This is a genomic window from Deinococcus depolymerans, from assembly GCF_039522025.1.
GTDB lineage: Bacteria > Deinococcota > Deinococci > Deinococcales > Deinococcaceae > Deinococcus > Deinococcus depolymerans.
On record NZ_BAAADB010000029.1, the window covers coordinates 55,415 to 113,085 of the forward strand.

Sequence of the window (57,671 nt, forward strand, 5' to 3'; positions counted from 1 at the left end):
GATCATCCGGGGTCGCTGAGCACGCAGGGCATCCTGCGTTACAGCAGCAACGTGGGCATGAGTCACGTTGTCGAGCGCTTTCCGATGGAGACCATGCGGTCGTACCTGGAGGCCTACGGGTTCGGGCGCGACGTGAGCCTGCCGGCGCTGCCGGCCGCGACCGGGTCGTTGCAACCGCTGGTCCGCTGGGACGAGCTGGTGCGGGCGACCAATTCGTTCGGGCAGGGTATGAGCAGCACGACCCTGCAGCTGGCGGCGGCCTTCAACACGCTGGCGAATGACGGGCAGTACGTGTCGCCGCGGCTGGTGGAGGGCGCGGGGGGCGTGGAGCGGCGGAACGTGATCCGGCCCGAGGTGGCGCGCACGACCCGCCGGATGCTGCAGAACGTGGTGACCGAGGGCATTTTCGCGAAGGCGGGGATCGAGGGGTACACGCTGGCGGGGAAGACCGGGACGGCGCAGACCGTGGACGCCAGTGGGCGGTACTCGAAGTCGATCTATGACAGTACCTTCGCGGGGTTCTTTCCGGCTGAGGCGCCGCGCGTGACGATCGCGGTGATGGTGCACGGCGCCAAGCGCGAGTACCACGGTTCACAGCTGGCCGCGCCGATCTTCAAGGAGATCTCGGCGGACATTCTGTCCAACTGGGCCGCCGCGCCGGAGCGGCCCAGGACCAGCAATGAGTAAATCGTGAGCGTGGCTGTCGAATTGACCGCGTGATCAGTTCTCTCTTCGTGCTTCTCTCACGGTTGGTCGCCGGATCAAGGTAATCCATGCCACAAAGTGGGCCCATCTGGGACCCGGGTCGGCGGTGGTCGATACCAAATTCTGCCTGCTGCAGAACAATTCTGTGAGAAACTAAATGAGAGGATTAGAACTTATCTCATTTTACCAAGTGCCCCCAGAAGGGCACTTTCTGGTTTTTATGGACTGACGTCAATAATATGGCGTCTTTAAAATGAGATCATAAATCAAAATTTCTCAGAAAAGTGCCATTTGGAACCCGTACGCTCATTCTCGAGGTCGGGAAAGCCTTCATGCTGGCACCCGCACTTGAATCCACCCACTGAAAAACGCCGGATGCTGCCGGGCCCACCGCCCCGCCTCCGCAGGAGACCCCATGCTTCAACCCCTGATCCGCTGGACCCGCGCCGTCCTGTTCAGCCTCGCCGGAGTCGCCTCCGCCACCCCCGCCCTGCCCGCCAGCACCGTCGCCACCGACGCCGTCCGCGACGCCCTGAGCGCCGCCCCCACCGCCGCCACGCCCACCGCCCAGACCCAGAGCGCCGCGCAGGTCCGCGCCGAGGCCGTCGCCCGCGCCGAGGCCAGCCGCGACACCGTCGCCCTGACCCCCATCCGCGGCAAGACCGCCATCGCCCGCTCGACCGCCTACAACAGCGTCCCCGGCCAGACCGACGCCACCCCCTACATCACCGCGACCGGCACCCGCACCCGCCCCGGCGTCGTCGCCCTGTCCCGCGACCTGCTGCGCACCTTCCCCTACGGCACCAAGGTCATGATCGAGGACCTGAGCGGCAAGTACAGCAACATGCTCCGCGGCCGCGTCTTCGTTGTCGAGGACACCATGGCCGCCCGCAAGACCAACTCCGTGGACGTCTGGATGGCCACCCGCAGCGAGGCCCTGAACTGGGGCGCGCGGCAGATCCGCATCACCGCCGTCCGCTGATCCACCCCCCGCACCCCTGACCGGGCCCCCCTCCACGCGAGCGGGGGCCCGCGTCCGCATGGCCCAGCCGGCCCCCGCCCGGAGCTCTCTGGTATCCTCCGCTTCGCATGACTTCAGCCCCGGCCACCCCACCCGAGCGCGGCCCCGCCGCCCCCGACCGCTCGCTGGCATGGTCCCTGGCCCGCGCCCACCTGCGCCGCCGCCGCACCCAGAACGTCCTGACCATCCTCGGCATCGCCGTGGGCGTCATGGCCCTGATCGCCGCGCTCAGCCTCACCAACGGCTTTACCCGCGCGCTCGTGAACGCCACCCTGCGCGCCAGCCCCCACCTGAGCGTCACGGCCTTCACCCCGAGCGGCCCCGACCGCGCCCTGGAACGCGCCATCACCGCCGACCCGCGCGTGCAGGCTTTCACCCCCTTCCTGGCCGACAAGGGCCTGCTGACCCGCCCGGCCAGCGAGGGCCGCGCCGCCGGCGTGGACTTCGCCACGCTGTTCGGCGTGACCGGGCAGGCCGCCCGCGTCCTGGACCTCCCGCCCGCCGAACGCGCCGCCCTGGCCTCCCTGAACAGCGGCGAGGTGATCCTCGGGTCCGCCCTGGCCCGCAGCGTGGGCGCCTTCACCGGCGACGAGGTCCGCCTGCTGAACTCCACGCAGCGCCGCACCAGTCTGACCGTCCGGGGCGTGTTCACGACCGGCAACTACCTCATCGACTCCGCGTACGCCTTCACCAGCCTGCAGACCCTCCAGACCCTGCAGGGCACCACCCACATCACCGGCTACCAGCTGCGCCTGCGCGACCCGGACCTCGCCACCGCCGTCGGCCAGGACCTGACCCGCGTCCGCCCCTACTCGTCGCTGCCCTGGCAGAGCCTGTACGGCACCCTGCTCGACCAGCTGGCCCTGCAGAAGAAGGTCATCGGCTTCGTGGTGCTGCTGATCGTGATCGTCGCGGCCTTCGGGATCGCGAACGTCCTGACGCTGGCCGTCTTCGAGAAAACCCAGGAGATCGCCATCCTGCGCGCCATCGGCGCGACCCGCCGGCTGATCACGCAGGTATTCCTGCTCGAAGGCCTGGCGCTCGGCCTGGGCGGCCTGCTGCTGGGCAACCTGCTGGGCCTGGGCATCAGCGCGTACTTCACCGTGCGGCCCTTCACGCTGCCCGGCGACCTTTACTTCATCACCACCCTGCCGGTCGAGGTACGCGCCACCGACCTGCTCGGCGTGAACGCCGTCGGTCTGCTTACCACCCTGCTCGCCGCGTTGATCCCGGCCCGCCGGGCCGCCGGCATCGAACCCGCCCGCATCATCCGCTGACAGCCCGGCGAAGGCCACCCCGGCGAACCGGGCGACGACACGCCGGGCCGCCGCCCAGCCGGACCGCCCCCTGTTCCGTCAGCAACGCGGAAAAACGCCGGATTGCCGGCTCCACGTCCGGAGGGGCGTTTCTCTCCTTCTCTGCGGAACAGCGCTGCGAGTCGCCTCCGCTCGGACCCAGCGGCTTTGCAGCCCATTCAATCGGAGTCCGTATCAGGACCCCGTCACCCAGCTGACTGCGAACTGAAGCCCCATTAACATTCGTCCCCTGCCGACTCACGGTGCGTCATGTGACGGCCGCTAGGCTGCTGTTCGGAGGTAACACCATGAAAAAATTCCTGATGATCCCGGCCGCCCTGCTGCTCAGCACCGCCGCCGCTGCACCGAAAATCAGCGCCCAGAGCATCATCGTGAACCCCGCCCAGCCGGACCTGAACGTCAGCGTCCGCGTGGACAAGGACGCCAGCGGCGCCCAGAACCCCGCCTACCGCGTCGGTGACCCCATCTCCATCAGCGCCACCGTGAACCGCGACGCCTACGTGTACCTGTTCAACGTGAACCCCGACGGCAGCGTCGACCAGATTCTCCCCAACCGCCTGAGCGAGAGCAACTTCGTGAAGGCCGGCACCACCAAGAGCTTCCCCGCGCCCGACGATAACTTCAAGTACACCGTCGCCGGCCCCATCGGCCAGAACAAGGTCCTGGCGCTGGCCAGCGCGACCGAACTGGACCTCGACCAGATCAGCTCCTTCAAGACCACCCAGGACCAGTTCGCCACCGTGAACGCCAAGAACCAGAACGGCCTGGCGCAGGCGCTGAGCATCGTCGTGACCCCCCTGCCGCAGAACAGCTGGGTCAGCGACACCGCCTTCTACACCGTCGCCGCCCGCAACCCGGTCAGCACCGGCAGCCTGTTCGTCGGCACGAACGTCGCCAACGCCAGCGTCATCCTGAACGGCCAGACGCTGGGCGCCGCGAACGTCACGTACAGCAACCTGCGTGCCGGCACGTACCCCGTGCGCGTCAAGGCCCCGGGCTACCGTGACTACACCACCACCATCACCGTCCGCGCCGGCAGCACCACCAACCTGAACGTGGAATTCGCGCAGGCCGTCACGCCCGCACCCGTCACCAACCGCTTTACCGTCACCATCCGCACCAGCGTGAACGGCGCCCGCGTGTTCGTGGACGGCCAGGAAGCCGGCACCGTCAGCGGCGGCCAGCTGAACCTGCAGCTCGCGCGCGGCACGCACGAGATCCTGATGGTCGCTCCCGGCTACCGCACCTTCAGCAACACCTACAACATCACCCAGAACGGCCAGATCACCATCACGCCCACCCGCTGATCCAGCGGGGCCAGGCGGCCCCCAGCCACCGCGACCCGGTGGCTGGGGGCCGCCTGCTGTGCCGACCACCGCGCCCGTCAGCCCGGACCGTCGGTGAGCAGGTCGTGCACCACCCGCGCCGTCATGCCCCAGATGTCATGCCCCTGCCACGGGTAGCGGTACAGCGGAACGCGCTGCCCGTCCGGCAGGGTGCGGACCTCCCGCACCACCGTCAGGTCCCGCAGGTCCCGCAGTGACGGCAGCAGCAGCTGCGCCACCTCGCCGCTGAGGGTCAGGGTCGGTTCGGCCGGCACGCGCGCCAGGACCGGCGTCACGTGAAACCCGACCGGGGTGAACACGTCGTCCAGCTCGCCCAGCACCGTCACGTCCCCGGCCGGCAGGCCGACCTCCTCCCAGGCCTCCCGCACCGCCGCCTGCGTGGGAGTCTCGCCGGGTTCCAGGCTGCCGCCGGGAAAACTGATCTGCCCCTGGTGGGTGGGCAGGTCTGCCGAGCGCACCGTGAGCAGCAGGCGCGGGTCAACCTCGCGCGTCAGGGCGACCAGTACGGCCGCGCGCCGGTAACTGGGCAGGTGCAGGCTACGCCGCTCCCGTTCTCCCACCCACAACGCCCACGGGTCGGCCAGGGCGGAGTCCAGCGGGTCCGGGCCGGTCACGGGGCCGGCTCCTGACCGTCCAGGGCCCGCAGGGTCGCCAGCGAACGGTCGCGCAGCGCGAGTTCCGGATCGATGCCGACGCTGCGGGCCCAGCTCACGGCGGCCGCGAGGACCTCCGCGACGCCCGTTGCCGTGTCCGGGGCGTCCAGCGCCGCGCGCCTCAGGGCGGCCCGCGCCTGTGCGGGCGTGTCCTTGCGGCCGGCCAGCCGCTGCGTTTTCGTCTCGCGGGCCAGGGCGCCCAGCGCGGACGGCACGCGCTCCTCGGCGCGGCGGGGCTGGCCGCCCCGTTCCTGCGCCTTGATCGCCTGCCAGTTTCTCACGACGTCCGCGCTGCCCTGAACGTTCACCTCACCGAACACATGCGGGTGGCGCCGCACCAGTTTCTCGACCACGCCACGCTCCACCGCCGCGTAGTCGAAGGTGCCGGTCTCCTCGGCGATGACGCTGTGAAACGCCACCTGCAGCAGCACGTCCCCCAGTTCGTCGGCCAGGGCGGCCGGGTCGCCGCTGCCGGCGGCGTCCGCCGCCTCGGCCGCTTCCTCCAGCAGGTAGGGACGCAGGGACTCGTGGGTCTGCTCCTGATCCCAGGGGCAGCCGTCCGGGGCGCGCAGGCGGCGCATGATCGTCAACAGGTCCTGCATGACGTCACTCTAGCGTCCGCGGCCCCGGCCCGGACGGCCCGCGGGCAAGCCGGACCACATGAGTGCCGGGGCCGGCGAGCCGGGCGGGCCTCACGCTCACTTCACGCGCCGTCAGGCAGACTGTGATGCACTGCACCCATGACACGACGTCTGATTCCCCTGTCCATCAGCGCGGCCCTGACCGTGGCCGCCGCCCAGCCAGCCCCGGCCAGCTGGAGCGGCCAGACCCTGGCCCGCGCCACCTTCGTGATCCAGGCCCCCCAGATTCAGGGCAACGCGAACGTCGTGAACGCCGATCAGCGGCGCGGCATTCTGGAAGCCATGAAACGCGACTCGGCCGGGGCGCTCAAACGCCGTTACCCCGGCGCGACGATCAGCAGTGATCCGGCCGCGGCCGGTGCCATCCGCGTGACGCCGGTCCTGGTGGCGCCCGCCGCGCTGCTGCCCTGGAACAAGCTGAGCGCGCAGTGGCAGTTCGTGATGCCGGAGGGCGGCAACGTGGTCCTGAAGCAGGACTTCGGGGTCCTGACCCTCTGGCAGAAGCAGGCGGAGGCCGCCAACTACATGTACGACGTGCTCGCGCAGCGCCTGCCCTGAGCGGCTCGGTGAAGGTCGGCCCGACTGGAACGGGCCGGCTTTTTCCTGTACGCTGTGCCCAGAGCCTCTCATATGACCTTCCGGTCAGTGTGTCCGGGCTGGCGGGCATCCCGCCCCTGCTCCTGGCCGCGCACCCACCACATCCGGTCGGTCACACCTGGGTTCCCAGCCGGTCCCGACAGCAACAGGCCATGACACGCCGCTGAACGAGCGGGCGCACCGTGGAGGTGAGGGTTGAAATGACACGAAGAGAGTACCTGATACGCTGCGTGCTGATCAGCGTCCGCCGACGCCTGGGCCGCGTGATCCTGAGCGGCGCACTGCTGGGTGCCACGGGCGCCGCACTTGGCCTGCCGCTCGCGCTGACCGCGGTCTGCCTGCTGCTGGGCCTGACCGGCGCGGCCGGCTGGATCGCCGTGCGTTCCTGGCAGCGCCACTCGGACGACGTCCTGCCCGGGCCGGTCGTGCTGGGCGACACGGTCCAGTCGTCCTGATACGGGCTGCGGTCCGTTCCGCCCTCCACCCCGGGTGGCCAGCCCCGCACCCGGCAGTCCTCCGGATGCCCACGCTGCGGAGCCGCTCTCCGGGTCCGTACGGGCCTGCCCGCACAGGGTCGCCCCTGAGACAACGTTCATTCGGAAGCCTGCTCACAGGCCCACCCCGGCGCCCGTGTTAACGTCCGGGCATGACGGATTCCAGTAATTCCAACGCCAGCACGACAAAAAGCGCCTTCATCACCGGCGCCAGCAAGGGCATCGGGCTCGCCGTGGCCCGCGCCCTGATCGCCGACGGGTACGCCGTGACCATCACCAGCCGCAACCAGGGCGAGATTCAGGGCGTCGCGGCCGAACTCGGCAACGGCACGCGCGGCGTGGCCTGTGACGTGAAGGACCCGGCCGCCGTGCAACGCGAGGTGGACGCCCACGTGCAGGCCTTCGGCGGCCTGGACGTCCTGTTCGTGAACGCGGGCGTGGGGCACTTCGGGAACATCGCGGACCTGAGCATCCAGCAGTGGCAGGACGTGATCGACACCAACCTCAGCGGCGCGTTCTACACCGTCAAGGCCGCCATTCCCGCGCTGTCCGAGCGCGGCGGGTACATCTTCACGCTCTCCAGCCTCGCCGGGAAGAATCCCCTGCCGGGCGGCGGCGCGTACAACGCCAGCAAGTTCGGCCTGAACGGCCTCTCGGAGGTCATGAACCTCGACCTGCGCGACCGGGGCATCAAGGTCACGCAGATCATGCCCGGCAGCGTCGCCACGTACTTCAACGGGCATACGCCCGATCAGGACAAGGACGCCTGGAAGATCCAGCCCGAGGACCTCGCGCAGCTGACCGTGGACCTGCTGCACATGCCGGAACGCACCCTGCCCAGCCGGGTGGAAGTGCGCCCAAGCCGCCCCCCGAAAAAGTAACCGGTCGACAGCTGATGGTCGATGGAAGGGGGAAGCCCGGTCCATCGACCATCACCCATTGACCATCAACAGCTTTTCCCCGTGCTGCTAGAATGCGCGGGTGTACACGAACCGCCGCGCTCATTACGAGTACGAACTACTGGAGCGCTTCGAGGCAGGCATCAGCCTGACCGGCAGTGAGGTGAAAAGCATCCGCGCGGGCGGCGTGGACTTCCGCGACGCCTTCGCCCGCCTGAGCAGCGGGAACGTCGATCTGGAAGGCCTGTACATCCCCACGTACAAGGAAGCCACCTACAACAACCACGAGCCGCGCCGCACCCGCCGCCTGCTGCTGAACCGCGACGAGATCAGCAAGATGAAACGCGGCCTGGAACAGAAGGGCCTGACGCTGGTCCCCACCCGCCTGTACCAGAAGGGCCGGTACTTCAAGGTGGAACTGGCCCTGGCACGCGGCAAGAAACTGCACGACAAACGCCGCGCCGAGGCCGACAAGACCGTCCGCCGGGAGCTGCGCGAACTGTGAGGCGGGCGCAGTGACCCGCGTGACCCTCGGACGGACCCGCGCCGCCTGGACCGTGCTGGCCGGCAGCCTGCTGCTGGTCGGCCTGGCCGGCGCGCAGATCGCGTTCAGCCGCCTGAACCTCGCGGGAAAACAGGTGGACAGCATTCAGCTGTACGGCGCGGAATACGCCAGTCAGGCAGCCCTGAGCGGCCTGCTGGGCGTCGCGCGCGACGGCGGCGTGGTCCGCGTGACCGGGCTGGGCCACACGCTGCTGCTGCCCATCGACGAGGACCAGCAGCGCGCCACCACCACCTTCAACACCGTGCAGCTCGACACCCGCCGCCTGAACGCCCGCGCCGCCACCCTGGTGAACGGCAACCTGTACCTGCCGCTGGACACCCTGGCCAACGGACTGGGCGCGCAGTACCGCAAGGGTGACTTCAAGGTGGCCGCCCCCACCCTGCTGTCGGTCAGCAGCCGCGCCGGACGTGACAGTGACCGCCTGGTACTGGACCTGAGCCGCGACGTGGACATCAGCGATGAGCAGCGCGGCGACCGCCTGGTCGTCACGCTGCGCGGCCTGAGCGGCGACGCCCGCCGCTACACCACCCGCGGCGCCTTCGTGCCCAGCGCCGAGGTGACCCGCAGCGGCAGCGACCTGACCCTGACGCTGCCCGTGAACGCCAGCAGCGGCTACCGCGTGTTCAAGGTCGTGCGGCCCGGCAGTGTGCGCGTCGTCGTGGACGCCGGTCCCGGCGTGCCGCGCCGCAGCCCGCAGCTGCTCGAGCGCGTGACCCGGCCGCTGATCGTGCTGGACCCCATGAAGGTCAGCGGGGTGGGCCGCGACGTGACGCTGGAAGTCGCCCGCCGCGCGGCGGAACTGCTGACCCGCGCCGGCTGGCAGGTGCAGGTCACGCGGGACAGCGCCGCCGCCCTGTCCCGCGAGGAGGCCCTGAAACTCACCCGGCAGAGCGACGTGTACCTGGGCCTGGACCTGGGCCGCTTTCCCGGCTCGTCACGGGGCGGTGTGACCGTCTACGAACAGACGGGCCGCTCGGCCTCCCAGTTCGTCAACGCCCTGCGCGCCGGCACCCCCGTCCCGTACGGAGGGCTGGTCGTGGCCGGCACCGGCAGCACCCGCCGGCTGGGTGAACTGCTGCGCGGGGAACTCAAGGGGGGCGGCGTGACCGCGCGGCAGGAACGGACCTCGCGCCTGCTGACGCTGGGCGAGGCCCCGCAGGCGGCGCTGCTGCTGGAACTCGGCTGGAGCAACAACGCCCAGGACCTCGCCAACCTGACGGTGGACAGCCGCCTGCAGGTCATGGCGGTCGCCGTGGCCCGCTCGGTCGCCACCTACCTGACGGCCCGCGCGAACAACAACGCGAACGTCTCGGGACAGGGGGCGGCGCAGTGAAGGTTCTGGGCAGACTGCTCTCGCTGTTCAACGTGATCGCCGCGGCGCTGCTGATCGCGGCGGCACTGGCCCTGCAGGCCGTGCAGAGACCCCCCCAGGTTCCCACCCCGCCGCAACTGCAGCTGGCCGAGCGCACCGCCCTGAAGGTCAAGGTGTACTTCACGGACGCGCAGGTGCAGGCCCTGAAACCCGAGACCCGCACCGCGCAGGTCACGCAGACGAACGCCCGCGCCGTGGCGCAGGCCGCGCTGGACATCTGGGCGCAGGGCCCCTTCGACCGCGCGCTGCTCGGCGTGGTCCCGGCCAAGACCGCCGCGCCGAAGGTGTACCTGCGCGGCCAGCATTTCTTCGTGGACCTGCCCGCCGCCTACGCCAACCTGCGGTACGGCAGCAGCGGCGAGCGCATGCTGGCCTGCACCATCACCCGCACGCTGCTGGAGGAACGCGGGCAGGACGTGACGTTCCTGCTGGCCGGGCAGAACGTGGACAGCCTGGGCCACATCGACCTGCGCGAGCCGTTCACCCGCCAGGACTGCGCCGACCAGTGACCCGCGCCCCCCACCCCGTCACCCACGGAGGCGCGGCCTGAGCCTCGGCCCCGCCTGAGCGCCTCCCCGCCGGTTCCCGATCATGCTTCAGAGCGTCACCCTTCAGGGTTTCAAATCCTTCGCCGAGCGCACCCGCCTGGACTTCGGTCCCGGCGTGAGCGCCGTCATCGGCCCGAACGGCAGCGGCAAGAGCAACGTGGTCGAGGCGATCCGCTGGGCCACCCACCAGGCCCGCGCGCGTGAACTGCGGGCCACGCGCGCCCAGGAACTGATCTTCCACGGCAGCGGCGGCAAGGCCCCGCTGGGACTGGCGGAAGTGCAGCTGGAACTCCTGACGCCCGCCGGGGAACGCGTGAACCTCGCGCGGCGCATCTACCGCGACGGCACGGCCGAACAGGACCTGAACGGCCGCGCCGCCCGCGTGCGCGACATTCACGGCGCGCTGCGCGGCACCGGCCTGGGCCCCGGCGGACTGGCCGTGATCGGGCAGGGCGAGGTGAGCGGCGTCGTGCAGGCCGAAGGGAAGACCCTGCTGGGGTACGTGCAGGAGGCCGCCGGGCTGTCCCGCGCCGTCACCGCCCGCCAGGAGACCGAGGCGCGCCTGCGCGAGGCCGACACGCACCTGAACGCCCTGCGGCTGCTGCTGCAGGAACGCCAGGCAGCCCTGACCCGCCTGGAACGGGCCGCGCAGGACGCCCGCACCTGGCACGCCCTGACCCTGCGCACCCTGACGCTCGAAGACGCCCTGAAACGCGAGCGGCAGGCCGCGCTGGCCCGCGAGATCGCCGCCGCCCGCGCCGAGGCTACCGACCTGGAAGCCCGCAGCGCCGCCCTGAGCGGCGAGGTGCAGGCCGCCGCCGCCGCCGTCGAGGCCGCCCGCGAGGACGCGCAGGCCGCCCGCGCCCGCCGCGACGCGCACGCCGGGGCCCTGGAAACCCTGCGGGCCGCCCGCGCCGCGCACGAACAGGCCGCCCGCTACCGCGACCACCTGGAGCGCGAACACAGTGGCCTGCAGGCTGAACTGGCGGCGCTTCCCACCCAGCCGCCCGCGCAGCCCGCACCTGACCTGAACGCCCTGAGCGCCGCCCTGAACGCTGCCCGCGAGGCCGCCGCCGCCGCCGAGAGCCGCGCCCGCCGCCTGGAAGACGAACTGACCCGCGCCCGCGCCCTCGTCGCCCGCGCCGCCGAGGCGCACGCCCGCCAGGACGCCAGCCGCGAGACGCTGCGCGCCGAACTGGAACGCGCGCAGGGCAACCTGGAAGTCACGGTGGAGAACCTCGCCGCGGCCCGCGACCGCCTGGACGCCGCCCGCACCGCGCACGCGCACGCCACCGACGGGTACGCCGCGCTGCACGCCGAGCGCGAGGCGGCCACCGCGCACGAGCGGCACCTGAGCGCCGAACTGGCCCGCGTGAACGCCAGCGTCGCCCCGCTGCGCCGCGAACGCGAACGCCTGGAAGCAGCCCTGAACTCCTACGCCCGCTACGGCGAGGGTGCCCGCAACGCCCTGCGCCTCGACCATCCGGGCATCGTCGGGTCGGTCGCGGACCTGCTGACCGTCCCGGCCGAGTACGAGGTCGCGGTGGGCGCCGCGCTGGGCCGCCGCCTGGAACAGGTGGTCGTGAACCGGGCGGACGACGCCCGCGAGATCATCGACGAACTGAAACGCACGGGCGGCCGCGCCACCTTCCTGCCGCTGGACCTGATCCGCGCCCGCCCCCGCCGCGACGCGGCCCTGCTGCGCGAGGACGGCGTGATCGGCAACCTCGCGGACCTGTGCCCCAGCGACCCGCCCCTGGTCGCCGAGAGCATCCTGGCCGACACGCTGATCGTGCGGGACCTGCGCGCCGCGAACCGCATCGCCCGCACGCACGCCAGCCGCCCGCGCCTCGTGACGCTGGACGGCGAACTCGTCGAACCCGGCGGGGCCATCACGGGCGGCCGCGCCCGTGACACGGGCAGCGGCGTCCTGGCCGACCAGCGCCGCTTCCAGGAACTCGACGCGGAACTGGAGGACTCAGGCCGCCAGAGCGCCCGCCTGAACGCCGAACTGAAGAAGGTGCAGGCCACGCTGGCGGGCAGTGACGAACGCCACGCCGCGCTGCGCCGCGCGCTGGACGACGCTGCCCGCGAACAGCAGGCCGCCGAGCGGCGCGTCACGGAACTCGCCGCGCAGGAACGCAGCCTGGAAGCCAACCGCGACCGGCTCGCCGCGCGCCTCGGCCCGGACCTGACGGACATCCCCCTGCCGCCCCCCGGCGCGCTCCCGGACCTGGACGCCCTGGAAGCCGACCTGCACGCCGAACGCACCGCCGCCGAAACGCACCGCGCCGCCGAACGCGCCGCCGCCGAGACGCTCGCCGTGGCCCGCGAGACGGACGCCGCGTGGCGCGCCTACCGCGCCGGACGCGCCCGCGCCGGGGAACTCCGCGAGCGCCTGCACGCCACCGCGCAGGCCGCCGCCGCGCAGGACACCCACCTGCAGGCCGCGGCCGCCGAGGTCACGCGCCGCGAGGCCGCGCTCGGCACGCTCGACGAGAACGAGTACGCCCGCGCCGAGTACGCCCGCGAGCAGGCCGCGCAGACGTACACCAGCCTGATCGGAGCGCAGAACAGGGCCCGCGCCCGCCTGGAGGACCTGCGGGTCCTGATCGCGCGGCGCGAGGGCAGCCTGGAACCCATCCCCGACGGGTGCCTGCCGCCCGGCACGCCCCGCGAATGGACCGCCGAACTGGCCCGCGCCCGCGCCGCCCTGGAGGCCCTGGGCCCCGTGAACGCCCGCGCCGAGGCCGACCTGCATGCCGAACAGGCCGCGCTGGACGCCCAGCAGGCCGAACTGACCGACGCCGACAGCGCCGCCGCCGAACTGCGCGCCCACCTGCACGACCTCGAAACTGCCGAGGGGCTCGCCACGGCCGCCGCCTTCGACCGCGTGAACACTGCCTTCCGCGAGTACAGCGCCGAACTGCTCGGCGGGACCGGCGAACTCGAACGCGAACTCGACGACCAGGGCCGCCTGCGCGGCCTGCGCCTCGCCGTGCAGCCCCGCGGGAAACGCACCCGCTCCATGACGCTCCTCTCGGCCGGGGAACGCACCATGGCGGGCCTGGGCTTCCTGTTCGCCCTGAACCACGCGGGCGGGGAGGGCAGTGCCGGCGGCCTCCCCCTGGCCGTGCTGGACGAGGTGGACGCCCCGCTGGACGAGGCGAACATCCGCCGCTTCACCGCCTTCCTGAAGCTGTTCAGCGAGCGCGGCGCGCAGTTCCTGCTCGTCACGCACCAGAAGGCCACCATGGAGATCGCGCACGCCCTGTGGGGCGTCACCACCGACCAGACCGGCGCCAGCCGAGTCCTGAGCATCAAACAGCCCGGCGAGGTCCGGGCCGGTTAAGCGGAGCCGTCAGCACGGGCCATTCTGCTGGCAAACTCCCGCTGCGCCCGCTACAGTCACGGCATGAACCCGGTCCCCGCGCCCCAGTCCGTCCCGGCCCGCCTCGCCCAGATCGCGCTGTACGGCGTGGCGGCCGCCGCCGGGGTCGGGCTGCTGACCCTGATCGTCAGCGCCGTCCTGAACGGCGGCCTCACCCGCGCCGCGGCCGCCGACGCGCTCGGCTGGGGCGCGCTGATCCTGGGCTTCCTGTCCGGCGCGGTCGTGTACTCGCAGTCCGGTCAGAGTCGCATCGAGAGCACGATGCGCGCCCGCCTGGGCGAAGGCTACCGCGCGCCGGGCCTGCCCTGGCCGCAGATCCTGGCGCCGCTGGTCGGGGCGGGCGTCCTGTCGGCCATCGTGTTTGCCCTGAACTGACCTGGACGCCCGTCCTCCTGTGGCGGCATCCGCCAGATGAGGGAGGGGCTGCCCCCGCCGGGCTGCGCCATTCGGGCAGTGGTGCCGGGGGGGCGGGGCGTGCCATGCTGCGTGGCATGAACGACATGCCGACCAGCGTGGTGAACCCGTCGCCCCAGCAGGCGCTCCAGGCGTTCCTGACGCACTGGCAGGGTCAGGAGTACCGCGCCATGGCGCTCGCCATGCCCGCGCGGGTGTTTCCCAGCGGGCGGCGCAGCGTGCGGCAGGTGCGCCGCGTGTACCCCGGCAGCCTGCGCGAGTTCAGCATCCTCGCGGCGCGCGACACGGACCCGGCCGCCACGAACATCGACGTGCAGCTGCTCTGGCGCGAGCGGGGCGGCCTGGAGATGGGCCGCGTGCGCTACCGCATGGTGTACGTGAACGAGCACGACCAGCCCATCGCCCGTCACCACGAGGGCGGCGTGTGGAAGCCGTTCGCGACCTACACCCTGCCCGTGCCCCGCCCCCTGCGGGCGTAACAGGAACGGGAGAGAGGGCGGGGGCCTGCGCGGCCTCCGCCCTCTCTCTCACCCCCTCCCGACCTCCCCCCTCATACGGATTCCGTTTGTTTCGTTAACAGATCGGAACACCACCGATCTGTCAACTCCACGTCCGGAACCCGTTTCTCTCCTGCTCTGCGGGGCAGCTCTACGAGTCGCTCCGCTTGGATTGAACGGGCTTTGCAGCCCATTCAATCGGAGTCCGTATCAGGGGGGAGGGGAAATCGCCCTGGTCGCTGTTATTGCCCCTGCGTCCCGCGCCCTGTTTCCTACTCGACCCGGAAGGCGGCGGCGTCCCGCGCGGGAAGGCTCAGGTGCAGGTAGCCGCCGCTGACGCTGACGCGGGCGTCCTGCCCGGCGAACAGGGAAGGGGTGGCGGCCAGCGTCTGCCACTTCACGCCCAGCGAGGCGAGTTTCAGGGAGTACGTGCGGCGTTCGCGGCCCCCGTGCCACGCGGCCAGGACGGTCTGGCCGTTCAGCTGGCGGGTGAACAGCAGCAGGTCGCCGCTGAGGCGGTCGGGGGTGGGCAGCAGCGTCTGCGCCCCGGCACTCAGGGCGGGGCTGGCCCGGCGGGCGGCGATGGCGGCGCGGGTCGCGTCGAACACGGCGCGTTCCTCGGGCGTCCAGCTGTCCTCGAATCGCATGTCGCGGCGGTTGTCGGGGTCGGCGCCGCCGCGCATGGCGATCTCGGTGCCCTGCCAGACGACGGGCACACCGCGCAGCGTCATCAGGGCGCGCAGGCCATACGTGGTGCGGGCGCGGCCCTCGTCCTCGAACAGGCTGCCCTGCGCGAAGCGCGGCACGTCGTGGTTATCGAGGAACAGCGCGACCTCGCCGGGGCGCGGCAGTTCGTTCTGGCGTTCCAGCACGGCCCGCACCGCGCCGAGGCTCTGGCCGCCCATCACGCTGCGTTTCATGGCGTCCTGCAGGCTGAACAGGAACAGGCTGTCGAAGCCCGCCTTCTGCCAGTCGGCGACAGTGCCGGTGTCCGCGTCGAACCATTCGCCGAGCGTCCAGGTGCCCGCCTGCCGGTCGCTGCTCAGCAGGTCCCGCAGGAAGGGCCGCTCGACGTGCTTGATGGCGTCGTACCGGAAGGCGTTCACGCCCTGCCCGCGCCAGAAGTCCGCGTTGCCCAGCAGCAGCTCGCGCACCTGCGGGTTGCTCTGGCGCAGGTCCGGCAGGCCCGCCAGCGGGCAGTCCACGTCCTTGCTGGTGGCCGCGTCGCACTGCGGCTGGGCGTTGAACCACGCGGGGCGGAGCTTCACGGCCGCCGCCCCGTACCCGTAGTGGTTGATGACCTGATCGAGGACCACGCGCATCCCGGCGCCCTGCGCGCCGTCCACGAACGCCCGGAAGTCCGCCAGCGTCCCGAAGTGCGGGTCCACCGCCCGGAAGTCGGCGGGCCAGTACCCGTGGTACGGCGCGGTCCCGAACGAGTTCGCCGCCTGCTGCGCGTACACGGGCGTGAGCCACACGGCGGTCGCGCCGAGCCGCTGGATGTACGGCAGTTTCTGCGTGAGGCCCGCGAGGTCCCCGCCGTGCCACGCGCGCGGATCGGCGCGGTTGACCCCGGCGTTGTTCGCGGCGTTCCCGTCGAAGAAGCGGTCCGGCATGACCTGATAGATCACCTGCCCCTCGAACGAGGACAGGGGAAGGGCCGTCTGCGCGCCCGACCCGCCCGCCAGGGAGGTCAGCAGCGCGCCCAGCAGGGCGAGGTGTCGCATGCGGACATGGTAACGCTTCCAGCGGTGGGGGAGATGGGTGATGAAGGTGGGTGGAAGGTGCGCCCCGCGCCAGCATGCCTCATACGGACTGCCCTCTGTTTCGTTCACCGGCACACCACCGGATTGCCAGCTCCACGCCCGGAACCCGCCTCGCTCCTCGTCTGCGGGGCAGCGCTGCGGGTCGCTTCGCTCGGATCGGTGGTGGTCACCCCACGCCCACGCACGGGAAAGGGGAGAGGTTGCCCCCTCCCCACTTCCCACTTCCCACTTCCTACTCCCCAGCCGTCAGCCGGTGTTCCGAACTCCGGCCGCGATGCCCTGAATGCTCAGCAGGAGCGGGCGTTCGAACTCGTCGAGGCCGCCCTCGGTGGCGCGGCTGCGGCGCAGCAGTTCCACCTGGATGCGGTGAATGGGGTCGATGTACGGGTTGCGCAGGCTGATGCTCTCTTTCAGGCGCGGTTCGTTCGCCAGCAGTTCCGCGCCGACGATGGCCTGCACCAGCGCCACGGTCTCCCGGTACGCCTGTTTCAGCAGGGTCGCCAGGCGGTGGTCACCGTGACCGTTCAGGCGCAGGTACTCGTCGAAGATCAGCGGGTCGCTCTTGGCGAGGCTCATCTGCGCGTTGTCCAGCACCGTCCGGAAGAACGGCCACGCAGCGTACATCTCGCGGGCGCGGTCCAGGCCGATCTCGTCCAGGCCGTCTTTCAGGCCGAACCAGCCGGGGAGGTTCGCGCGGTTCTGCGTCCAGCTCATCACCCACGGAATGGCGCGCAGGTTCCCCAGGGTGGGCGCGCCGGGCCGCCGGACCGGACGCGAGGCGATGTTCAGCCGCGCGATCTCGTGGATGGGCGTGACCTGCTCGAAGAACGGCAGGAAGTCCTCGCTGTCCACCAGCTCCCGGTACGCGGCGGCGCTGCGGCGCGCGGCGCGGGCCATAGCGTCCGTCCATTCGTCGGGGAGCGGCGCGGCCGGACGCGCGGCGGACAGCAGCAGGCCATACAGCGCCTGCTCCAGGTTCCGGCGGGCCAGGACCGGGTGGCTGTACTTGTCGGCCAGCGCCTCGCCCTGCTCGGTGATGCGCAGGCCCGCGTCGATCGTCCCGGCCGGCTGGCCCAGGATGGCGCGGCTGGCCGGACCGCCCCCCCGGCCGATGCTGGTGCCCCGCCCGTGGAAGAAGCGCCAGCGCACACCCGCGCGGCGGCACACGTCGCTGATGTTCCGCTGCGCCTCGTGCAGCGCCCAGTTCGCCGCGAGGAACCCGGCGTCCTTGTTGCTGTCGCTGTAGCCCAGCATGATCTCCTGCACGCTGTCCCCCAGCACCGCGCGGTACTCGGGCAGCGACAGCAGTTCCCACACGACCTGCGGCGCGCGGGTCAGGTCGTCCAGCGTCTCGAACAGCGGCACCGGCAGGATCGGCAGGCCCACCTCGCGCGCCAGCAGCAGCGGCTCGAGCACGTCACTGACACTCTCGGCCATGCTGATCACGTACCGCCCGAACGCACGCGGCCCGGCCAGCGCCACGGCCCGCTGCACCTCCCGGACCGGGCCGATCGCCGTTTCCAGCGTGTCGGTCAGGGCCTGCCCGGCCGGCCACAGCGGGCGGCGCGACCGCAGCTCGCGGGTCAGGAGTTCCAGGCGGGCGTGCTCCGGCAGGCCCAGGTAATCGGCCTCCACGTCCGCCGCGCTCAGCAGTTCCGCGACGGCCGCGCCGGTCTGCCCGCTGTGCTCCCGCACGTCCAGGCTCACGAGATGCTGCCCGAACACCCGCGCGACCGTCAGCAGCGGCGAGAGCAATTGATCGGCCGTGCGGCGCTGTCCGTCCGCGACCAGCCGGGCCTCCAGCGCCTCCAGGCGCGGCACGAGGTCCACGTTCTGCCCGTCGCGCACGGCGCTGTGCAGCGCCTGCAGTTCCGCGCGGTACGGTTCCTGCCCCTCGTCCTCCTGGCTGAGGTCCGCGAAGGCCTCGCGGATGCTGCCCAGCAGCACCTCCCGCGCCCGCTCGCGGTGCAGTTCCAGCGCCTCGCGGGTCGCGTCCGGCGTCACGAACGGGTTCCCGTCGCGGTCCCCGCCCATCCAGGACGAGAAACTCAGCGGCAGCGTGGCGTCCGTGTCCCGCCCGAACGCCTCCCGGAACGCGCCGCGCAGGTCCCGCTGCAACGCCGGCAGCGCCTGCGCGATGTTCGTGATGTAGTTCAGGCCGCCCTTGACCTCGTCCAGCACGGTCGGTTTCAGCCGGCGCAGTTCCGGCGTGTTCCACATGGCCTCCACGTGCGCCGTGATCCGCTGCGCGTCCGGCCCGTCGATCCCGCCGGCACTCAGGCCCGGAATGGCCTGCGCCACCTGCACCAGGTGGTTGCGGATGGTCCGCCGCCGCATCTCGGTCGGGTGCGCCGTGAAGGTCAGTCCCAGGTCCAGCCGCGCCAGCAGGGCCTCGACCTCCCCGGCACTCAGGCCCTGTTCCTTGAGGTCCAGGACCGCCTGCTCCAGGCTCTGCGGACGCACGCCACTCGCGCCCTGCAGGACCCGCACCCGCTCGTACTCCTCGGCGAGGTTCACCAGCTGGAAGTACCACGTGAACGCCCGCGCCAGGTTCCCGGCGTCCTCACCGGACAGGCCCGCCAGCATCCCGCGCAGCTCGGCGTCGTCCCCGCCCGCCCGGACCTCCCGCACCAGCGCCCGCGTCCGCTCGACCAGGTCAAAGAACGCCTCGCCTTCCTGCTCCTTCAGAACCTGACCGAGCGTGCGGCCCAGCAGGTTCACGTCACTTCGAATGCTCATGGGTTACCTCGGGAGTGTGGGTGGACGTGAACCCACCCCGGCGGGGCCGGTCACGCCTCTTCCACGTAACGGTACCGCTCGATGCCCACCGCGCGCCCCGCCTCTATCTGGACAAAGACGCCGTTCAGTTCCGCCGGGCCGTCCGCCGCGCCGTACCGGTGCGGGCGTTCGGTCACGAACCGCTCGATCGGGCCGTGCGGATCGCTCCCGATGATCGACTCGTGCGGCCCGGTGAAACCCGCGTCCGCCTGGAACGCCGTGCCGCCCGGCAGGATCCGCGTGTCCGCCGTGGGCACGTGCGTGTGCGTGCCGATCACGGCCGCCACCCGCCCGTCCAGGTAGCGTGCCAGGCCCTGCTTCTCACTGGTGGCCTCCGCGTGGAAATCCACGAACACGCTGCCCAGGTCGTCGCGTTCCAGCAGGGTGTCCATCGCCCGGAACGGGTTGTCCACCGCCTCCATGAACACCCGCCCGAGCAGGTTCACGACCGTCAGCCGCTCGGTGCCGTGCGCGGTCTTCACGTCGAAGGACCGCCAGCCGACGCCCGGCGTGCCCGGATCGCTGTAGTTCAGGGGCCGCACGATCGGGTACGTGCCCTCGTCCTGCATCAGCACGTAGATGTCCTTGTGGTGCCACGCGTGGTTCCCCAGCGTCAGGCAGTGCGCCCCGGCCCGCAGCGCCCCGTCCGCCGCCTCGCGGTGCATCCCGAACCCACCCGCCGCGTTCTCCATGTTCACCACGATGAAATCCGCCTGCGACCGCAGCGACGGCAGGTGCGATCCCAGCACCCGCCGCCCCGGTGAAGCGAACACGTCCCCCACAAACAGCAACCTGATCATGACGCGCAGGCTACCGCGCTTTGCCGGCGGCGGGCGCCCGTAACGCCCCGGTAATGCGGGGGGCGCACCCTGCAGGCAGGAGGCACCAACCATGACGCGACTACTCGTCACGACGGACGGCAGCGAACTCGGGCACCTCGCACTGGAACACGCACAGGCGCTGGCGGGCGCGCTGCACGCCACGCTGACGGTCCTGACCGTGCAGGCGGACCCGGTGGCGCTGGTGGGTGAATTCGCGTACGTTCCCCCGGTCAGCGCCGAGGAGTTCGCGGCCGAGACCGCCAGCCTCCGCGCGGCCCTGCAGGCGCGGATGCCGGGCGCGCGGGTGCGGGTGGAACCCGCCAACGGCCGGAGCCTGCCGCGCGCCATCCTGGACGCCGCGCTCGACGAGCACGCCGCGCTGATCGTCATGAGCACCCACGGGCGGGGCGGACTGGGCCGCGCCCTGCTGGGCAGCGTGGCCGAGGCGGTCGCGCACCACGCGCCGGTGCCCGTGATGCTGGTCCGCCAGGGGCAGCCGCCCGCCACCTGGGGCGTCGCCGGTCCGGACGCCACCCTGCCCGTGAACGCACCGCACGCCTGAAGCGGCCCGCCGGTGGGTCTCAGCTCACCGTTGCGTGGCGCGGCGTCCGCTAGACTGGCGCGTTATGCCGCGTGTTCCCGTGAAACCCGAAGTGATGAGCCCCGTGGGCGGTGAGGCGCAGCTGCGCGCCGCCGTGGAGGCCGGCGCGGACGCCGTGTTCTTCGGCGTGAACCCCGCCCGTGATCAGGCGGGCCGCGCCGGCCGGGCCGACGGGGCGGGCTTTCACGCACGCGCCAAGGTGGGCTTCGAACTGGAGGCCCTGCCGGAGATCATGGGCGGCCTGCACGCGCGGGGCGTGCAGGGCTTCGTGACGTTCAACGTGCTGGTGTTCGACCGGGAGTTGCGGCAGGCCGAGCGGCAACTGATCGCGCTGGCCGAGGCGGGCGTGGACGCGCTGATCGTGCAGGATCACGGCGTGGCGCGCCTGGCGCACGAGATCTGCCCGGACCTGCCCATTCACGGCAGCACGCAGATGAGCATCACGTCCGCCGAGGGGGCCGAGCTCGCGCGGCGCTTCGGGGCGAGCCGGGTGGTGCTGGGCCGCGAACTGAGCCTGCGGGACATCGAACGCATCGCGAACCAGACGGACATCGAACTGGAAACCTTCGTGCACGGGGCGCTGTGCGTCAGTTACTCCGGGCAGTGTTTCTCCAGTGAAGCCTGGGGTGGGCGCAGCGCGAACCGGGGGCAGTGCGCGCAGGCCTGCCGCCTGCCGTACGACCTGTTCGTGGACGGCCTGCAACGCGACCTGGGCGACGCCCGTTACCTGCTGTCGCCCGGCGACCTGTACGCGCTGCATCAGGTGCCCGAGCTGGTGCGGATCGGCGTGGACTGCCTGAAGATCGAGGGCCGCTATAAGGACGCCGAGTTCGTCGCCCTGACCACCGCCGCGTACCGCAAGGCCGTGGACGAGGCCTGGGCGGGCCTGCCGCTGAGCGTCACCCGGCAGGAGGAGCAGGACCTGGAACAGGTGTACTCGCGCGGGCTGGCGCCGCACTTCATGGCGGGCACGAACCACCAGACGGTCGTGCGTGGCCGCGCGCCGAGGCACCGGGGCGTGCGGGTGGGCACCGTGCGCGGCGTCACCGAACGCGGCGTGCTGGTCGAACTGAGCGAACCCCTGAAACCCGGCGACGGACTGGTGTTCGACCCGGCCAACTGGCGCGCCCCGGAGGGCCGCGAGGAGGGCGGGTTCCTGTACGGCCTGTGGCAGGACGGCCGGCAGCTGGACGACGCGGCGCTGGCCCACGTCCGTGCGGGCGGCGTGTACGAACTGCGTTTCGGGCGCGGCGCCGTCGATGGCCGCCGCGTGCGCGAGGGCGACCCGGTCTGGCGCACCCAGGACCCCACCCTGGCCGCGCGTGTAAAACCGCTGGTCGAGGCGGCCGACCCGGTGTACACCCGCCCGGTCACGGCGCACTTCACGGGGCACGTGGGCTTCCCGCCCACCCTGACCCTGACCGACGGGCACGGCCGCAGCGTCACCGCCACCCTGCCGGACGCGCTGGGCGAGGCCCGCAACCGCGCGCTGGACGCGGCGGGCCTGCGTGAGCAGCTGGGCAAGCTGGGCGGCACGCCGTTCCACCTGCAGGACCTGACCACCGACCTGCGCGGCGCGGGCTTCCTGCCGGTCAGCGCCCTGAACGCCCTGCGCCGCGACGCGACCGCGCAACTGACCGCCCTGCGCGCCCAGACGCCCGAGCGCCGCGCGGCGCCCCGCCTGGACAGCACCCTGGCCACCCTGCCCCGCGCGGACCGCGCGCCCGCCGACCACACCCCGCGGCTGCACGTGCTGGTCCGCACGCCCGAACAGCTGGACGCCGCGCTGGAAAGCCGCCCGGACTCGGTCACGCTGGATTACCTGGAACTGTACGGCCTGAAACCCAGCGTGGAACGCGTGCGGGCCGCCGGACTGCCCGTGCGGGTCGCCAGCCCCCGCATCCTGAAACCCACCGAGCAGAACCTCCAGAAGTTCCTGCAGTCCCTGAACGCCGGCATCCTGGTCCGCAGCGGCGGCCTGCTCGAGGGCCTGCAGGCGCAGCGTGGACAGGAATCGGGTGGGGCCGAACTGACCGGTGATTTCAGCCTGAACGCCGCGAACGTCCTGACCACCCGCGCGCTGCTGGACCTGGGCCTGAGCCGCCTGACCCCCACCCACGACCTGAACGCGCAGCAGATCACGGAACTCGCCGGCCTGGTCGGCGGGCCGAACCTGGAAGTCATCGCGTACGGGCACCTGCCGGTCTTCCACACCGAGCACTGCGTGTTCTGCCGCTTCCTGAGCAGCGGCACCGACTACACCAACTGCGGGCACCCCTGCGAGACGCACCGGGTCGCCCTGCGCGACGAGCGCGGCCACACGCACCCGGTCATGGCGGACGTGGGGTGCCGCAACACGGTGTTCGAGGGCCGCCCGCAGGTCGCCGCGCCGCACCTGGGTGAGTGGCTGCGCGCCGGGATCCGCGACCTGCGCCTGGAATTCGTGCACGAAACGCCGCAGCAGGTCACGGGCGTCATCGGGGCGCACCGCGCGTTCCTGGCGGGCGAACTGTCGGCCGCCGCGCTGCACGAAGCCCTGGACGCCCTGTCTGCCGGGTCCGGCGTGACCGAGGGCAGCCTGTTCGTCCCGCACGACTTCGGCACGCTGGACGCCCTGCCGGTGCTGTGAAACGGACCTCATGCGGACTCCGATTGAATGGCTTATAAAGCCGTTCAATCCGGGCGGACGCGACTCGCCGCGCTGCGCCGCACAGGAGCAGCGGCACGGACTCCGGTCGACTGGTGGGCAGACGCCGTTCAGCCGGAGTCCGTCTGACGTGAGTCTGACTGCCCACAACGCTTCAGAAACGGTGAACGCCGGCCAGGAATGGCGCGGACAGCGGCGCAGGGCGAGCGCAGTGCCCCCGCAGGACCCGACAGCGGGGCTGGGCTTCTCACCTCGGGTCTCATCTGCGTTCCGGACAGTTCTGTACGCTGGGTCATGACCCGACAGGCGCATCCGGTGAAGGTGGAAAGACACGACGTGGCCGCACGTTGCCATTACACCAATACCGGCGCACGCCCCGTGCACACCTACCGCGAGACGCCCTTCGGTCTGTTCGTCGCCCGCGAATTTCACGCGCACCCGCGCATCCGGCACTGGCAGGCGCACCTGATCCCGACCCTGAACCTCGTGGTGTGCCGCTACGACTTTCACGGGCGGCGCGAACACGACTACTACCTGGACGTGGCCGACATCAGCCGCCACGGCGACGTGTGGCAGGTGCGGGACCTGTACCTGGACCTGATCGTGCACGACGGCCTGATGGCCGAGATTGCCGACACCGACGAACTGCTCGCCGCGCGCGAGGCCGGATACCTGACCGAAACCGAGATGCACCGCGCGGTCGCCATCGCGCACGCGGCGCTGTCCGGCCTGGGCCGCGCCCGCTACGTGCTGCCCGACTGGCTGGCCCGCCGGAACATGCACCTGCACTGGTGCGACGCGGCCGTGTCCGCCTGAACGGCGGACCGCGCGGATCTGCGGCCCGGCCGGCGTGGCGGCCCGGGTATCTTCCGGAAGATGCCCACCAACCCACCCCCCCTGTCAGAAGCCCAGGCCCGGCTGGCCGCCACGGTTCCGGCCGCGCTGGAGCGTGTTCGCCGCGTGCCGGGCGTCCTGGGTGTGCTGTGGTGCGGAAGTGCCGCGCGCGGCGAGGGAACCGCGCACAGCGACCTGGATTTCCACGTGCTGGTGGACGGCGACCGGCGCTGGCGTGCCAACTACGTCGTGGACGGCGTGCCGGTCGAGGTGTTTCACAACCCGGTCCGCAAGGTCCGGGCGATGTTCGCCGCCGCGCAGGGGGACACCATCACCATGTTCGCCGAGGGCCGCGTGGTGATGCCGCACCCGGAACTGGACGCCCTGGTGGCCGAGGCCCGCGCCCTGCATGCCGCCGGTCCCGCTCCGCGCCCCCTGACGCAGCAGGCGCGGTTCCGGCTGATCGAGGAGGTCATGGATGCCCGCGCCCTGGCCGACGCGGGCGACCCGCTGCACGTGCTGGTGGCCTGCCGCGCGGCAGAACTGGCCCTGGAAGGTCTGTTCGGCGTGCGCGGCTGGTGGGAGGTCAAGCCCCAGCGCTGGCTGCCCACGTTGCAGGTGCGGGACCCGGACGCCGCCCACGACTTCCACGCCGTCCTGACCACCCCGGACGCCGGGGCGCGGCAGGCGGCGCTGGAGGCCCTGACCGTCCGCGTGACCGGCGACCTGACGTACCAGGAAGGCGGCAGCGAACCGGTCAGCGTGCCCTGATCCGCAGACCCTGAACGCCCTTCAGGGTCGCCTCAGCCGGGGCGGGCGGCGGGCGCGCGTCACCGCCCCCGTGCGGGACGCCACGCAGGTCGGACCGGGTCGCCACTGGCGCGGGGACCGGTGCCCGCGCGACCCGGACGCGGCCGGCAGCTGATACGGACTCCGGTTGAATGTGATACGGACTCCGGTTGAATGGCTTACAAAGCCGTTCAATCCGAGCGGATGCGACTCGGAGAGCTGCTCCGCAGAGCAGGAGCAAAACGGGTTCCGGACGTGGAGTCGACAATCCGGTGAAGTTCCGGATTGTTGGCGAAACAAACGGCAGTTCGTATGAGGGACCCCTCCCGCTGGCCCGCGTGTCCGGACGGAACGTGACCGTTCCGTCAGACGCGCGGGCGTACGCTGCCTCTCATGATCGAGGTCAGTGGGTATACCAAGCGCTACGGGCGGCACGAGGCCGTCAGCAACCTGTCGTTCACGGTGCAGCCCGGCGCGGTGTTCGGCCTGCTGGGCAGCAACGGGGCGGGGAAGACCACCACCATCCGTGCGCTCGTCGGTCTGACCCGCCCGAGTAGCGGCACGGTGCGCGTGGCGGGCTTCGACGTGTGGCGCGACCCGGTGAAGGCCAAGGCGGCGTTCGGGTACATCCCGGACCGCCCGTACCTGTACGGCAAACTGACCGCCCGCGAGCTGCTGCGCTTCGTGGGGCAGCTGTACCAGGTGCCGGACGCGGACAGCGAGATCGACCGCTGGCTGGAATTCTTCCGCCTGACCGACTTCGGCAACGAGCTGATCGAGACGTACTCGCATGGCATGCGGCAGAAGGTGGCGATCGTCGCCGCGCTGCTGCCCGACCCCCCGGTCCTGATCGTGGACGAGCCGATGGTGGGGCTCGACCCGCACGCGGCGCGGCAGGTGCGGGACCTGTTCCGCTCGCACGCCGACCGGGGCCGCACCGTGCTGCTGACCACCCACTCGCTGCCCGTCGCGGAGGCCGTCTGCGACCGCCTGGTTGTCCTGGACCGGGGCAGGGTGCTCGGCGAGGGCAGCATGGACGATCTGCGCGCCCGCACCGGCACCGAGGCGGGGGGCGTGCACGGCGACAGCCTGGAACGCATCTTCTTCCGCCTGCTGGAGGACGAACTGGAGGAGGGGCGACGCGCCCGCGAGGCCGAACAGGCCGGGGTGGGCGCTTGACCGTCAGGCCCGCCCCCCGCCCCGCCCGCACCGCGCCGCCCAGCCTGAGCGCCCTGAAACTCCGCGCGCTGGCCCACACCATCCGCCGGGCGCCGAAGTGGGGCTACGCGCTGGTCGGCACCCTGGCCCTGCTGCTGGTGGTGGGCGAGGTGGTCGGCACCTGGAAGGCCCTGACGTTCCTGGGGCGCTTCGGGGACATCGGCCTGAACGTCTTCTCGCGCGTGCTGGAGATCGGCCTGATCACGCTGAGCAGCGGCGTGACGTTCAGCGCCACCACCGCCGCCATCAGCACGCTGTACCTCAGCGACGACCTGAACTTCCTGCTGACCCAGCCCATCAGGACCACCCGCGTGTTCGCGCTGAAGGTCACCGAGACGTTCCTGAACGCCGCGCTGGTCCCGGTGTTCCTGACCGTGCCGCTGCTGCTGACCGTCGCCGCTTACTTCCACGCGCCCGTCTGGGCGTACCCGGTCATGATCCTGGCCGCGCTGCTGGTCTTCGCCGCGCCGGTGGGCCTGGGCGCGCTGCTGGCCGTGCTGCTCATGCGGGTCGCCCCGGTCGGCCGCGTGCGCGAGGTCAGCACCGGCCTGGGCGTGGTCATCAGCGCCGCCCTGGTGTACGCCATCCGCGCCCTGCGGCCCGAGGTGCTCGTGCAGAAACTCCAGGACCCCACCAGGGTCGAGGCGCTGCTGCGCGACTTCGCCGGGCCCAGCAGCCCCCTCCTCCCGCCCTCGTGGGCCGCGCAGGGCATCTGGCAGGCCGCGCACGGGCAGCTCGCCGCGCCGCTGCTGCCCCTGCTGCTGCTGACCGTCACGCTGCTCCTCGGCGCGACCCTGCTGGCCGCGAAGGCCTACCAGGACGGCTGGGCCCGCGCCCTGGACTCCAGCACCCCCAGACTCGACCCGCGCCCCCGCCGCGCCGGGCCCAGCGAACGCCTGCTGACCCGCCTCGGCCCCGGCGGCGCGCTGGCCGCCAAGGACCTGCGCGTCACGCTGCGCGACCCCACCCAGTGGAGCCAGCTGCTCGTGGTCGTCGCCCTGGCGGGCGTGTACCTCGTGAGCGTCAGGGCCGTGCCCATCCCGGTGCCGCAGTTCCGGGGCATCCTCGGGTACATCCAGCTGGCCTTCCAGGGGTTCATCATCGCCGGGATCGCCGTGCGCCTCGCCTTTCCCGCCGTGTCCACCGAAGCGCGGGCGTACTGGCTGCTGCGCACCGCGCCCATCGACCCGCGCCAGATCGTCCTCAGCAAGTTCCTGGGCGTGCTGCCCGTCACCCTGACTGTGGGCCTCGTCATGGGCGTCGCCAGCGCCCTGAGCATGAACCTCGGCCCCACCCTGCTGCTCCTCAGCGTGCTTGTCAGCGTCAGCAACGCCCTCGTCATCACCGCGCTCGGCGTCGGCCTGGGCGCGGCCGCCCCCAAGTTCGACGCCGACAACCCCGCCGAGATCGGCGTCAGCCCCGGCGGCCTCGCCTTCATGGGCCTCAGCCTCGCGTACTCGGTGCTGTGCCTCCTGCTGCTCGCCCGGCCCGCCGCCGGCAGCGTCCTGCGGCCCGACCTGTACCCCGGCTACAGCGCCCTGGGCACCCCGGAAGGCATCCTGGGACTGATCGGCCTGCTGCTCGCCACCGTCCTCGGCACGTCCCTCAGCCTCCGCAGCGGCTGGCAACGCCTCGACCGGCTGGAATAGCCGTCAGGGCCGGTGGGCCGCGCCCGCCCCGACCACCGTGTGCCAGCGCCGCACCTCCCAGGTGCCCACCAGTCCGCCCCGCACGTACGGGTCCGTCCGGGCAAACTGCTCGGCAGCGTCCGGCGCGTCGCCCTGGAACAGCAGCGCGGCGCCGTCCACCGGGTCGGCCAGTGCGCCCCCCAGCAGCAGCTCGCCCCGTTCGGCCGCCGCCTGCGCGTGCGCGAGGTGCGCGGCCCGCAACGGCTCGCGCCGCGTGACGTAATCGGGAACGAGGTCGCGGTACAGCAGCAGGAAGTGCATGCGGGCAGTGTACCGGAGCTGGAAAAGAACCTGCGCCGCCCCATTCGACGGGACGGCGCAGGTTCCTGACGGTGCGGTTCAGTCCTTGACGAGTTCGATGTCGGCGAGTTCGCTGATGGGCAGGCCCCACTTGTTCATCGCGTCGAAGAAGGGATCGGGGTCGAGCTGCTCGACGTTCCACACGCCGGGCTGCATCCAGTCCCCATTCAACATCAGCATCGCGCCGATCATGGCGGGCACGCCGGTGGTGTAGCTGACGCCCTGCGCCTGCACCTCGCGGTAGCAGTCGGCGTGGTCCTTCACGTTGTACACGAAGTGCACCTTGGGCTGGCCGTCCTTGCCGATACCCTTGGCCTGCACGCCGATGCAGGTCTGACCGCTGTACCCGGCCGCCAGGGACTCGGGGGCGGGCAGCACGGCCTTCAGGAACTCGATCGGGGCGACCTTCATGCCGCGGAAGTTGATGGGTTCGATCGAGGTCATGCCGATGCCCTCGAGGACGTTCAGGTGCTTGATGTACGCCTCACCGAAGGTCATCCAGAAGCGGGCGCGCTTGATGGTCGGGAAGTGCTTGACGAGGGACTCGAGTTCCTCGTGGTACAGCACGAAGCTCTTGCGGGTCGCGACCTTGGGGTAGTAGATGTCCTGGCTGATTTCCAGCGGCTGGGTTTCGACCCACTGGCCGTTTTCCCAGTAGCGGCCGTTGGCGGTGATCTCGCGGATGTTGATTTCCGGGTTGAAGTTCGTGGCGAACGCCTTGCCGTGGTTGCCGTTGTTGCAGTCCACGATGTCCAGGTAGTGGATCTCCTGGAAGTGATGCTTGGCGTGGTGCGCGGTGAAGGCCTGGGTGGCGCCGGGGTCGAAGCCGCAGCCGAGCAGCGCCATCAGGCCCTTCTCCCTGAAGCGGTCCTGGTACGCCCACTGCCAGGAGTACTCGAACTTGGCGACGTCCTTGGGTTCGTAGTTGGCGGTGTCGAGGTAGTGCACGCCGGTTTCCAGGCAGGCGTCCATGATGGTCAGGTCCTGGTACGGCAGGGCGACGTTGATGACCATCTTGGGTCCGAAGTCCTGAATCAGCTTGACGAGTTCGGGGACGTTGTCCGCGTCGACGGTGGCGGTGGTGAACACGGCCCGGCTGTCGGGCATGTGCTCCTTGATCTCGGCGACGATCTTGTCGGCCTTGGCGACGGTGCGCGTGGCGATCAGGACTTCCGTGAAGACGCTGTCGTTCTGGGCGCATTTCTTGGCGACGACGTTGGCGACGCCGCCCGCTCCGATGATGATGACCTTGCTCATGGGGGGCATCTTACCGTGCCGGGTGCGGCCCGCTGGTCAGGGTAGGGTGTGGGGCGTGAGCAAGCGTCCCGGCCAGAGCAGTCAGAAAGCCCGATCCAGTCAGAAGGTCCAGTCCGGTCAGAAGGTCCCTTCCGGGCCGGGTGGTGTGCGGGAGGTGACGCCGGAGCTGCGGGCACGCACGGCCCGCACGTTCGGGCTGGTGATTCTGGGCTTCGTGGCGGGGATCGCGCTGATGGTGGCGGTCCTGTCGGCGCAGGGGCGTGCGCTGCGGGAGTACGCGGTGCGGGTGCAGGCGGCGGTGCTGGCGACCGGACCGTCCGTGAACGTGTCGTACGGGCAGAAGTGCGTGGACGCCCTGCCGGGAGCGTTGCCGTCGGGGGTGCTGGACTGCGACGTGCAGGTGGCGGGCGGCCGGGTGTCGGTGCTGATGCAGCTGGAGCGAGAGCGGCAGTTCCGGCTGCCGGCACGCGGCGCGGCGGAGTAGAGCAGTTCTCCGCTCTGGCAGCCCGCTGTTCCAGTCCGTCCGGCCCGTCCACATTCCCTCGCTCTCCTGCGGATCTTTACAGGTCCGTCCGTGACGACTGCCCCCTTATGGCCACTGCTCCGGGTGGCGGGAGCGTTACCGGGGAGGTAGCGGCGGCCGGATGAGGCGCCCCTTGACCTGGGGCTTACTCTTCCCTCACGCTATTGAGAAGCCTTCCTATTAAGGTAGGGGGGTTCCGTTCCCGTCACCCCGTCCCCGCCCGGCAGTCCCGTCCAGGAGAACCACATGCCAGACAAGAAAGACACCGCCTACGCGCCCACCGAATCCACCGACATGCAGACCACCGCGCCCCAGGCCCCCCAGGGACGCCTCACCAACCACTCCGGGAACCTCGCGCCCAGCAACACCAACAGCCTCACCGCCGGCGAGCGCGGCCCCGTGCTGCTGCAGGACTGGCACCTGCTCGAACGCATGGCGCACTTCAACCGCGAGCGCGTCCCCGAACGCGTCGTGCACGCCAAGGGCAGCGGCGCCTTCGGCACCTTCCGCGTCACGCGCGCCATCCCGGAACTGACGGTCGCCAGCATCTTCCAGAAGGAAGGCAACGAGTGCCGCATGCTCGCCCGCTTCAGCACCGTCGCCGGCGAGAAGGGCTTCGCCGACACCGTCCGCGACCCGCGCGGCTTCGCCCTGAAGTTCTACACCGAGGACGGCAACTGGGACCTGGTCGGCAACAACACCCCGATCTTCTTCGTGCGCGACCCCATCAAGTTCCAGGACTTCATCCACAGCCAGAAACGCCACCCGGTCACGGGCCGCCGCAGCGCCGCCATGCAGTTCGACTTCTGGGGCCTGCGCCCCGAGAGCCTGCACCAGGTCATGTACCTGTTCGGGGACCGTGGCCTGCCGCGCTCCTACCGCTTCATGAACGGCTATTCCAGCCACACCTACAGCCTCTGGAACGGGCAGGGCGAACGCTTCTACGTCAAGTGGCACTTCCACAGCCAGCAGGGCGTGCAGAACCTGACCGAGGAGGTCGCCGCGAAGATCGCCGCCGCGAACCCCGACTACCACTTCCAGGACCTGTTCGACGCCATCGAACGCGGCGAGCACCCCAAATGGACCGTCAGCATCCAGGTCATGCCCGAGAAGGACGCCGAGACGTACCACATCAACCCCTTCGACCTCACCAAGGTCTGGCCGCACGCCGACTACCCCCTGATGCAGGTCGGGGAATTCGAACTGAACGAGAACCCCCAGAACTACTTCGCCGAGATCGAGCAGGCCGCCTTCGAGCCCAGCAACCTGCCGCGCGGCTTCGGCGCCAGCCCCGACAAGATGCTCCAGGCCAGATTGATGAGCTACGCCGACGCGCACCGCTACCGCATCGGCATCAACTACGCCGCGCTCCCGGTGAACAGGGCCGCCTGCCCGGTCATGACCTACCACCGCGACGGCCAGACGCGCTTCGACGGCAACTTCGGCGGCACGCCCGTGTACGAACCCAACTCGTACGGCGGCCCCGCCGTGGCCGAGGGCACCCCGCAGGAACCCCCCATGCCACTGGGCAACCTCGCCGACCGCTACGGCTGGCCCGAGGACGACGCCGACCTGTACGGCCAGCCGCGCGAGCTTTACCGCGTGATGCAGCCCGACGAACGCAAACGGCTCGCCATGAACTTCGCCGGTGCGCTGGCCGACGTGCCCGCCTTCATCGCCGACCGCTTCATCGGGCACCTCGAGAAAGTCTCGGACGAACTGGCCGGAAACGTCCGCGCCGGCATCGCGCAGAAGAAGGCCGAGGGTCACCCGGAACTCACCGACCTGCTCACCGAGACGCACACCCACGCGGCCGGCGGCGACCAGAAACCCCGTCAGACCCTGGCAGTCGGCGCCGACGACTGATACGGACTCCGATTGAATGGGCTGCAAAGCCCATTCAATCCGAGCGAAGCGAGTGAGAGCTGGGCGGGTTCCGGACGTGGAGTCGACAATCCGGTGAAGTTCCGGATTGTAGGCGAAACAAACGGAATCCGTATCAGACAACATGCACGCGTGATTCACGTGGCCCGTCCATCCCCTGCGCGGGGGTGGGCGGGTTTTTCTTTCTCCTGGCGCCCCCGCGTTCCTGATCCTGTGGTCATTCTCGCTTTGCGCTGCTTAAGAAAGGCTTCATACTGTGGTGGACCAGGTTCAATTCATCCCACCCCCTCTCACCTGTGGTACGGACTCCGACTGAACGGTTCACCGACACCGTTCAATCCGGGCGGAGGCGAGGAGGAGAGGGACGGACTGACGGGCGTGGCGTTGACACCCCGGTGCGTTGGCGGGGTGTGAACGAAACAGACGGCATCCGTATAAGGCGCTCAGGACCACTCATCAGGGAAGTTTCACGTGCCGGGCCACGTCCGGCGAGGGGGAGAACGTGTTTCCAGCTGCATTCGATTACATCCGCGCCCACTCAGCAGAGGAGGCCCTGGCCGCGCTCGCGCAGCATGGCGCCGAGGCCCGCATCCTGGCCGGCGGGCAGAGCCTGATTCCTGCCATGCGCCTGCGACTGGCCCGCCCGGCCGTGCTGGTCGACCTGGGCGGCGTGAAGGACCTGGGTTACCTGCACGAGGAAGGCGGCGAACTGCGCGTCGGCGCCATGACCCGCGACGTGACCCTGGAACGCGACGCGAACGTCCGCGCCCGCTACAGCCTCCTGACCGACACGGGCGCCGTCGTGGCCGACCCGGTCGTGCGCTGCCTGGGCACGGTTGTCGGCAGCCTGTGCCACAGCGACCCCAGCGGCGACTGGGGCGCGGCGGCCCTGGCCGCGCGCGCCGTGATGGTCGCCCGCAGCGCCAGCGGCGAACGCCTGATCCCCATCGACGAGTTCCTGGTGGACTCCTTCCAGACCTCGCTGGAAGAGGGCGAACTGGCCGTCGAGGTGCGCTTCCCCACCCCGGACGGCCGCACGCACGGCTCGTACCAGAAGATCGAACGCAAGGTCGGGGATTACGCCACCGCCGCCGCCGCCGTGCAGATCACGCTGGGCGAGGACGGCCGTGTCACGCACGCCGGGGTCGCCCTGACCGCCGCCGGTCCCCGCCCGGTCCGGGTGGAGGCCGCCGAGAAACTGCTGCTGGGCCAGCTGCTGACCGAGGACGTCATCCGCGCCGCCAGCGAGGAAGCCCGCGCCGCCAGCGACCCGTTCGCGGACACGCGCGGCAGCGTGGAGTACAAGAAAGACATGGCCCGCGTGCTCGTCGCGCGCGGCCTTCGCGCCAGCGCCGCCCGCCTGGGCACGGGAGTGAACGCATGACCGCCACCGAAACCACCGACACCGCCCTGCGCACCGTCACCCTGAACGTGAACGGGCAGACCATCCGCCAGGAAGTCGAATCCCGCACCCTGCTCGCCTACGCCCTGCGTGACGCCGGACTGAAAGGCACGCACGTCGGCTGCGACACCTCCTCGTGCGGCTGCTGCGTCGTGCTGATCGACGGTGACACGCCCGCCAAGTCCTGCACCATGTTCGCCGTGCAGGCCGAGGGCCACCAGATCACCACCGTCGAGGGCCTCGGCAGCCCCGGCGACCTGCACCCCCTGCAACAGGCCTTCTGGGACCAGCACGGGTTGCAGTGCGGGTACTGCACGCCCGGCATGCTCATGACCGCCAAGGCCATGCTGGAACACAACCCGGACCCCACCGACCAGGAAGTCCGCGAGTTCCTGAGCGGCAACCTGTGCCGCTGCACCGGCTACAACAACATCGTCAAGGCCGTGCAGCAGGCCGCGCGCGTCATGCGCGACGAGGCGCAGGCGCAGGCCCTGGCCGGCATGGTCCCCGGCACCGGACCCAGCACTGGACCCAGCACTGGACCTAGCACTGGACCTAGCACTGGACCTAGCACTGGACCTAGCACTGGACCTAGCACTGGACCTAGCACTGGACCTAGCACTGGACCTAGCACTGGACCTAGCACTGGACCTAGCACTGGACCTAGCACTGGACCTAGCACTGGACCTAGCACTGGACCTAGCACTGGACCTAGCACTGGACCTAGCACTGGACCTAGCACTGGACCTAGCACCGGACCTAGCACCGGACCCAGCACTGGACCCAGCACCGGCACCGCCGGAGGAGGAGCGCAGTGAGCATCGAAACCGACGCCGCGAACAACGCCGGCCCGCAGACCCTGACCATGGGCAAGGGCATGAAACGAAAGGAAGACCCCCGCTTCCTGACCGGGAACGGCAACTACGTGGACGACATGCGCCTGCCCGGCATGCTGTACATGGCCATCGTGCACAGCCCCTACCCGCACGCGAACATCAAGGGCATCGACAAGACGGCCGCGCTGGCCGTGCCCGGCGTGAAGGCCGTCATCACCGGCGAGGACCTCGTGGCCGCGTCGCTGGCGTGGCTGCCCACCTTCCACGGCTTCGACAAGCAGATGGTCCTGGCCGTCGGGAAGGTCCTGTTCCAGCATCAGGAAGTCGCGGCCGTGTTCGCCGAGACCCGCGAGGCCGCCCGCGACGCCGCCGAACTGGTCGACGTGGACTACGAACCCCTCGACCCGGTCATCAGCCCCTTCGACGCCATGAAGGACGAGGTCATCCTGCGCGACGACCGCGAGGACAAGACCAACCACATCTACCACTGGGACAGCGGCGACCGGGACGGCACCCAGGCCGCGCTGGACGACTCCGAGGTCGTGGTCACCGAGCGCATCTACGCGCCCCGCTGCCACCCCGCCCCGCTGGAACCCTGCGGCTGCGTCGCGCAGTTCGACGCCATGGGCCGCCTGCACTTCTGGGTGACCAGTCAGGCGCCGCACGTGTACCGCACCGCCATCTCGCTCGTGACCGGCATTCCCGAGGACAAGATCCGCGTGATCTCCCCGGACATCGGCGGCGGCTTCGGCAACAAGGTGCCGGTGTACCCCGGCTACGTGTGCGCCATCGTCGGCGCCCTGATCCTCAAGACGCCCGTCAAGTGGATCGAGACCCGTACCGAGAACCTCACCACCACCGGCTTCGCCCGCGACTACCACATGGACGTCACCATCGGCGCGAAGAAGGACGGCACCGTCACCGCCCTGAAAGTCAAGACCGTCGCCGACCACGGCGCGTTCGACGCGGCCGCCGACCCCAGCAAGTACCCGGCCGGGATGTTCGGCGTCGTGACCGGCAGTTACCAGTTCCCGGTCGCGTTCGCGGAACTCGACGCGTACTTCACGAACAAGGCGCCGGGGGGTGTGGCGTACCGCTGCTCGTTCCGCGTGACCGAGGCCAGTTACGCCATCGAGCGCGGCATGGACATCCTGGCGCAGAAACTCACCATGGACCCCGCCGAACTGCGCCGCAAGAACTTCGTGCGCAAGGACCAGTTCCCGTACGACAGCGCCCTGGGCTTCACGTACGACAGCGGCGACTACGAAGGCACCATGGACAAGGCCCTGAACCAGATCGGGTACGCCGACCTCAGGCGCGAGCAGGCCGAGAAACGCGCCCGTGGCGAGTACATGGGCATCGGTATCAGCACCTTCACCGAGGTCGTCGGCGCCGGACCCAGCAAGCACTTCGACATCCTGGGCATCAAGATGTTCGACTCCGCCGAGATCCGCATTCACCCCACCGGGACCGGCATCATCCGCACCGGCACGAAAAGCCAGGGCCAGGGTCACGAGACCACCTGGGCGCAGATCGTCGCCGAGGAACTCGGCCTGGACCCCCAGAACCTGCTCGTCGAGGAAGGCGACACCGACACCGCCCCCTACGGCCTGGGCACCTACGCCAGCCGCAGCACCCCGGTCGCCGGAGCCGCGCTGGCCCTCGCCGCCCGCCGCGTGCGCGAGAAGGCCCGCAAGGTCGCCGCGCACCTGCTGGAGGCCGCCGCCGAGGACATCGAATGGGTCGAGCATCGATTCCAGGTGATGGGCGCCCCCAGCCGCAGCGTCACCATGAAAGAAGTCGCCTTCGCGGCGTACACCAACCCCGGCGAGGGCAACGAACCCGGCCTGGAAGCCAGCCTGTACTACGACCCGCCCAACATGACCTTCCCGCACGGCGCGTACATCGCCGTCGTGGACGTCGACGCCGAGACCGGCGAGGTCAAGGTCCGCCGCTTCCTCGCCATCGACGACTGCGGCACCGTCATCAACCCCATGATCGTCGAGGGACAGGTGCACGGCGGCCTCACCGAAGGCTTCGCCATCGCCTTCATGCAGGAAATCCCCTACGACGAACAGGGCAACAACATGGCCCCGAACTTCATGGAGTACCTGATCCCCACCAGCGTCGAGGCGCCCGTCTGGGAGACCGGCAGCACCGTCACGCCCAGCCCCCACCACCCCATCGGCGCCAAGGGCGTCGGCGAGAGCCCCAACGTCGGCAGCCCCGCCGCGTTCGTGAACGCCGTCATGGACGCCCTCGCACCCCTGGGCGTCACGCACATCGACATGCCCCTGACCCGCGAGAAAGTCTGGAAGGCCATCCGCAACGCAGAAGCGGCCGCCGCGAGCGACTGACCCCTCCGGCCCTGCGGGCCACCTCCCCTTAGAGGGGAGGCTGAACCTGAAGTGGCTCCCCTTTAAGGGGAGCTGTCACCGCAGGTGACTGAGGGGTTGCAGGTGACCCAGGGGTTGCCCCAGACCTCAGCCTTCTTCCCCCGCCCCTGACCGGGCGGGTGTATCCATTGGAGACCGTATGACCCCTGATCCCCAGCGTCCCACCGGGGACACCGAATTCATTCCGGACCTGCCCGAGCGGCTTGCGGGGCTGGCGCGCGAGGGCGCGGCGGTGGTCGTGGCAACGGTAGTGTCGCGCCGCGCGCCGGTGTCGGCGCAGGTGGGTGACAAGGCCCTGATTCACGCGGACGGCCGCATGGAGGGCTTCGTGGGCGGCGCGTGCTCCCGCGAGATCGTGCGGCGGCAGGCCCTGCTGGCGATGCAGGGCGGGCAGGCGCGGCTGGTGCGGATCGTGCCGGGCGCCGCGCCGGACGCCGAGCACGCCTTCGCCGAGCGGGTCACGGTGCCCATGAACTGCGCGTCGGAAGGGGAGAGCGAGGTGTTCCTGGAACCGCTGCTGCCGCCCAGGTTGCTGGTCGTGGTGGGCCGCACGCCGGTCGCGCGGGCCATCGCGGCGCACGCCGCCCTGATGGGCGACCGGGTGTGGCGCGTGCTGGACGACGACGAGGTGCCGGGCGAGCCGGACGCCGTGCCGCTGGGCACCCTGACGGCCCGCCTGTCGGCGCTGCCCGCCGCGCAGCGCGCCCGCGTGCGCAGCGTGGTGGCGTCGCAGGGGCACTACGACGAGACGGCGATCGAGGCGCTGCTGCGCGCCCAGCCGAACCCGGTGGGCCTGCTGGCCAGCCCGAAACGCGCCGCGAACGTCCGCGAGACGCTGGCCATGCTGAGCGGCTTCGGGGAGGCGGACCTGGGCCGCATCCGCGCGCCCGTGGGCCTGAACGTGGGAGCCCGCACCCCGCACGAGGTGGCGCTGAGCGTCCTGGCAGAACTGGTGCAGCTGGACCGGCAGGCCTCCGCGCCGCCCGCCGCTGTTCCGGCACCGGCCGCGCCCGTTCCGACCCCCAGCGAACCGTCACCCGTGCCGCCCGCGCTGCTGGCGCAGGTGATGGACCTGCCCGCCCTGACCGTCCTGAACGCCGAACCCGCCGCCCTGGCAGAGGCGGGCAGCGCCGTGGACCCGGTCTGCGGCATGACCGTCACCCTCCCGGCCCGGCACACCGCCGAGCTGGACGGGCAGACGTACGCCTTCTGCTGCCCGCACTGCAAGGCCCGTTTCCTGAAAGACCCAGCGCGGTACCTGACGACCTGAGCGGGGCGTTCAGCGGCGGTTCGTCTTGCCGAACAGGCCGTCCACGGGTGCCGGGGCCACCGCCTGCCCGATCACGTCCAGGATCTCCGCGAGGGTCAGCGTGAACACGCCCGCCTCGCCCCGGTCGGCCGCCTCGCGCCACTGGCGGTAACCGCCCCCGTCGGCGGGCAGGGGGGCGTTCACCTGGATCAGCTCCAGCACGCTGGCACGCAGGGCCTCGGCCGTGACCGGCGCGTGGCCCAGTTCCGGCTGCACGCCGCCCCGCAGGTGCGGGTTCCCCAGCCGCAGTCCGTCCAGCGCGACGTGCAGCACCGTGCCGGTCGGTTCGTCGTCGCGGCGCAGGATCAGCACGGTGCTGGTGTCCTCGCCGGGGCGGGTGCGGTAGGTCCAGCGCTGACCGGCCTGAAAGTCGATCTGAACATCAGGAGTCGTCATGGAACGCAGCGTACCGGGATGTTCCGGCAGGTCGCCTCGCCTGAATGGCGCAGAGGCGGGTACGTGCTCTGGCCTGAACGCCGTTCACATCTGGCGGCGCCGTGCGGGCGGGGCGTCCATAATCACGGGCGATGACCATTCTGGTGACGGGCGCGACCGGGTTCCTGGGCGGGGTGACAGCCCGTGAACTCGCGCGGGCCGGGCGGGCCGTGACGGGCCTGGGCCGGGACGCGCGCAGGGGCGCGGCGCTGGAGCGGGACGGCGTGCGGTTCGTGTCGGCCGACCTGCGCGGCGCGGACTGGGACGCCCTGCTGCGTGGGGTGGAGGGGGTGGTGCACGCGGCGGCCCGCTCGACCCTGTGGGGGCACGCGGCGGACTTCCACGCGGACAACGTGGCCCCCAGCGCGGCGCTGGCCAGGGCGTGTGCGCGGCGGGGCGTGCGGCTGGTGCATGTCAGCACGCCCAGCGTGTACAACGCGACCGGCCGCACGGAACAGGTGCGGGAGGACACCCCGGTCGGCCCGCGCTTCGACAGCCTGTACGCCCGCAGCAAATGGCAGGCGGAACAGGCGGTGCGCGCCGCGCTGCCTGACGCGACGATCCTGCGCCCACGCGGCATCTACGGCGTGGGGGATACCAGCATCGTGCCCCGGCTGGCCGCCGCGCTGCGCGCGGGCCGCCTGCCGCGCCTGACGGGCAGCGAGGTCTGGACTGAATTGACCGACGTGCGCAACGTCGCCCACGCGATCACCCTGGCCCTGGCCCTGGCCCGACCCGCGCCCGGCGTGTTCAACGTCACGGACGGGCAGGCCATTCCGCTGTGGGCGACGCTGGACCGGCTGGCCGACACGCTGGGCGTGCCCAGACCGACCCGGCGCGTGCCCGCGCGGCTGCTGGAGGGACTCGCGGCCGCGCTGGAACTCGGCGCGCGCCTGCACCCCGACCGGCCCGAGCCGCCCCTGACCGCCAGCGGCGTGCGCCTGCTGACGCGGCCCATGACGCTGGACCTCACGCGGGCCCGCGGGCAGCTGGGCTACGCGCCGGTCGTCACGCCCGAGCGGGGCTTCGCGGACGTGTTCGCCGGGCTGCGCGGAGGGGCGACGTGACCGTCCGGGTCGTGCCACTGCGGGCCGGGTCGTGCCTGAACCTCGCGGCGATCACCGAGAGGGGCGCGCCGTGGCGGGTGCAGGCGTACCCGGCGGGCTTCACGCTGATCCTGCACCCCACGCGCGGCCCGGTGCTGTTCGACACCGGCTACGGCGCGGACGTCGTGGCCGCGATGCGCCGCTGGCCGGGCCTGATCTACGGCCTGATCACGCCCGTGCAGTTCGGCCCGCACGACTCCGCCCGCGAGCAACTGCGCGTCCTGGGCTTCCCCCCGGAGGAGGTCCGGCACGTGATCGTCTCGCACCTGCACGCCGATCACGTGGGCGGCCTGCGGGACTTCCCGCAGGCGACCTTCCACCTCGACCGCCGCGCCTGGGAGCCACTGCGCAGGCTGCGGGGCGTGCGGGCGGTGCGCCGGGCGTACCTGCCGGAACTCCTCCCGGACGACTTCGAGGACCGCTGCGCGTGGCTGGACTTCAAGCCGGGCGGGGACGCCCTGCACCCCTTTCCGCAGGTCGCGGACGTGTTCGGGGACGGCCTGCTGCGCGCCGTGCCGCTTCCCGGACACGCGCCGGGCATGGTGGGCATCCTGGCGCAGGAGGACGCGGGCCTGACCGTCCTGGCCGCCGACGCCGCCTGGAGTGTCCGCGCGGGCCGCGAGGAGCGCCCCGTGCACCCGCTGGCCCGCGTGGCGTTCCACGACCCCGCCCTGGAGGCCACGAGCGGCGCGGCCCTGCGCGCCTTCCTGCAGGCCAATCCCGCCGCGAGGCTGCACGTCAGCCACGACGCGCCCGAGGGCTGGACGACGCCGTGAATACGCTGCTGACCCTGCTGGGCGCACTGGACGACGCCCGCCTGACCTTCCGCAGCCGCGCGGCGCTGGACCGCCACCAGGACCGCCTCGCGCACGATCACCTGCGCTGGGTGGCCGCGCACAGCCCCGCCGTCGCCGCCCGCTTCCGCGCCGCCGGACTCCCCCTGAGCCGCTGGCGCGAGCTGCCCCCCACCGACAAGGCCGCCATGCTCGCCACCTTCGACACACTGAACACCGTGGGCGTCACGCTGGACCGCGCGCTGGCGATCGGGCGGCAGGCGGAACGCACCCGCGACTTCACACCCACCCTCGCCACACCCGCCGGACCCGTCACGGTCGGCCTGTCCACCGGCACGAGCGGCACCCAGGGCGTCTTCCTCGTCAGCCGCGCCGAGCAGGCCCGCTGGGCCGGGACCGTCCTGCGCCACCTGCTGCCCGGCGGCCTGTGGGGGCTGCTGCGCCCGCAGCGGGTCGCGTTCTTCCTGCGGGCCGACAGTCCCCTGTACCGCAGCGTGCGCCGCCGCCAGCTGGAGTTCCGCTTCTTCGACCTGCTGCGTCCCCTCCCCGAACTGGCCGCCGAGGCCCAGGCGTACGCGCCCACCCTGATCGTCGGGCCGCCCGGCGTGCTGCGCGCCCTGCACCGCACCGGCGTCCGGCTGCGTGCCCGCGTGATCAGCGTCGCGGAAGTCCTCGACCCCGACGACGAGGCCGCCCTGCGCGACTGGGGCGACGTCGTGCAGGTCTATCAGGCGACCGAGGGCCTGCTGGCCCTGCCGTGCCCGCACGGATCGCTGCACCTGAACGAGGCGCACGTCCACTTCGACCTTGAACCGCTGGATGGTGGGGAACCGCTCGGGGACGGCCTGCACCGCCCGGTCATCACCGACCTGCGCCGCCGCGCGCAGCCGTTCATCCGCCACCGCCTCGACGACGCCCTGCGCCTCCACCCCGACCCGTGCCCCTGCGGGCAGGCCGCGCGCCGCATCCACAGCATCGCCGGGCGGCAGGACGACGCCCTGCACCTCCCCGGCGCGGCAGGGGAGAGCGTGACCGTCTGGCCGGACTTCCTGCGCGGCGCCCTCGCTGCCGTGCCCGGCCTGCGCGAGTACCGCGCCGACCAGACCGGCCCCGCCCGGCTGACCCTGCACCTCGACCCGCACACCCCGGACACCCAGGCGCACGCCCTGCGCGCCGTCCGGGACGCCCTGCACCGCAGCCACGCCGACCCCACCCGCATGATCCTCGACACCCGACCCCTCGACCCACCCCCGCCCGGCACGAAACGCCGCCGTGTCACCCGCAGCTGGAGGCCCGCATGAACCCATCCGACCCCGTCCTCGGCGTGCGCCTCCTCGCCACCGCCCAGGCCCTCCCCGAACGCCGCGTCCCCACCGCCGAGGTCGCCCGGCTGTGCCACGTTCCGGAAGCCATCGCCCTGAAACGCAGCGGTGTCCACGAACGCCGCTGGCTGTCCGGCCAGGAGACCGCCCTGACCCTCGGCACGCAGGCCGCCCGCGAAGCCCTGCACCGCGCCGGCCTGAACATCGGCGACGTGGACGTCCTGCTGAACGCCAGCGGCAGCCAACTGCAACCCATCCCCGACGGCGCCGCCCTGTACGCCCGCGAACTCGGCCTGCACGGCGCGGCCACGTACTCGCTGCACGGCACCTGCCTCAGCTTCCTCCTGGCCCTCCAGCACGCCGCGCTGCTCATCCACACTGCTCGGGCGCGGCACGTCCTGATCATCAGCAGCGAGGGTGGCAGTGTCGGCCTGAACCCCCACCAGCCCGAGAGCACCCTCCTGATCGGCGACGGGGCCGCCGCCGTCCTCCTCGGCCCCCCCACCCGCCCCGGCCAGGGCCTGCACGCTGGCCGCATCGAGACGCACCCCGCCGGAGCCGACCACACCCGCATCAGCGGCGGTGGCACCCTCCGCCACCCCAACCACCCAGCCGCCGCCCCCACCGACTTCACCTTCGACATGCAGGGCCTCCAGGTCCTCAAACTCGCCAGCCGCGTCGTCCCCCCCTTCCTCGAACGCCTCCGCCCCGGCCTCAGCAGCGGCCTGCCCGGCATCACCCGCGTCATCCCGCACCAGGCCAGCCAGGCGGGCCTCGACCTGCTGCGCCGCTACAACTGGCCCGAGGAACAGGTCGAAGTGACGCTGCGCACCCTGGGCAACGTCATCGCTGCCAGCCTCCCCCTCACGCTGCATCAGGCCGTGGAGGCCGGGCGGCTGGGCGAGGGGGACACCGCGCTGCTGGTCGGGACGGGGGCGGGGCTGATCGCGGGGGGGGTGATCTGGGAGTTGTAACGGGGTTGGTCTGTGCGTTGCCCCACCCCCCAGCCCCCTACCCCAGGGGGGCAGGGGGAGCCTACGTTGGCACTGGGCAGGTATTTCTCGGGCTTGGTTGGTGGGTATCGGGCGGGGACGGCCACGTCTCACACGCCATCCTCTGCTGCGCAGCTCTGCGAGTCCGCTCTCGCGCCGTTCGCCCCGCGCGCTTCGCGCACGACGGGCTGGGTTGCCGTGACAACAGAGTGGCCGGGTGTCCTGGTGCGTGCCGTGAGATTCTACTTTTTCGCTGCGGCAGAAGCATGTGTTCAAGGCTCCCCTTGAGGGGAGCTGTCAGCGCAGCTGACTGAGGGGTCCCGCTGCGCAGCAGCCTCCCTTCCCACTTCCCCTTCCTGTACAGCACCCCGGCTTGGTTGCTGCGTGCGGGCTACGCTGGCGGCATGAGTGCGGATGGCCTGCCGGAGAAGTTTGACGTGATCGTGCACCCTGCCGCCGAGTTGCGGGGGGAGTTGCGGGCGCAGCCGAGTAAGAATTACACGACGCGGTACCTGCTGGCGGCGGCGCTGGCGGACGGCGAGTCGCGGGTGGTGGGCGTGGCGACCAGCGAGGATGCCGGGGCGATGTTGCGTTGCCTGGGGGACTGGGGCGCGGGCGTGGAACTGGTGGGTGGGGACGCCGTGATCCGGGGCTTCGGGGCGGGTCCGCGTGCGGGCGTGACGCTCAATCCGGGGAATGCGGGGGCGGTGGCGCGGTTCCTGATGGGCGTGGCGGCCCTGACGACCGGGACGGCGTTCGTGACGGACTACCCGGATTCGCTCGGAAAGCGGCCTCAGGGGGATCTGCTGGAGGCCCTGTCGCGTCTGGGTGCGCGGGTGCAGAGCCGCGACGGGATGTTCCCGCTGTCCATCTCGGGTCCGGTGCGGGGCGGGGTGGTGGAGGTCAGTGCGGAGCGCAGCAGTCAGTACGCGTCGGCGTTGATGTTCCTGGGGCCGCTGCTGCCGGATGGGCTGGAGTTGCGCCTGACGGGGGACATCAAGAGTCACGCGCCGCTGCGGCAGACGCTGGATACGCTGGCGGCGTTCGGGGTGCGGGCGTCCGCGAGTGACGACCTGAGCCGCATCACGATCCCCGGGGGGCAGGCGTACCGGGCGGGACGGGTGCTGGTCCCGGGGGATTACCCGGGCAGCGCGGCGATCCTCGCGGCGGCCGTCACCCGGCCCGGCGAGCTGCGCCTGTCGAACCTCCGCGAGCATGACCTGCAGGGCGAACGCGAGGCGCTGGACGTCCTGCGCGAGATGGGCGCGGACCTGACCCGCGAGGGTGACACCGTGGTCGTGCGGGGCGGGCGGCCCCTGCATGCGGTCACGCGCGACGGGGACGGGTTCACGGACGCCGTGCAGGCCCTGACGGCGGCGGCGGCGCTGGCGGGGGGCACGACGACCTGGGAGAACGTGTACACGCTGCGCCTGAAGGAATGCGACCGCATCAGCGACACGCGCCGCGAACTGGAGGCGCTGGGCCTGACCGTCACGGAGACGCAGGACAGCCTGACCGTCACGGGCACGCCCAGCCTCGCCGGGGGTGTCACGGCGGACGGGCACGGCGACCACCGCATGATCATGCTGCTGACCGTGCTGGGCCTGAGTGCGCAGTCTCCGATCCGCATCACGGGCGCGCATCACATCCGCAAGAGCTACCCGATGTTCTTCCGTCACCTCGAAACGCTCGGGGCGCGGTTCGAGTACCCGGAAGCCACGCGCGACTGACGGGCAGGAAACCGGAAAGCTGCCCTGAACAGGGGCGGCTTTTTCGTGTCTGGGGGAGGGTTGGAGCGGCTTTTCTGGAGTGCGTTCAGAAGCCGGTGTGGGACGTCTGTCCCGCTCCTATGCTGGGGCGAGCTGGGCGGCGGGTCACTGGCATGTCCGGCCGGACCGGCGCAAGGGCACCTGAGCGGGGCAGCGCGTGCCCGTCACGGCAGAATCCTCAGCAGTGCCCGTCACAGTCAGCAGTGCCCGTCACAGGAGGTTGTACCCATGACGCAGTTCAGCAACCCGGATATCGTCGGTGATTCCCCCGCCTGGCTCAGTTTCATCTGGATCGCGTTCATGACCGCCCTGGGCCTGATGATCCTGGGCATCTACTTCATCCCGGTGGACTGGTGGATCAAGGGCTACCTGTACATGGGCACGCTGTTCCTGACGGCCAGCACCCTGACCCTCTCCAAGAGCCTGCGTGACCGGCACGAGCACGAGCGGCTCGTGAACCGCGTCAAGAGCGCCCGCACCGAGCAGGTCCTCAGCAAGTTCGACACCTGATACGGACTCCGATTGAATGGGCTGCAAAGCCCGTTCAATCCGAGCGGATGCGAGAAGGAGAGAAGCGGGTTCCGGACGTGGAGCTGGCAATCCGGTGAAGTTCCGGATTGTCGGCGAAACAAACGGAATCCGTATGATACGGACTCCGATTGAATGGCTTTGTAAGCCGTTCAATCCGAGCGGATGCGACTCGTAGAGCTGCTCCGCAGAGGAGGAGAGAACGGGTTCCGGACGTGGAGTTGACGACCCGGTGCCGTTCCGGGTTGTCAACGAAACAGACGGAATCCGTATGACCGGACCTCCGGCCCGTGAAGCCGCACTTGAGCGGGCTGGCATGCCGACCTCATGAGCGGCTGGTCTGCTGGGAGCATGCCCTCAATCCGACTGGCCTTCCCGGCGGCGCTGGCCGCCACGACCCTCGCCCTGCTGGGCACCGGCTGCGCGCAGAGCAGCACTGGCGTGGCGCAGAGCCTCCGGGTGCCCGCCGGGTTTCAGGTGAACCTGTACGCGGACGGGTTCAAAAAGCCGCGTTTCATGGTGGTGGCCAGCAACGGTGACGTCCTGCTCAGCGACACGGGGGCCGGGACGGTGTACGTCCTGCCGGACCGCAACGGCGACGGGAAGGCCGACGGGAAGCAGGTGTTCGCCAGCGGACTGAACCAGCCGCACGGCCTCGCCATCCAGGGGGGCTATCTGTACGTGGCGAACACGGACGGCGTGGTGCGCTTCCCGTACAGGGCCGGGGACGTGAAGGCCAGCGCCGCGCCCACGAAACTGGTGGACCTGCCGGGCGGGGGCGGTCACTCGACCCGCACGGTGGAGTTCGGTCCGGACGGGCGGATGTACGTCTCGGTGGGCAGCACCTGCAACGTCTGCGAGGAGAGCGACCCGAAACGCGCCGCGATCTGGGTGTACGACGCCGACGGCAAGAACGGCAGACCCTACGCGACAGGCCTGCGCAACGCCGTGGGCCTCGAGTGGTTCGGCGGGCAGCTGTACGCCACGAACAACGGCCGCGACCAGCTGGGCGACGACCTGCCGCCCGAGGGGTTCTACCGGGTCAAGTCGGGCGGGTTCTACGGCTGGCCGTACTGCTACACCACCCAGCCCGGACAGGCGCAGGTGTGGGACAGGGACTTCGGGAAGAAGACCGCCGATGCCTGCAGGGCCGCCACGCCCGCCTTCGCGCTGACGACCGCGCACTCCGCGCCGCTGGGACTGGCGTTCTACACCGGGAAGACCTTCCCCGCCGCGTACCGTGGGCAGATGTTCGCGGCGCTGCACGGCAGCTGGAACCGCAGCGAGAAGAGCGGGTACAAGGTGATCACCATCGACCCGCAGAGCGGGAAGGTCACGGACTTCCTGACCGGCTTCCTGCGCGGGCAGAACGTCGTGGGCCGCCCGGTGGATCTCGCGGTGGCCGCCGACGGGTCGCTGCTGCTCACCGACGACGGCGGGGGCCGCGTCTGGCGCATCCAGGCCCGCTGACCCCCGCCCGCCACCCGGATCCACCGGGCGGGCTGCCGGTGCGTTTCGTGTCGGTGTGCAGCTTCGCTCTGGGCAGGCTCGCGCTAGACTGGAGGGCGTGTTTGTTACTGGCGTTCCGTCCTTCCCGTCCCGCTCGACTGGCCGGACGCCTGCATGGCGCGTCCACGCTGACGGCCGGGTGACCGCGTGAAACTCAGCCGACTGCCGCCGGGCTTCGCGCTCGACACGGCCGCGCAGGGCCTCGCGCTGCGCGAGGAGAGCGTGCAGAACGTCACGCGCCACTGGACCGACGCCGGCTGGCACGCCGAGGCGACCGTCATGGACGCCGGTCAGCCCTACCACGCCACCGTGGACCTGCTGCCCCCCCCGGACCCGCAACTGCGCGGCAGTTCCTGCACCTGCGGCCGTTACCGCTGCCGGCACGTGGCCGCGCTGGTCCTGGCCACAGACCCGCCCGACGGCCCCCGCCCCGCCCGCACCGAACCGGACCGGGACGCCACCCCCGCCGAGGAACCCCTGGACGCCCGCACGCAGCAGTGGCTGGCGTCCTTCACCGACACCCGCAGCCCCAGCCGGGGCCGGCAGTTCGAACTGCGTTACGTGCTGCGCTTCCTGCCGCCCGGCACCAGCGTCGGCGGGACGCGCCGCGTCGCCGTGCAACTGACGCGCGTGCCGCTGCGCGCCGACCAGCCGGACCTGGCCGCGGCGGAACGGTACTCGCTGCCCCGCAACCTCGCGAGCGCCCCGGCCTTCGTGCGGCGCGACACGCACCTGCTGCGCCTGCTGGACGTCGCCACGACCGCCACGCACGAACCCGGCCGCTGGCAGGACGAACTGCACGTCCTGGGCGACCACCCGGCCGCCGACCTGCTGATCGAGAGCATGCTCGAATCCGGGCGCCTGTGCTGGGAACGCCCGGACGCGGCCCTCACGCGCGGCCCGGACCTGCACGGGCACCTCGCGTGGATGTCCGACGCGCGTGGCGCGCAGGCCCCCACCCTGCACGTCCCGGACGCCCCGGACGCGACCGTCCTGCCCACTCCCCGGCCCTGGGCGGTGCAGGCCACGCCGGCCGGTCAGGCCCGGCTGAGCCGCGTGCAGACCGACTCGCCGCCCGATCAGGTCGCGCGGTTCCTGACCGGCCCGGTCCTGCCGCCCGCGCAGGCCGTGGCGCTGGCGCACGCCATCACGGCTTCGGGGCTGAACCTGCCCATCCCGCAGACCGTCCGTGTGCGTGAGGAACGCCTGCCGTACACCCCACAGCTGCACCTGACCTCCCGCGCCGCCACCCGGCACGGCTGGGCGGCCCGCCCGGAGACAGTCACGCTGCCCGCCGCGCAACTGCGCCACGCCTACGCCGGCCTGACCGTCCCGGACGCCCGGCCCGAAGGGAGCGCCGGCCCGACCGTGTACCGCGACGGCGTCCTGACCCGCGTGGCCCGCGACCTGACGGCCGAACGCGACGCGGAACACGCGGTCGCGCTGGCCGGGTTCATGCTGATCGGGGAGGCGCTGGGCGAGGACTACCACCTCCCCGAGCCCGACCGCGACACGCTGCTCACCCTCGGCGACGAGGACGCCTGGATGAACTTCATGCGGCACGGCCGCGCCGACCTCGAGGCGCAGGGCGTGACCGTGCAGGTCCTGCCGGACTTCCCGCTGAACTACGCCGAGATCACCGACTGGTACGGCGAGACGGACGACGCCTTCGGCGGCTGGTTCACGCTGGATCTCGGGATCGTCGTGGACGGTACCCGCATCAGCCTGATCCCCATCCTGGCCGACCTGATCGCCCGGCAGCCGGGCCTGTTCACTCCCGAGGCCCTGGCCGACCTGGCGGACGACGAGACGCTGCACGCCACCCTCGACGACGGCCGCCGCGTCGCCCTGCCCGCCGGCCGCATCCGCGCGATCTTGGGCGTCCTCGTCGAACTGAACCTGCGTGACCTGCCGCCCGGCCCGCTGCGCCTGCCGCTGCTGGACGCCGCCCGCGTCGCGCAGCTCGAGGAGGCCGTGCAGGCCCGCTGGCTGGGCGCCGAACGCCTGCTGGAACTCGGGCGGAAACTCCGCGATTTCAGCGGCGTGCAGGACGTCACGCCACCCGCCGGACTGCACGCCGACCTGCGCCCCTACCAGCGGCAGGGCGTGTCCTGGCTGCAGTTCCTGCGCGAGTACGGCATGGGCGGCATCCTCGCCGACGACATGGGCCTGGGCAAAACGGTCCAGACCCTGGCGCACCTGCTGCTGGAGAAGGAATCCGGCCGCGCCGACCGGCCCAGTCTGGTCGTGGCGCCCACCAGCGTCATCGGGAACTGGCAGGCGGAAGCGGCGAAGTTCGCGCCGGACCTGCGGGTCCTGACCCTGCATGGCAAGGACCGCCGCGCGCACTTTTCCCGCATCCCGGACCACGACCTGATCCTGACGACCTACCCGCTGCTGCCGCGCGACATCGACGACCTGGGGGCCTTCGGGTACCACCTCGTGATCCTGGACGAGGCGCAGAACATCAAGAACGCCCGCACGGCCGCCGCCAAGGCCGCCGGCGCACTGAACGCCCGCCACCGCCTGGCGCTGACCGGCACGCCCCTGGAAAACCACCTGGGGGAACTGTGGTCGCAGTTCAACTTCCTGGCGCCGGGCCTGCTGCACGACGAGAAGACCTTCCGCGAGCTGTACCGCACGCCCATCGAGAAGCGCGGCGAGGCCTCCCGCCGGCAGGCCCTGGCCGCGCGGGTCCGGCCGTTCATCCTGCGCCGCGAGAAGCGCGACGTGGCCCGCGAACTGCCGCCCAAGACCGAGATCCCGGTGCGCGTCACGCTGGACGGTGACCAGCGCGACCTGTACGAGACGGTGCGCGTCACCACCGAGACCCGCGTGCGCGAGGAACTGCGCGCCCGCGGCCTGTCGCGCAGCACCATCGCCATCCTGGACGCCCTGCTGAAACTCCGGCAGGCCGTCACGGACCCGCGCCTCGTGAAACTGGACGCGGCGCGCAGCGTGGAAGGCAACGCGAAGTTCGAGTGGCTCAGCACGCACCTGCCGCAGATGGTCGAGGAGGGCCGCCGCGTCCTGATCTTCAGCGGGTTCGCCACGCTGCTCGGTCACCTGGAGGACTGGCTGCGCGAGCAGCGCATCCCGTACTCCATGATCACCGGCAGCACCCAGGACCGCCAGAGTCAGATCGACGCCTTCCAGAACGGCCGGACGCACGTGTTCCTGATCACCCTGAAGGCCGGGGGCGTCGGCCTGAACCTCACGGCGGCCGACACGGTCATCCACTACGACCCCTGGTGGAACCCGGCCGCCGAGGAACAGGCCACCGACCGCGCCTACCGCATCGGGCAGGACAAACCGGTGTTCGTGTACAAACTCATCGCGGCCGGCAGCGTCGAGGAACGCATCCTGGACCTCCAGGCCCGCAAGGCCAGCCTGGCGCGCGGCATTCTCGACGGCGGCCTGAGCGACGCCACGCAGCTCACGCCCGCCGACCTCGACCGCCTGTTCGCCCCGCTGGAAGACGAACCCGAAGGCGAGATGGCCCCCACCTCCTGACCCGCCCCCGCGCTGTGTAGACACGCCCCGCCCACTCCCACACGGCGCGCTATGCTGCCGGACATGACCGCAAACGGTACGTGGTGGTGGCCCAGTCTCGCCTGGGTCTGATCCCGCCGTACCCCGACCGGACGCGCCCAGGTGGAACCTTCCACCCGGGCGTTTTCTCATGCCCCGACCCCAGGAGACCCATGACGCAGCGCACCCCACCCCCCACGGCCCAGGCCAGCCCCGCCCCGCTGGCCGTCGCCACCCGCGAACTGAACGCCGACCTCGACACGCCCGTCACCGCGTACCTGAAAGCCGCGCAGGACGAGCCCGTCTCCTTCCTCCTCGAGAGCGTCGAGGCCGGCGAGACCCTCGGCCGGTACTCCTTCATCGGCATCGGCGAACAGGGCCGCTTCGAGGCGCGCGGCACGCACGTCACGAGCAGCGGCACCTTCGGCACGCACGACGGCCCCGTCCCCGATCCCCTCGCGCACCTGTACGCCGCCACCACCCGCCCCGCCCCCGTCCCGGCCGGGCTGCCCGCCCTGATCGGCGGGGCCGTCGGGTACGCCGCGTACGACCTGATCCGTGCGTACGAGACCCTGCCGGACAGTAACCCGGACGAACTGGGCGTGCCTGACGCCTGCTTCATCGCGCCGCGCGGCATGGTCATCTTCGACCACCTCAAGCACCGCCTGATCGCCGTCGCTGCCGCCCCGCAGCAGGCCGACGCCGACGCCGAGGTCACCACCCTCGTCGCTCGCCTGCGCGGCCCGCTGCCCAGCGTGCCCGGGCAGCAGCCCGTCCCCACACCCACCTTCACCAGCAACTTCACGCCCGACACCTTCCGCGACGCCGTGAACCGCGCCCTGGACTACATCCGCGCCGGCGACATCTTCCAGGTGGTGCCCAGCCAGCGCTTCAGCGCGCCCCTGGGCGACCTGCACCCCTTCGCGCTGTACCGCGCGCTGCGCCGCGTGAACCCCAGCCCGTACCTCGGCTACCTGCAACTCGGGCCGGTCACGCTGGTCGCCAGCAGCCCCGAGAGCCTGCTGGCCAGCGACGGCCGCACCGTCACCACCCGCCCCATCGCCGGCACCCGCACGCGCGGCACCACTCCCGAACACGACAACGCGCAGGCCGCCGAACTCCTGGCCGACGAGAAGGAACGCGCCGAACACCTCATGCTCGTCGACCTGGGCCGCAACGACCTCGGCCGGGTCAGCCGTTACGGCAGTGTCCGCGTGCACGACGCCTTCACCATCGAACGCTACAGCCACGTCATGCACATCGTGTCCAGCGTCACCGGCACCCTCCGGGACGACCGGACGCCCCTGCACGCCCTGGCCAGCGTGCAGCCCATGGGCACCGTCAGCGGCGCCCCCAAGATCCGCGCCATGGAAATCATCGACGAACTCGAACCCACCCGGCGCGGCCCCTACGGCGGATCTTTTGGCTACATCGCCCACGACGGCAGCATGGACATGGCCCTCACGCTGCGCACCATGGTCATCACGGGCGGTCACGTCCACATCCAGGCCGGAGCGGGCGTCGTCGCCGACAGCGACCCCACCAGCGAGGAACTCGAAACCCGCAACAAGGCCGCCGCCCTCATGCGCGCCGTCGAACTCGCCGCAGGCGGTCTATGATACGGATTCCGTTTATTTCGTTGACAGATCGGAACACCACCGATCTGCCAACTCCACGTCCGGAATCCGTTTCTCTCCTCCTCTGCGGAGCAGCTCTCCGAGTCGCATCCGCTCGGATTGAATGGGCTGCAAAGACCATTCAATCGGAGTCCGTATGAGAGGGGAGTCGGGAGTGGTAAGTGGGGGGGCGGGCACGCCCGGAAGCCAACAACCCGGCCCCGCTGTTCAGGCGCCGACCGTCCCGACCCGCCGAATCTCCAGTGACGTCGCCTCTCAGGACCCCCGCTCCGCGCGTACGAAAGGACAATCACGATGACCACCCCCGCTGTTCCCACCCCACACCCCGCGCCCCGCCTCCTGCTGATCGACAACTACGATTCGTTCACGTACAACCTCGTGCAGTACTTCGGGGAGCTGGGCGCGGACCTGACCGTGTGGCGCAACGACGCCTTCACGCTGGACGAGGTGCGGGCCCTGAACCCGGACGCGATCGTGGTGTCGCCGGGACCCTGCACGCCCACCGAGGCGGGGCAGAGCGTGGCCGTGATCCGCGAGCTGGGGCCGACTGTGCCGACGCTGGGCGTGTGCCTGGGCCACCAGAGTATCGGGGAGGCGTTCGGGGCGCAGGTGGGCCGCGCGATCCTGCCGGTCCACGGAAAGACCAGCCCGGTGCGGCACGACGGGTCCGGGCTGTTCGCGGGCCTGCGGGACGGCGTGACGGTCACGCGGTACCACTCGCTGGTGGTGCGGGACCTGCCGCCGGAACTGGTGGCGACCGCCTGGACGACCGACCCGGACGAGGAAGTGGTGATGGCGCTGCGGCACCGTGAATTCCCGGTGTTCGGCGTGCAGTTCCACCCGGAGAGCATCGCCACGGAGGGCGGCATGGACATGATCCGGAATTTCCTGGCGGAAGTGCGCGCGTTCCACTCGGCGCGGGCCGCGCGGGTGACGGGGGCCGGCGCATGATGCACGCCAGACTGATGAACGGCGAACGGCTCTCGCAGGAGGACGCGGCGGCGTTCATGCGCGAGGTCATGGAAGGCGACATGAGCGGCGTGCGGCTCGCGGCGGCCCTGGCGGCCCTGCGCGTGCGCGGCGAGACGCCCGAGGAGATCGCGGGCTTCGCGCAGGCCATGCGGGAGAACGCGGTGCGCGTGAACGTCACGCCCCGCCCGGTGCTGCTGGACGTGGTCGGCACCGGCGGCGACGGCGCGCACACCTTCAACATCAGCACCACGACGGCGTTCGTGGTGGCGGGCGCGGGCGTGCCGGTCGCCAAGCACGGCAACCGCGCCGCGAGCAGCCGCGCCGGCAGTGCCGACGTGCTCGAGGCGCTGGGCGTGAACCTGGACGCCCCCCCGGAGGTCGTGGCGGACGCCGTGAACACCCTGGGCATCGGGTTCATGTTCGCCCGCAACTACCACCCGGCCCTGCGGCACGCGGCGGCCGTCCGCTCGGACCTGGCCGCCAGGACGGTGTTCAACATCCTGGGGCCGCTCAGCAACCCGGCGGGCGCCACGCACCTCGTGGTGGGCGTGTTCAAGCCGGAACTGACGCGCACGCTGGCCGAGGTGCTGCGCCTGCTCGGCGCGGGCGGCGCGACCGTCGTGTACGGCGACGGCCTGGACGAATTCACCGTGAGCGGCGTGAACACCGTCTCGGGCCTGCGCGACGGTCAGATCATCGACCGGACCCTGCACCCCGAGGAGGTCGGCGTGGACCTGCACCCCAGAGAGGCGATCGTGGGCGGCACGCCCGCCGAGAACGCACAGATCACCCGCGCCCTCCTGACGGGCGGCGGCACGCCCGCCCAGCGGGACATCGTGGCGCTGAACGCCGGGGCGGCCCTGCGCACGGCGGGCGCCGCCGACTCCATCCGCGCCGGGGTGGAACTGGCCCGCGAGGTCATGGGCAGCGGCGCCGGCTGGAGCACCCTGGAACGCTACGCCGCCCACACCCGCCGCTGACAACCATCGCTGCCGACCGCCACCGCCGACTGCCGCTGACCGTCACAGCAGTCGGCGGTGGTAATTCACCTGCCCCAGGTGCCAGTTCAGGTGCCCGTACAGGTGAATCAGGAAAAAGCGCGCGGTCATGCCCTGCGGGAAACCCGGCAGTTGCGCCGGGTGCGGCGCGTCCAGCCGGGCCGGGTCCAGCCGGTCCAGCGTGCCCGCCACCAGCGCCGACACCCCCCGCACGCCCGCGATCAACTCCGCGCGCGGCACGTCCCGCCGCGCGAACTCCGCCGGGCGGTCCCGCACGAACGCCACGCCCCCCAGGTCCGCGCCCACAAACTGCGACAGGTTCCCGATCAGGTGCAGCGCCAGCGTCCCACCCGAGTTCAGCACGCCCTCCGGCACGGCCCACACCGACGCCTCGTCCGGGTACGCCTCCAGTTCCACGGCCAGCTTCTCTAAGTCCCGCACGAACAGATCCCGCAATTCCGGCAGCATGCACGCAGCTTACCGGGGCGGCGACGGTCACCGGGGCGGCAGGAGCAGTTTGCCTTCCAGTGGGGTGCTCAGGACGATGCTGGTGTCGCAGGTGAAGCCCATGTTGATCAGTTCGGTCAGCATGTTCTCCAGGGCGCCCACGTCGGGCACGGCGACTTTCAGGATGCAGGAGTTGTCGCCGGTGACGCTGTGGCATTCCAGCACGCCGTCGTGCTTGGTGGCCCAGCGGACCAGGGTGGGGTCGTTGCGGCCGCTGTCCTGCACGCCGATGAACGCGGTGATGGTGCGGCCAAGGGGTTTGCTGGCGACGCGCACGCCGTAGCCGAGGATCACGCCGGCGTCCTCGAGGCGGCGGACGCGTTCCGTGACGGCCGGGGCGCTGAGGCCGACGCGGCGGCCGAGTTCGCGCATGCTGAGGCGCGAGTCGGTCTGGAGTTCCTGGAGGATGCTGTGGTCGAGGGGGTCGAGGTGGCCGCCGGACTGTCTCATGGCCCCAGCCTAGCATTTGGAAGGTCGGGGGTGGCGTTTGAGAGTTTTGTGTGTGTGAAACCTGCCCGCAGGCGGGGTGTGCGCACATTCCAAAGTGGGCCGCGCGGCACGGACAATAGGCGGGCACCCAATTCACGTTTCGCCCCCCAGCACCCCGGAGGCTGCCATGCCCATTCACCCGAACGCCACCACCGACAGCCAGACCATGCTTCCCCGCAACCACCGCGCGCCCCGCTGGGCCGACGTGCCCGACGAGCAGTGGTACGACTGGAAATGGCAGCTCAAGAACCGCATCAACACCGTCGAGGAACTCGAATCGGTCATCCGCCTGACCGACAGTGAACGCCAGGGCGCTAGCGCCAAGGGGATCTTCCGACTGGACATCACGCCGTACTTCGCGTCCCTGATGCACCCCACGGACCCCACCTGCCCCGTCCGCAGGCAGGTGATCCCCACGCACCACGAGCTGGAACCGTTCACGTCCATGATGGAAGACTCCCTGGCCGAGGACAAGCACAGCCCCGTGCCCGGCCTCGTGCACCGCTACCCGGACCGCGTGCTGATGCTGGTGACCACGCAGTGCGCCAGCTACTGCCGCTACTGCACCCGCAGCCGCATCGTCGGCGACCCCAGCGAGACCTTCAACCCCGCCGAGTACGAGGCGCAACTGAACTACCTGCGCAACACGCCCCAGGTGCGCGACGTACTCCTGTCCGGCGGCGACCCCCTCACGCTCGCCCCGAAAGTCCTGGGCCGCCTGCTTGCGGAACTCCGCAAGATCGAACACATCGAGATCATCCGCATCGGCACGCGCGTGCCCGTGTTCATGCCCATGCGCGTCACCCAGGAACTCTGCGACGTGCTGGCCGAGAACCACCCCGTCTGGATGAACATCCACGTCAACCACCCCCGCGAGATCACCCCCGAAGTCGCCGACGCCTGCGACCGCCTGACGCGCGCCGGCGTGCCGCTCGGCAACCAGAGCGTCCTGCTGCGCGGCGTGAACGACCACCCCGTCATCATGCAGAAACTCGTGCGGGAACTCGTCAAGATCCGCGTCCGCCCCTACTACATCTACCAGTGCGACCTCGTCCACGGCGCCGGACACCTCCGCACCACCGTGTCCAAGGGCCTGGAGATCATGGAAAGCCTGCGCGGCCACACCAGCGGCTACTCGGTGCCCACCTACGTCGTCGACGCGCCCGGCGGCGGCGGCAAGATCCCCGTCGCGCCCAACTACGTCCTGAGCCACAGCCCCGAGAAGCTCATCCTCCGGAACTTCGAGGGCTACATCGCCGCGTACAGCGAACCCACCGACTATACCGGCCCCGACATGCTCGTCCCCACCGACTGGCAGCGCAAGGAACCCGGCCAGAGCGGCATCTACGGCCTGATGGAAGGCGAACGCATCAGCATCGAGCCCAAGGAATTCAGCGAGAGCCGCAACCGCCCCGGCGCGACCAAACACCGCCTGAACAGCCGCGAGGACAAATGGGCCGCCCACGGCATCGGCCTGGACGTGGCCGTGACCGATACCGCGCCCGACGGCATGGTGCAGGCCGCGCAACCCGTCAGCGGCGACTGAAAGGAAGGCGACCCCTCTGCTTCGCAGCTGTACCAGCCAGTCCGCTGCGCGGCCAGCTCCCCTCAAGGGGAGCCAGGAATCACCAGCCTCCCCTTGAGGGGAGGTGCCCCGAAGGGGCGGAGGGGTCGTCCGCGATTCTGCCGTCCCACCCCCCAGGAGAACCCCAATGACCACCCTTCCCAAACCCCGTCAGCCTGAACTGAAGACCTCCCTGCCCGGCCCGAAGACCGCTGCGATCATGGAGCGCGATTCACAGCACCTCTCGACCTCGTACATGCGGCCCTATCCGTTCGTGCCGGATCACGGGGAGGGCGTGTGGCTGACCGACGTGGACGGCAACACCATGCTGGATTTCTTTGCGGGGATCGCGGTCAGCACGACCGGGCACGCGCATCCGCATGTGGTGAAGGCGGTGCAGGAGCAGATCACTAAATTTACGCACGTGTGCCTGACGGACTACCCGCAGGAGATCACGACCAGCCTCGCGGAGCGCATGGTGAAGCATGTCGAGAAGCCCGGTGAGAAGTGGCGCGTGTTCTTCGGGAACAGCGGCGCGGAAGCGGTCGAGGCGGCGGTCAAGCTGGCCCGGAACCATACGGGGCGGTCGCACATCATCAGCACCATCGGGTCGTTCCACGGGCGCACGTACGGGGCGATCACGCTGACGGGCAGCAAGACGAAGTACAAGCGGGGCTTCGGGCCGCTGCTGCCGAACGTGTCGCACGTGCCGTACCCGAACCCGTTCCGTCCGCCGCTGGGCGCGACGGCCGAGACGTGCGGGCAGGCCGTGATCGACCACATCGAGGGCCTGTTCCAGACGATCATTCCGGCGGACGAGGTGGCGGCCATCATCATCGAACCGATGCAGGGCGAGGGCGGGTACATCGTGCCTCCTGCCGACTTCCTCCCGAAACTGCGGGCGCTGTGCGACCGGCACGGCATCATGCTGATCTTCGACGAGGTGCAGGCGGGCATGGGCCGCAGCGGGAAGATGTACTCCTTCCAGCATTTCGACGGCGTGCAGCCGGACATCATCACGGTCGCGAAGGGCATCGCGTCCGGCATGCCGATCAGCGCGATGCTCGCCAAGGAGAGCGTCATGACGTGGCCGGTCGGGTCGCACGGCAGCACGTACGGCGGGAACCCCGTGGCGGCCGCCGCCGCGCACGCCACGCTGGACCTGCTCGAGGGCGTCGTCAAACACCCCGGCTGCGGCGACAGCCTGATGCACAACGCCGCGCAGGTCGGTGAATTCATCATGACCGAACTGAAAGCCATGCAGGCGGAATTCCCGTTCCTGGGCGACGTGCGCGGCGCCGGGATGTTCATCGGCCTGGAGTTCGTGAAACCGGACGGCAGCCCCGACGGGAAACTGCGTGACGCGGCCAGCATGGCCATGTTCGAACGCGGCCTGCTGAACCTCGACTGCGGCGAGGCCGTCATCCGCATCAGCCCGCCCCTGATCCTCACGCGCGAGGAAGCCGCGACGGGCCTGGAGATCATGCGGGACGCCTTGCGCGCCCTGAAGTAAAGCTGGCTGAACAGGTCGGGCCGCCCAGCGCACGGGGCGGCCCGACCTGTTCAGGCTGTGGTGGCCGCGCCGGTCTGGTGCGCGGCTTCCAGTTCCCTCAGGGCGCCCGTGACGTGCGTCATGGGGTTGGGGCTGCGGTGAATCCAGGCGACAGTGCCGTGCGGGTCGATCAGGAACGTGGCGCGGCCGGTCATGCCGAGCAGGCCGCTCAGGCCGCCGATCACGCCGTACGCCTGCGCGAGGCTGCGGTCGCTGTCGGGAATCAGGGGGAACGTCAGGGAGCAGGTGTCGCGGAACCGGGCCTGGCGGGCCTCGGTGTCGGTGCTGACGCCGATCACCTGCGCGCCGCGCCGTTCGAATTCCGGGAGGGCCGCCTCGAAGCGCTGCGCCTCGATGCTGCATCCGGCGCTGCTGGCGCGCGGGTAGAAGTACAGCACCGTCCACTGTCCGCGCCGGGTCTGCAGGGAGACGGTGCGGCCGTCGTCGCTGCGGCGCGT

General features: G+C 71.0%; 49 protein-coding genes (2 of these 49 running past the window's edge). 38 read left to right on the forward strand and 11 right to left on the reverse strand.

Annotated features, from left to right (window positions below; translation table 11 throughout):
* The 4 genes from ABDZ66_RS12865 to ABDZ66_RS12880 form a co-directional block, all read left to right on the forward strand.
* A protein-coding gene (locus tag ABDZ66_RS12865; RefSeq protein ID WP_343759582.1) for a peptidoglycan D,D-transpeptidase FtsI family protein crosses the window boundary here: on the forward strand, positions 1 to 687 show its 3' portion. 660 nt of this gene lie to the left of the window's left edge; only the last 687 of its 1,347 coding nucleotides appear in the window; the start codon falls outside the window, past its left edge; it ends in the stop codon at positions 685 to 687.
* A 433-nt stretch (positions 688 to 1,120) separates the two neighbouring features.
* On the forward strand, positions 1,121 to 1,687 hold the full coding sequence (locus ABDZ66_RS12870) for a 3D domain-containing protein (RefSeq protein ID WP_343759584.1): 567 nt from the start codon (positions 1,121 to 1,123) through the stop codon (positions 1,685 to 1,687).
* Between the two features lie 107 nt (positions 1,688 to 1,794).
* On the forward strand, positions 1,795 to 3,003 hold the full coding sequence (locus ABDZ66_RS12875) for an ABC transporter permease (RefSeq protein ID WP_343759587.1): 1,209 nt from the start codon (positions 1,795 to 1,797) through the stop codon (positions 3,001 to 3,003).
* Positions 3,004 to 3,329: 326 nt separating this feature from the next.
* Complete coding sequence (locus ABDZ66_RS12880; protein WP_343759589.1) at positions 3,330 to 4,349, forward strand: PEGA domain-containing protein; 1,020 nt, start codon at positions 3,330 to 3,332, stop codon at positions 4,347 to 4,349.
* Positions 4,350 to 4,426: 77 nt separating this feature from the next.
* Here the strand turns inward: ABDZ66_RS12880 and ABDZ66_RS12885 are convergent, their stop codons facing one another.
* Complete coding sequence (locus tag ABDZ66_RS12885; protein ID WP_343759592.1) at positions 4,427 to 5,002, reverse strand: NUDIX hydrolase; 576 nt, start codon at positions 5,000 to 5,002, stop codon at positions 4,427 to 4,429.
* Entirely contained in the window at positions 4,999 to 5,643 is a 645-nt protein-coding gene (locus ABDZ66_RS12890) for a MazG family protein (protein ID WP_343759595.1), read from the reverse strand. Before ABDZ66_RS12890 ends, ABDZ66_RS12885 begins: the two co-directional genes overlap by 4 nt.
* A gap of 138 nt (positions 5,644 to 5,781) precedes the next feature.
* Here ABDZ66_RS12890 and ABDZ66_RS12895 point away from each other — a divergent pair, with 138 nt between their 5' ends.
* The 9 genes from ABDZ66_RS12895 to ABDZ66_RS12935 all read left to right on the forward strand — a co-directional run bounded on the left by ABDZ66_RS12895 (position 5,782) and on the right by ABDZ66_RS12935 (position 14,441).
* Complete coding sequence (locus tag ABDZ66_RS12895) at positions 5,782 to 6,240, forward strand: hypothetical protein (RefSeq protein ID WP_343759598.1); 459 nt, start codon at positions 5,782 to 5,784, stop codon at positions 6,238 to 6,240.
* Positions 6,241 to 6,479: 239 nt separating this feature from the next.
* Positions 6,480 to 6,734, forward strand: coding sequence for a hypothetical protein (locus ABDZ66_RS12900; protein ID WP_343759601.1), 255 nt, complete (start codon positions 6,480 to 6,482; stop codon positions 6,732 to 6,734).
* Positions 6,735 to 6,925: 191 nt separating this feature from the next.
* The gene (locus tag ABDZ66_RS12905) at positions 6,926 to 7,654 is read left to right on the forward strand and encodes an SDR family oxidoreductase (protein ID WP_343759604.1); all 729 of its coding nucleotides are present in this window, start codon (positions 6,926 to 6,928) and stop codon (positions 7,652 to 7,654) included.
* 100 nt (positions 7,655 to 7,754) lie between these two features.
* Positions 7,755 to 8,177, forward strand: a complete 423-nt coding sequence (gene smpB, locus ABDZ66_RS12910; RefSeq protein ID WP_343759606.1) for an SsrA-binding protein SmpB — start codon at positions 7,755 to 7,757, stop codon at positions 8,175 to 8,177.
* A 10-nt stretch (positions 8,178 to 8,187) separates the two neighbouring features.
* The gene (locus tag ABDZ66_RS12915) at positions 8,188 to 9,570 is read left to right on the forward strand and encodes an N-acetylmuramoyl-L-alanine amidase (RefSeq protein WP_343759608.1); all 1,383 of its coding nucleotides are present in this window, start codon (positions 8,188 to 8,190) and stop codon (positions 9,568 to 9,570) included.
* Complete coding sequence (locus tag ABDZ66_RS12920) at positions 9,567 to 10,118, forward strand: GerMN domain-containing protein (protein WP_343759611.1); 552 nt, start codon at positions 9,567 to 9,569, stop codon at positions 10,116 to 10,118. The genes ABDZ66_RS12915 and ABDZ66_RS12920 overlap by 4 nt, the downstream gene beginning before the upstream one ends.
* An 82-nt stretch (positions 10,119 to 10,200) precedes the next feature.
* A complete protein-coding gene (locus tag ABDZ66_RS12925) occupies positions 10,201 to 13,509 on the forward strand; it encodes an AAA family ATPase (RefSeq protein ID WP_343759613.1) in 3,309 nt (1,102 codons plus the stop codon).
* Positions 13,510 to 13,572: 63 nt separating this feature from the next.
* Positions 13,573 to 13,923, forward strand: a complete 351-nt coding sequence (locus tag ABDZ66_RS12930; protein WP_343759615.1) for a hypothetical protein — start codon at positions 13,573 to 13,575, stop codon at positions 13,921 to 13,923.
* A 116-nt stretch (positions 13,924 to 14,039) separates the two neighbouring features.
* Positions 14,040 to 14,441: a hypothetical protein gene (locus ABDZ66_RS12935; RefSeq protein WP_343759617.1), complete on the forward strand. Its 402-nt coding sequence runs from the start codon at positions 14,040 to 14,042 to the stop codon at positions 14,439 to 14,441.
* A gap of 290 nt (positions 14,442 to 14,731) precedes the next feature.
* On the opposite strand, the gene ABDZ66_RS12940 is transcribed toward ABDZ66_RS12935, so the two are convergent.
* The 3 genes from ABDZ66_RS12940 to ABDZ66_RS12950 form a co-directional block, all read right to left on the reverse strand.
* Positions 14,732 to 16,186: an alpha-amylase family glycosyl hydrolase gene (locus ABDZ66_RS12940; RefSeq protein ID WP_343759619.1), complete on the reverse strand. Its 1,455-nt coding sequence runs from the start codon at positions 16,184 to 16,186 to the stop codon at positions 14,732 to 14,734.
* Positions 16,187 to 16,471: 285 nt separating this feature from the next.
* Positions 16,472 to 18,964 (reverse strand): phosphoenolpyruvate carboxylase, encoded by a 2,493-nt coding sequence (locus tag ABDZ66_RS12945; protein ID WP_343759621.1) that lies wholly within the window; start codon positions 18,962 to 18,964, stop codon positions 16,472 to 16,474.
* Positions 18,965 to 19,014: 50 nt separating this feature from the next.
* Positions 19,015 to 19,803 (reverse strand): TIGR00282 family metallophosphoesterase, encoded by a 789-nt coding sequence (locus ABDZ66_RS12950; RefSeq protein ID WP_343759623.1) that lies wholly within the window; start codon positions 19,801 to 19,803, stop codon positions 19,015 to 19,017.
* A gap of 91 nt (positions 19,804 to 19,894) precedes the next feature.
* Here ABDZ66_RS12950 and ABDZ66_RS12955 point away from each other — a divergent pair, with 91 nt between their 5' ends.
* From ABDZ66_RS12955 to ABDZ66_RS12980, 6 genes are all read left to right on the forward strand, one after another.
* Entirely contained in the window at positions 19,895 to 20,386 is a 492-nt protein-coding gene (locus tag ABDZ66_RS12955; RefSeq protein WP_343759625.1) for a universal stress protein, read from the forward strand.
* A 64-nt stretch (positions 20,387 to 20,450) separates the two neighbouring features.
* Positions 20,451 to 23,054 carry a U32 family peptidase gene (locus tag ABDZ66_RS12960; protein WP_343759627.1) on the forward strand — a complete coding sequence of 868 codons (2,604 nt, stop codon included), beginning with the start codon at positions 20,451 to 20,453 and terminating at the stop codon, positions 23,052 to 23,054.
* A 312-nt stretch (positions 23,055 to 23,366) separates the two neighbouring features.
* Entirely contained in the window at positions 23,367 to 23,888 is a 522-nt protein-coding gene (locus ABDZ66_RS12965) for a DUF402 domain-containing protein (RefSeq protein ID WP_343759629.1), read from the forward strand.
* 60 nt (positions 23,889 to 23,948) lie between these two features.
* The gene (locus tag ABDZ66_RS12970; protein WP_343759631.1) at positions 23,949 to 24,677 is read left to right on the forward strand and encodes a nucleotidyltransferase domain-containing protein; all 729 of its coding nucleotides are present in this window, start codon (positions 23,949 to 23,951) and stop codon (positions 24,675 to 24,677) included.
* A 411-nt stretch (positions 24,678 to 25,088) separates the two neighbouring features.
* Entirely contained in the window at positions 25,089 to 25,874 is a 786-nt protein-coding gene (locus ABDZ66_RS12975) for an ABC transporter ATP-binding protein (RefSeq protein ID WP_343759633.1), read from the forward strand.
* Complete coding sequence (locus ABDZ66_RS12980) at positions 25,871 to 27,562, forward strand: putative ABC transporter permease subunit (RefSeq protein ID WP_343759635.1); 1,692 nt, start codon at positions 25,871 to 25,873, stop codon at positions 27,560 to 27,562. The genes ABDZ66_RS12975 and ABDZ66_RS12980 overlap by 4 nt, the downstream gene beginning before the upstream one ends.
* 3 nt (positions 27,563 to 27,565) lie before the next feature.
* Here ABDZ66_RS12980 and ABDZ66_RS12985 read toward each other — a convergent pair whose 3' ends face one another.
* Together ABDZ66_RS12985 and ABDZ66_RS12990 are read right to left on the reverse strand one after the other, a co-directional pair.
* Positions 27,566 to 27,862 carry a YciI-like protein gene (locus ABDZ66_RS12985; RefSeq protein ID WP_343759637.1) on the reverse strand — a complete coding sequence of 99 codons (297 nt, stop codon included), beginning with the start codon at positions 27,860 to 27,862 and terminating at the stop codon, positions 27,566 to 27,568.
* A gap of 78 nt (positions 27,863 to 27,940) precedes the next feature.
* Complete coding sequence (locus tag ABDZ66_RS12990; RefSeq protein WP_343759639.1) at positions 27,941 to 29,158, reverse strand: saccharopine dehydrogenase family protein; 1,218 nt, start codon at positions 29,156 to 29,158, stop codon at positions 27,941 to 27,943.
* Positions 29,159 to 29,213: 55 nt separating this feature from the next.
* Here ABDZ66_RS12990 and ABDZ66_RS12995 point away from each other — a divergent pair, with 55 nt between their 5' ends.
* The 6 genes from ABDZ66_RS12995 (at position 29,214) to ABDZ66_RS13020 (ending at position 37,469) form a co-directional block, all read left to right on the forward strand.
* Positions 29,214 to 29,642, forward strand: a complete 429-nt coding sequence (locus ABDZ66_RS12995; protein WP_343759642.1) for a hypothetical protein — start codon at positions 29,214 to 29,216, stop codon at positions 29,640 to 29,642.
* 285 nt (positions 29,643 to 29,927) lie between these two features.
* Positions 29,928 to 31,547, forward strand: coding sequence for a catalase (locus tag ABDZ66_RS13000; protein ID WP_343759643.1), 1,620 nt, complete (start codon positions 29,928 to 29,930; stop codon positions 31,545 to 31,547).
* Between the two features lie 520 nt (positions 31,548 to 32,067).
* Entirely contained in the window at positions 32,068 to 32,949 is an 882-nt protein-coding gene (locus tag ABDZ66_RS13005) for an FAD binding domain-containing protein (protein WP_343759645.1), read from the forward strand.
* The gene (locus ABDZ66_RS13010; RefSeq protein WP_343759647.1) at positions 32,946 to 33,785 is read left to right on the forward strand and encodes a (2Fe-2S)-binding protein; all 840 of its coding nucleotides are present in this window, start codon (positions 32,946 to 32,948) and stop codon (positions 33,783 to 33,785) included. The genes ABDZ66_RS13005 and ABDZ66_RS13010 overlap by 4 nt, the downstream gene beginning before the upstream one ends.
* Entirely contained in the window at positions 33,782 to 36,160 is a 2,379-nt protein-coding gene (locus ABDZ66_RS13015; protein ID WP_343759650.1) for an aerobic carbon-monoxide dehydrogenase large subunit, read from the forward strand. The genes ABDZ66_RS13010 and ABDZ66_RS13015 overlap by 4 nt, the downstream gene beginning before the upstream one ends.
* A 178-nt stretch (positions 36,161 to 36,338) precedes the next feature.
* The gene (locus ABDZ66_RS13020) at positions 36,339 to 37,469 is read left to right on the forward strand and encodes an XdhC family protein (protein ID WP_343759652.1); all 1,131 of its coding nucleotides are present in this window, start codon (positions 36,339 to 36,341) and stop codon (positions 37,467 to 37,469) included.
* 9 nt (positions 37,470 to 37,478) lie between these two features.
* Here the strand turns inward: ABDZ66_RS13020 and ABDZ66_RS13025 are convergent, their stop codons facing one another.
* Positions 37,479 to 37,904, reverse strand: coding sequence for a hypothetical protein (locus tag ABDZ66_RS13025; protein ID WP_343759654.1), 426 nt, complete (start codon positions 37,902 to 37,904; stop codon positions 37,479 to 37,481).
* A 131-nt stretch (positions 37,905 to 38,035) separates the two neighbouring features.
* On the opposite strand from ABDZ66_RS13025, the gene ABDZ66_RS13030 reads away from it, so the two are divergent.
* The 11 genes from ABDZ66_RS13030 (at position 38,036) to trpD (ending at position 53,083) form a co-directional block, all read left to right on the forward strand.
* Positions 38,036 to 39,010 carry an NAD-dependent epimerase/dehydratase family protein gene (locus ABDZ66_RS13030; protein ID WP_343759656.1) on the forward strand — a complete coding sequence of 325 codons (975 nt, stop codon included), beginning with the start codon at positions 38,036 to 38,038 and terminating at the stop codon, positions 39,008 to 39,010.
* Positions 39,007 to 39,825: an MBL fold metallo-hydrolase gene (locus ABDZ66_RS13035; protein ID WP_343759659.1), complete on the forward strand. Its 819-nt coding sequence runs from the start codon at positions 39,007 to 39,009 to the stop codon at positions 39,823 to 39,825. Before ABDZ66_RS13030 ends, ABDZ66_RS13035 begins: the two co-directional genes overlap by 4 nt.
* Positions 39,822 to 41,144, forward strand: coding sequence for a F390 synthetase-related protein (locus ABDZ66_RS13040; protein ID WP_343759663.1), 1,323 nt, complete (start codon positions 39,822 to 39,824; stop codon positions 41,142 to 41,144). Before ABDZ66_RS13035 ends, ABDZ66_RS13040 begins: the two co-directional genes overlap by 4 nt.
* On the forward strand, positions 41,141 to 42,139 hold the full coding sequence (locus tag ABDZ66_RS13045; RefSeq protein WP_343759666.1) for a 3-oxoacyl-ACP synthase III family protein: 999 nt from the start codon (positions 41,141 to 41,143) through the stop codon (positions 42,137 to 42,139). Before ABDZ66_RS13040 ends, ABDZ66_RS13045 begins: the two co-directional genes overlap by 4 nt.
* A 422-nt stretch (positions 42,140 to 42,561) precedes the next feature.
* The gene (gene aroA, locus ABDZ66_RS13050) at positions 42,562 to 43,887 is read left to right on the forward strand and encodes a 3-phosphoshikimate 1-carboxyvinyltransferase (protein ID WP_343759669.1); all 1,326 of its coding nucleotides are present in this window, start codon (positions 42,562 to 42,564) and stop codon (positions 43,885 to 43,887) included.
* Between the two features lie 267 nt (positions 43,888 to 44,154).
* A complete protein-coding gene (locus ABDZ66_RS13055; protein WP_343759674.1) occupies positions 44,155 to 44,436 on the forward strand; it encodes a YiaA/YiaB family inner membrane protein in 282 nt (93 codons plus the stop codon).
* Positions 44,437 to 44,805: 369 nt separating this feature from the next.
* Positions 44,806 to 45,924: a PQQ-dependent sugar dehydrogenase gene (locus ABDZ66_RS13060; protein ID WP_343759677.1), complete on the forward strand. Its 1,119-nt coding sequence runs from the start codon at positions 44,806 to 44,808 to the stop codon at positions 45,922 to 45,924.
* Positions 45,925 to 46,110: 186 nt separating this feature from the next.
* Complete coding sequence (locus ABDZ66_RS13065) at positions 46,111 to 49,476, forward strand: DEAD/DEAH box helicase (RefSeq protein WP_343759679.1); 3,366 nt, start codon at positions 46,111 to 46,113, stop codon at positions 49,474 to 49,476.
* A gap of 191 nt (positions 49,477 to 49,667) precedes the next feature.
* Positions 49,668 to 51,113 (forward strand): anthranilate synthase component I, encoded by a 1,446-nt coding sequence (gene trpE, locus ABDZ66_RS13070; RefSeq protein WP_343759682.1) that lies wholly within the window; start codon positions 49,668 to 49,670, stop codon positions 51,111 to 51,113.
* 312 nt (positions 51,114 to 51,425) lie between these two features.
* A complete protein-coding gene (locus ABDZ66_RS13075) occupies positions 51,426 to 52,082 on the forward strand; it encodes an anthranilate synthase component II (RefSeq protein ID WP_343759684.1) in 657 nt (218 codons plus the stop codon).
* Positions 52,079 to 53,083 carry an anthranilate phosphoribosyltransferase gene (gene trpD / locus ABDZ66_RS13080; RefSeq protein WP_343759686.1) on the forward strand — a complete coding sequence of 335 codons (1,005 nt, stop codon included), beginning with the start codon at positions 52,079 to 52,081 and terminating at the stop codon, positions 53,081 to 53,083. The genes ABDZ66_RS13075 and trpD overlap by 4 nt, the downstream gene beginning before the upstream one ends.
* Positions 53,084 to 53,125: 42 nt before the next feature.
* On the opposite strand, the gene ABDZ66_RS13085 is transcribed toward trpD, so the two are convergent.
* Both ABDZ66_RS13085 and ABDZ66_RS13090 read right to left on the reverse strand, forming a co-directional pair.
* Positions 53,126 to 53,569 carry a DinB family protein gene (locus ABDZ66_RS13085; protein ID WP_343759689.1) on the reverse strand — a complete coding sequence of 148 codons (444 nt, stop codon included), beginning with the start codon at positions 53,567 to 53,569 and terminating at the stop codon, positions 53,126 to 53,128.
* Positions 53,570 to 53,596: 27 nt separating this feature from the next.
* On the reverse strand, positions 53,597 to 54,058 hold the full coding sequence (locus ABDZ66_RS13090) for an Lrp/AsnC family transcriptional regulator (protein WP_055362353.1): 462 nt from the start codon (positions 54,056 to 54,058) through the stop codon (positions 53,597 to 53,599).
* A gap of 166 nt (positions 54,059 to 54,224) precedes the next feature.
* On the opposite strand from ABDZ66_RS13090, the gene ABDZ66_RS13095 reads away from it, so the two are divergent.
* Together ABDZ66_RS13095 and ABDZ66_RS13100 are read left to right on the forward strand one after the other, a co-directional pair.
* Positions 54,225 to 55,643: a KamA family radical SAM protein gene (locus ABDZ66_RS13095; protein WP_343759695.1), complete on the forward strand. Its 1,419-nt coding sequence runs from the start codon at positions 54,225 to 54,227 to the stop codon at positions 55,641 to 55,643.
* Positions 55,644 to 55,809: 166 nt separating this feature from the next.
* The gene (locus ABDZ66_RS13100) at positions 55,810 to 57,174 is read left to right on the forward strand and encodes an acetyl ornithine aminotransferase family protein (protein WP_343759697.1); all 1,365 of its coding nucleotides are present in this window, start codon (positions 55,810 to 55,812) and stop codon (positions 57,172 to 57,174) included.
* Between the two features lie 50 nt (positions 57,175 to 57,224).
* Here ABDZ66_RS13100 and ABDZ66_RS13105 read toward each other — a convergent pair whose 3' ends face one another.
* Positions 57,225 to 57,671 carry the 3' portion of a peroxiredoxin gene (locus ABDZ66_RS13105; RefSeq protein WP_343759699.1) on the reverse strand. It continues 36 nt past the right edge of the window, so 447 of the gene's 483 nt are visible here — the last part of the coding sequence; its start codon lies beyond the right edge, outside the window — the gene reads right to left on this strand; the stop codon is at positions 57,225 to 57,227.

Coding starts and splice junctions, on each gene's coding strand:
- ABDZ66_RS12870 (WP_343759584.1), top strand. CDS start 1,121: ATGCTTCAACCCCTGATCCGCTGGACCCGCGCCGTCCTGTTCAGCCTC.
- ABDZ66_RS12875 (WP_343759587.1), top strand. CDS start 1,795: ATGACTTCAGCCCCGGCCACCCCACCCGAGCGCGGCCCCGCCGCCCCC.
- ABDZ66_RS12880 (WP_343759589.1), top strand. CDS start 3,330: ATGAAAAAATTCCTGATGATCCCGGCCGCCCTGCTGCTCAGCACCGCC.
- ABDZ66_RS12890 (WP_343759595.1), bottom strand. CDS start 5,643: ATGCAGGACCTGTTGACGATCATGCGCCGCCTGCGCGCCCCGGACGGC.
- ABDZ66_RS12895 (WP_343759598.1), top strand. CDS start 5,782: ATGACACGACGTCTGATTCCCCTGTCCATCAGCGCGGCCCTGACCGTG.
- ABDZ66_RS12900 (WP_343759601.1), top strand. CDS start 6,480: ATGACACGAAGAGAGTACCTGATACGCTGCGTGCTGATCAGCGTCCGC.
- ABDZ66_RS12905 (WP_343759604.1), top strand. CDS start 6,926: ATGACGGATTCCAGTAATTCCAACGCCAGCACGACAAAAAGCGCCTTC.
- ABDZ66_RS12925 (WP_343759613.1), top strand. CDS start 10,201: ATGCTTCAGAGCGTCACCCTTCAGGGTTTCAAATCCTTCGCCGAGCGC.
- ABDZ66_RS12930 (WP_343759615.1), top strand. CDS start 13,573: ATGAACCCGGTCCCCGCGCCCCAGTCCGTCCCGGCCCGCCTCGCCCAG.
- ABDZ66_RS12935 (WP_343759617.1), top strand. CDS start 14,040: ATGAACGACATGCCGACCAGCGTGGTGAACCCGTCGCCCCAGCAGGCG.
- ABDZ66_RS12940 (WP_343759619.1), bottom strand. CDS start 16,186: ATGCGACACCTCGCCCTGCTGGGCGCGCTGCTGACCTCCCTGGCGGGC.
- ABDZ66_RS12945 (WP_343759621.1), bottom strand. CDS start 18,964: ATGAGCATTCGAAGTGACGTGAACCTGCTGGGCCGCACGCTCGGTCAG.
- ABDZ66_RS12950 (WP_343759623.1), bottom strand. CDS start 19,803: ATGATCAGGTTGCTGTTTGTGGGGGACGTGTTCGCTTCACCGGGGCGG.
- ABDZ66_RS12955 (WP_343759625.1), top strand. CDS start 19,895: ATGACGCGACTACTCGTCACGACGGACGGCAGCGAACTCGGGCACCTC.
- ABDZ66_RS12960 (WP_343759627.1), top strand. CDS start 20,451: ATGCCGCGTGTTCCCGTGAAACCCGAAGTGATGAGCCCCGTGGGCGGT.
- ABDZ66_RS12965 (WP_343759629.1), top strand. CDS start 23,367: ATGACCCGACAGGCGCATCCGGTGAAGGTGGAAAGACACGACGTGGCC.
- ABDZ66_RS12970 (WP_343759631.1), top strand. CDS start 23,949: ATGCCCACCAACCCACCCCCCCTGTCAGAAGCCCAGGCCCGGCTGGCC.
- ABDZ66_RS12975 (WP_343759633.1), top strand. CDS start 25,089: ATGATCGAGGTCAGTGGGTATACCAAGCGCTACGGGCGGCACGAGGCC.
- ABDZ66_RS12985 (WP_343759637.1), bottom strand. CDS start 27,862: ATGCACTTCCTGCTGCTGTACCGCGACCTCGTTCCCGATTACGTCACG.
- ABDZ66_RS12990 (WP_343759639.1), bottom strand. CDS start 29,158: ATGAGCAAGGTCATCATCATCGGAGCGGGCGGCGTCGCCAACGTCGTC.
- ABDZ66_RS13000 (WP_343759643.1), top strand. CDS start 29,928: ATGCCAGACAAGAAAGACACCGCCTACGCGCCCACCGAATCCACCGAC.
- ABDZ66_RS13010 (WP_343759647.1), top strand. CDS start 32,946: ATGACCGCCACCGAAACCACCGACACCGCCCTGCGCACCGTCACCCTG.
- ABDZ66_RS13020 (WP_343759652.1), top strand. CDS start 36,339: ATGACCCCTGATCCCCAGCGTCCCACCGGGGACACCGAATTCATTCCG.
- ABDZ66_RS13025 (WP_343759654.1), bottom strand. CDS start 37,904: ATGACGACTCCTGATGTTCAGATCGACTTTCAGGCCGGTCAGCGCTGG.
- ABDZ66_RS13030 (WP_343759656.1), top strand. CDS start 38,036: ATGACCATTCTGGTGACGGGCGCGACCGGGTTCCTGGGCGGGGTGACA.
- ABDZ66_RS13045 (WP_343759666.1), top strand. CDS start 41,141: ATGAACCCATCCGACCCCGTCCTCGGCGTGCGCCTCCTCGCCACCGCC.
- aroA (WP_343759669.1), top strand. CDS start 42,562: ATGAGTGCGGATGGCCTGCCGGAGAAGTTTGACGTGATCGTGCACCCT.
- ABDZ66_RS13055 (WP_343759674.1), top strand. CDS start 44,155: ATGACGCAGTTCAGCAACCCGGATATCGTCGGTGATTCCCCCGCCTGG.
- ABDZ66_RS13060 (WP_343759677.1), top strand. CDS start 44,806: ATGCCCTCAATCCGACTGGCCTTCCCGGCGGCGCTGGCCGCCACGACC.
- trpE (WP_343759682.1), top strand. CDS start 49,668: ATGACGCAGCGCACCCCACCCCCCACGGCCCAGGCCAGCCCCGCCCCG.
- ABDZ66_RS13075 (WP_343759684.1), top strand. CDS start 51,426: ATGACCACCCCCGCTGTTCCCACCCCACACCCCGCGCCCCGCCTCCTG.
- trpD (WP_343759686.1), top strand. CDS start 52,079: ATGATGCACGCCAGACTGATGAACGGCGAACGGCTCTCGCAGGAGGAC.
- ABDZ66_RS13085 (WP_343759689.1), bottom strand. CDS start 53,569: ATGCTGCCGGAATTGCGGGATCTGTTCGTGCGGGACTTAGAGAAGCTG.
- ABDZ66_RS13090 (WP_055362353.1), bottom strand. CDS start 54,058: ATGAGACAGTCCGGCGGCCACCTCGACCCCCTCGACCACAGCATCCTC.
- ABDZ66_RS13095 (WP_343759695.1), top strand. CDS start 54,225: ATGCCCATTCACCCGAACGCCACCACCGACAGCCAGACCATGCTTCCC.
- ABDZ66_RS13100 (WP_343759697.1), top strand. CDS start 55,810: ATGACCACCCTTCCCAAACCCCGTCAGCCTGAACTGAAGACCTCCCTG.